General features: G+C 65.7%; 63 protein-coding genes (2 of these 63 running past the window's edge). 18 read left to right on the top strand and 45 right to left on the bottom strand.

Annotated features, from left to right (window positions below):
- Nucleotides 1-63, top strand: partial view of an SDR family oxidoreductase gene (locus K3551_RS00290; protein ID WP_259916619.1) — the end only. The gene continues 678 nt to the left of window position 1, outside the view; 63 of the gene's 741 nt are visible here — the last part of the coding sequence; its start codon lies off the left edge, out of view; the stop codon is at nucleotides 61-63.
- Nucleotides 64-192: 129 nt separating this feature from the next.
- The gene (gene fdhF, locus K3551_RS00295; protein WP_259916621.1) at nucleotides 193-2,952 is read left to right on the top strand and encodes a formate dehydrogenase subunit alpha; all 2,760 of its coding nucleotides are present in this window, start codon (nucleotides 193-195) and stop codon (nucleotides 2,950-2,952) included.
- A 196-nt stretch (nucleotides 2,953-3,148) separates the two neighbouring features.
- Here fdhF and K3551_RS00300 read toward each other — a convergent pair whose 3' ends face one another.
- The 26 genes from K3551_RS00300 to K3551_RS00425 form a co-directional block, all read right to left on the bottom strand.
- Nucleotides 3,149-4,822 carry a ribonuclease J gene (locus K3551_RS00300; protein WP_259916623.1) on the bottom strand — a complete coding sequence of 558 codons (1,674 nt, stop codon included), beginning with the start codon at nucleotides 4,820-4,822 and terminating at the stop codon, nucleotides 3,149-3,151.
- 6 nt (nucleotides 4,823-4,828) lie between these two features.
- Complete coding sequence (locus K3551_RS00305) at nucleotides 4,829-5,596, bottom strand: type III pantothenate kinase (protein WP_259916626.1); 768 nt, start codon at nucleotides 5,594-5,596, stop codon at nucleotides 4,829-4,831.
- A complete protein-coding gene (locus tag K3551_RS00310) occupies nucleotides 5,596-6,330 on the bottom strand; it encodes a biotin--[acetyl-CoA-carboxylase] ligase (protein WP_259916629.1) in 735 nt (244 codons plus the stop codon). Before K3551_RS00310 ends, K3551_RS00305 begins: the two co-directional genes overlap by 1 nt.
- Nucleotides 6,331-7,767, bottom strand: coding sequence for an NADH-quinone oxidoreductase subunit NuoN (gene nuoN / locus K3551_RS00315; protein ID WP_259916632.1), 1,437 nt, complete (start codon nucleotides 7,765-7,767; stop codon nucleotides 6,331-6,333).
- 12 nt (nucleotides 7,768-7,779) lie between these two features.
- On the bottom strand, nucleotides 7,780-9,327 hold the full coding sequence (locus tag K3551_RS00320) for an NADH-quinone oxidoreductase subunit M (RefSeq protein WP_259916634.1): 1,548 nt from the start codon (nucleotides 9,325-9,327) through the stop codon (nucleotides 7,780-7,782).
- A 4-nt stretch (nucleotides 9,328-9,331) separates the two neighbouring features.
- Nucleotides 9,332-11,425 (bottom strand): NADH-quinone oxidoreductase subunit L, encoded by a 2,094-nt coding sequence (nuoL, locus tag K3551_RS00325; RefSeq protein ID WP_259916635.1) that lies wholly within the window; start codon nucleotides 11,423-11,425, stop codon nucleotides 9,332-9,334.
- Between the two features lie 4 nt (nucleotides 11,426-11,429).
- Complete coding sequence (gene nuoK, locus K3551_RS00330) at nucleotides 11,430-11,735, bottom strand: NADH-quinone oxidoreductase subunit NuoK (protein WP_259919693.1); 306 nt, start codon at nucleotides 11,733-11,735, stop codon at nucleotides 11,430-11,432.
- Nucleotides 11,736-11,823: 88 nt separating this feature from the next.
- Nucleotides 11,824-12,438, bottom strand: a complete 615-nt coding sequence (locus tag K3551_RS00335) for an NADH-quinone oxidoreductase subunit J (protein ID WP_259916637.1) — start codon at nucleotides 12,436-12,438, stop codon at nucleotides 11,824-11,826.
- On the bottom strand, nucleotides 12,435-12,830 hold the full coding sequence (locus K3551_RS00340) for a carboxymuconolactone decarboxylase family protein (RefSeq protein ID WP_259916639.1): 396 nt from the start codon (nucleotides 12,828-12,830) through the stop codon (nucleotides 12,435-12,437). Before K3551_RS00340 ends, K3551_RS00335 begins: the two co-directional genes overlap by 4 nt.
- On the bottom strand, nucleotides 12,827-13,321 hold the full coding sequence (gene nuoI, locus K3551_RS00345) for an NADH-quinone oxidoreductase subunit NuoI (RefSeq protein WP_259916641.1): 495 nt from the start codon (nucleotides 13,319-13,321) through the stop codon (nucleotides 12,827-12,829). The genes K3551_RS00340 and nuoI overlap by 4 nt, the downstream gene beginning before the upstream one ends.
- Entirely contained in the window at nucleotides 13,321-13,617 is a 297-nt protein-coding gene (locus K3551_RS00350; RefSeq protein ID WP_259916643.1) for a hypothetical protein, read from the bottom strand. The genes nuoI and K3551_RS00350 overlap by 1 nt, the downstream gene beginning before the upstream one ends.
- 3 nt (nucleotides 13,618-13,620) lie before the next feature.
- Nucleotides 13,621-14,658: an NADH-quinone oxidoreductase subunit NuoH gene (nuoH, locus tag K3551_RS00355; RefSeq protein ID WP_259916644.1), complete on the bottom strand. Its 1,038-nt coding sequence runs from the start codon at nucleotides 14,656-14,658 to the stop codon at nucleotides 13,621-13,623.
- A gap of 9 nt (nucleotides 14,659-14,667) precedes the next feature.
- On the bottom strand, nucleotides 14,668-15,054 hold the full coding sequence (locus K3551_RS00360; protein WP_259916647.1) for a hypothetical protein: 387 nt from the start codon (nucleotides 15,052-15,054) through the stop codon (nucleotides 14,668-14,670).
- Between the two features lie 5 nt (nucleotides 15,055-15,059).
- Nucleotides 15,060-17,078, bottom strand: coding sequence for an NADH-quinone oxidoreductase subunit NuoG (gene nuoG, locus K3551_RS00365; RefSeq protein WP_259916650.1), 2,019 nt, complete (start codon nucleotides 17,076-17,078; stop codon nucleotides 15,060-15,062).
- 86 nt (nucleotides 17,079-17,164) lie between these two features.
- Nucleotides 17,165-17,557, bottom strand: coding sequence for a DUF5333 domain-containing protein (locus K3551_RS00370; protein WP_259916652.1), 393 nt, complete (start codon nucleotides 17,555-17,557; stop codon nucleotides 17,165-17,167).
- Between the two features lie 104 nt (nucleotides 17,558-17,661).
- Nucleotides 17,662-18,042: a hypothetical protein gene (locus tag K3551_RS00375; protein WP_259916654.1), complete on the bottom strand. Its 381-nt coding sequence runs from the start codon at nucleotides 18,040-18,042 to the stop codon at nucleotides 17,662-17,664.
- Nucleotides 18,039-18,431, bottom strand: a complete 393-nt coding sequence (locus K3551_RS00380; protein WP_259916656.1) for a DUF5333 domain-containing protein — start codon at nucleotides 18,429-18,431, stop codon at nucleotides 18,039-18,041. The genes K3551_RS00375 and K3551_RS00380 overlap by 4 nt, the downstream gene beginning before the upstream one ends.
- Entirely contained in the window at nucleotides 18,428-18,841 is a 414-nt protein-coding gene (locus K3551_RS00385; protein WP_259916659.1) for an MAPEG family protein, read from the bottom strand. Before K3551_RS00385 ends, K3551_RS00380 begins: the two co-directional genes overlap by 4 nt.
- 519 nt (nucleotides 18,842-19,360) lie before the next feature.
- Nucleotides 19,361-20,656, bottom strand: coding sequence for an NADH-quinone oxidoreductase subunit NuoF (gene nuoF / locus K3551_RS00390; RefSeq protein WP_259916661.1), 1,296 nt, complete (start codon nucleotides 20,654-20,656; stop codon nucleotides 19,361-19,363).
- Nucleotides 20,657-20,661: 5 nt separating this feature from the next.
- A complete protein-coding gene (locus tag K3551_RS00395) occupies nucleotides 20,662-20,889 on the bottom strand; it encodes a DUF5337 family protein (protein WP_259916665.1) in 228 nt (75 codons plus the stop codon).
- Between the two features lie 60 nt (nucleotides 20,890-20,949).
- Nucleotides 20,950-21,717 carry an endonuclease gene (locus K3551_RS20015; protein WP_409197391.1) on the bottom strand — a complete coding sequence of 256 codons (768 nt, stop codon included), beginning with the start codon at nucleotides 21,715-21,717 and terminating at the stop codon, nucleotides 20,950-20,952.
- 53 nt (nucleotides 21,718-21,770) lie between these two features.
- Nucleotides 21,771-22,961: an NADH-quinone oxidoreductase subunit E gene (locus tag K3551_RS00405; protein ID WP_259916666.1), complete on the bottom strand. Its 1,191-nt coding sequence runs from the start codon at nucleotides 22,959-22,961 to the stop codon at nucleotides 21,771-21,773.
- A 71-nt stretch (nucleotides 22,962-23,032) separates the two neighbouring features.
- Nucleotides 23,033-24,265: an NADH-quinone oxidoreductase subunit D gene (locus K3551_RS00410; RefSeq protein ID WP_259916669.1), complete on the bottom strand. Its 1,233-nt coding sequence runs from the start codon at nucleotides 24,263-24,265 to the stop codon at nucleotides 23,033-23,035.
- 10 nt (nucleotides 24,266-24,275) lie between these two features.
- Nucleotides 24,276-24,665: a nuclear transport factor 2 family protein gene (locus tag K3551_RS00415; RefSeq protein WP_259916670.1), complete on the bottom strand. Its 390-nt coding sequence runs from the start codon at nucleotides 24,663-24,665 to the stop codon at nucleotides 24,276-24,278.
- Complete coding sequence (locus tag K3551_RS00420) at nucleotides 24,665-25,270, bottom strand: NADH-quinone oxidoreductase subunit C (protein WP_259916673.1); 606 nt, start codon at nucleotides 25,268-25,270, stop codon at nucleotides 24,665-24,667. Before K3551_RS00420 ends, K3551_RS00415 begins: the two co-directional genes overlap by 1 nt.
- A 28-nt stretch (nucleotides 25,271-25,298) precedes the next feature.
- A complete protein-coding gene (locus tag K3551_RS00425; RefSeq protein ID WP_259916675.1) occupies nucleotides 25,299-25,832 on the bottom strand; it encodes an NADH-quinone oxidoreductase subunit B family protein in 534 nt (177 codons plus the stop codon).
- A 201-nt stretch (nucleotides 25,833-26,033) separates the two neighbouring features.
- Between K3551_RS00425 and K3551_RS00430 the strand changes: the two genes are divergently transcribed.
- Nucleotides 26,034-26,345 (top strand): helix-turn-helix transcriptional regulator, encoded by a 312-nt coding sequence (locus K3551_RS00430; RefSeq protein WP_259916678.1) that lies wholly within the window; start codon nucleotides 26,034-26,036, stop codon nucleotides 26,343-26,345.
- A 60-nt stretch (nucleotides 26,346-26,405) separates the two neighbouring features.
- On the top strand, nucleotides 26,406-27,437 hold the full coding sequence (locus K3551_RS00435) for a permease (protein ID WP_259916679.1): 1,032 nt from the start codon (nucleotides 26,406-26,408) through the stop codon (nucleotides 27,435-27,437).
- A 38-nt stretch (nucleotides 27,438-27,475) separates the two neighbouring features.
- On the opposite strand, the gene K3551_RS00440 is transcribed toward K3551_RS00435, so the two are convergent.
- From K3551_RS00440 to K3551_RS00505, 14 genes are all read right to left on the bottom strand, one after another.
- Complete coding sequence (locus K3551_RS00440; protein ID WP_259916681.1) at nucleotides 27,476-27,841, bottom strand: NADH-quinone oxidoreductase subunit A; 366 nt, start codon at nucleotides 27,839-27,841, stop codon at nucleotides 27,476-27,478.
- A gap of 71 nt (nucleotides 27,842-27,912) precedes the next feature.
- The gene (locus K3551_RS00445) at nucleotides 27,913-28,542 is read right to left on the bottom strand and encodes an SH3 domain-containing protein (RefSeq protein ID WP_259916684.1); all 630 of its coding nucleotides are present in this window, start codon (nucleotides 28,540-28,542) and stop codon (nucleotides 27,913-27,915) included.
- Nucleotides 28,543-28,545: 3 nt separating this feature from the next.
- Complete coding sequence (locus tag K3551_RS00450) at nucleotides 28,546-29,673, bottom strand: lytic murein transglycosylase (RefSeq protein WP_259916688.1); 1,128 nt, start codon at nucleotides 29,671-29,673, stop codon at nucleotides 28,546-28,548.
- A 254-nt stretch (nucleotides 29,674-29,927) separates the two neighbouring features.
- Entirely contained in the window at nucleotides 29,928-30,710 is a 783-nt protein-coding gene (locus tag K3551_RS00455) for a crotonase/enoyl-CoA hydratase family protein (protein ID WP_259916690.1), read from the bottom strand.
- Complete coding sequence (locus K3551_RS00460) at nucleotides 30,707-31,564, bottom strand: hydroxymethylglutaryl-CoA lyase (RefSeq protein WP_259916691.1); 858 nt, start codon at nucleotides 31,562-31,564, stop codon at nucleotides 30,707-30,709. Before K3551_RS00460 ends, K3551_RS00455 begins: the two co-directional genes overlap by 4 nt.
- Nucleotides 31,557-32,198 (bottom strand): glutathione S-transferase family protein, encoded by a 642-nt coding sequence (locus K3551_RS00465; RefSeq protein ID WP_259916693.1) that lies wholly within the window; start codon nucleotides 32,196-32,198, stop codon nucleotides 31,557-31,559. The genes K3551_RS00460 and K3551_RS00465 overlap by 8 nt, the downstream gene beginning before the upstream one ends.
- Nucleotides 32,199-32,264: 66 nt before the next feature.
- A complete protein-coding gene (locus K3551_RS00470) occupies nucleotides 32,265-34,205 on the bottom strand; it encodes an acetyl/propionyl/methylcrotonyl-CoA carboxylase subunit alpha (RefSeq protein ID WP_259916695.1) in 1,941 nt (646 codons plus the stop codon).
- An 85-nt stretch (nucleotides 34,206-34,290) separates the two neighbouring features.
- Nucleotides 34,291-34,719: an ASCH domain-containing protein gene (locus tag K3551_RS00475; RefSeq protein WP_259916699.1), complete on the bottom strand. Its 429-nt coding sequence runs from the start codon at nucleotides 34,717-34,719 to the stop codon at nucleotides 34,291-34,293.
- Entirely contained in the window at nucleotides 34,719-36,323 is a 1,605-nt protein-coding gene (locus tag K3551_RS00480) for a carboxyl transferase domain-containing protein (protein WP_259916700.1), read from the bottom strand. Before K3551_RS00480 ends, K3551_RS00475 begins: the two co-directional genes overlap by 1 nt.
- A 40-nt stretch (nucleotides 36,324-36,363) precedes the next feature.
- A complete protein-coding gene (locus K3551_RS00485; protein ID WP_259916702.1) occupies nucleotides 36,364-36,960 on the bottom strand; it encodes a hypothetical protein in 597 nt (198 codons plus the stop codon).
- Nucleotides 36,960-37,466, bottom strand: coding sequence for a lysozyme inhibitor LprI family protein (locus tag K3551_RS00490; RefSeq protein WP_259916703.1), 507 nt, complete (start codon nucleotides 37,464-37,466; stop codon nucleotides 36,960-36,962). The genes K3551_RS00485 and K3551_RS00490 overlap by 1 nt, the downstream gene beginning before the upstream one ends.
- A complete protein-coding gene (locus K3551_RS00495; protein ID WP_259916704.1) occupies nucleotides 37,463-37,873 on the bottom strand; it encodes a lysozyme inhibitor LprI family protein in 411 nt (136 codons plus the stop codon). Before K3551_RS00495 ends, K3551_RS00490 begins: the two co-directional genes overlap by 4 nt.
- Before the next feature lie 65 nt (nucleotides 37,874-37,938).
- Nucleotides 37,939-38,361, bottom strand: coding sequence for a DUF1622 domain-containing protein (locus K3551_RS00500; RefSeq protein WP_259916705.1), 423 nt, complete (start codon nucleotides 38,359-38,361; stop codon nucleotides 37,939-37,941).
- Between the two features lie 165 nt (nucleotides 38,362-38,526).
- Nucleotides 38,527-39,690: an isovaleryl-CoA dehydrogenase gene (locus K3551_RS00505; protein WP_259916707.1), complete on the bottom strand. Its 1,164-nt coding sequence runs from the start codon at nucleotides 39,688-39,690 to the stop codon at nucleotides 38,527-38,529.
- A 152-nt stretch (nucleotides 39,691-39,842) separates the two neighbouring features.
- Here K3551_RS00505 and K3551_RS00510 point away from each other — a divergent pair, with 152 nt between their 5' ends.
- Nucleotides 39,843-40,328 (top strand): GFA family protein, encoded by a 486-nt coding sequence (locus K3551_RS00510; protein WP_259916710.1) that lies wholly within the window; start codon nucleotides 39,843-39,845, stop codon nucleotides 40,326-40,328.
- Between the two features lie 152 nt (nucleotides 40,329-40,480).
- On the top strand, nucleotides 40,481-41,008 hold the full coding sequence (locus tag K3551_RS00515) for a hypothetical protein (RefSeq protein WP_259916712.1): 528 nt from the start codon (nucleotides 40,481-40,483) through the stop codon (nucleotides 41,006-41,008).
- On the opposite strand, the gene K3551_RS00520 is transcribed toward K3551_RS00515, so the two are convergent.
- Nucleotides 41,005-41,619 carry a TetR/AcrR family transcriptional regulator gene (locus tag K3551_RS00520; protein ID WP_259916715.1) on the bottom strand — a complete coding sequence of 205 codons (615 nt, stop codon included), beginning with the start codon at nucleotides 41,617-41,619 and terminating at the stop codon, nucleotides 41,005-41,007. The genes K3551_RS00515 and K3551_RS00520 overlap by 4 nt on opposite strands.
- Nucleotides 41,620-41,701: 82 nt before the next feature.
- Here K3551_RS00520 and K3551_RS00525 point away from each other — a divergent pair, with 82 nt between their 5' ends.
- Nucleotides 41,702-42,067, top strand: coding sequence for a hypothetical protein (locus K3551_RS00525; protein ID WP_259916716.1), 366 nt, complete (start codon nucleotides 41,702-41,704; stop codon nucleotides 42,065-42,067).
- Between the two features lie 5 nt (nucleotides 42,068-42,072).
- On the opposite strand, the gene K3551_RS00530 is transcribed toward K3551_RS00525, so the two are convergent.
- Nucleotides 42,073-43,242: a DegT/DnrJ/EryC1/StrS aminotransferase family protein gene (locus K3551_RS00530; RefSeq protein WP_259916717.1), complete on the bottom strand. Its 1,170-nt coding sequence runs from the start codon at nucleotides 43,240-43,242 to the stop codon at nucleotides 42,073-42,075.
- A 591-nt stretch (nucleotides 43,243-43,833) separates the two neighbouring features.
- Here K3551_RS00530 and K3551_RS00535 point away from each other — a divergent pair.
- From K3551_RS00535 to K3551_RS00560, 6 genes are all read left to right on the top strand, one after another.
- Nucleotides 43,834-44,604, top strand: a complete 771-nt coding sequence (locus K3551_RS00535) for a Hint domain-containing protein (protein ID WP_259916719.1) — start codon at nucleotides 43,834-43,836, stop codon at nucleotides 44,602-44,604.
- Between the two features lie 82 nt (nucleotides 44,605-44,686).
- On the top strand, nucleotides 44,687-45,559 hold the full coding sequence (locus K3551_RS00540) for an HAD family hydrolase (RefSeq protein WP_259916721.1): 873 nt from the start codon (nucleotides 44,687-44,689) through the stop codon (nucleotides 45,557-45,559).
- 155 nt (nucleotides 45,560-45,714) lie between these two features.
- On the top strand, nucleotides 45,715-46,158 hold the full coding sequence (locus tag K3551_RS00545) for a MaoC family dehydratase (RefSeq protein WP_259916723.1): 444 nt from the start codon (nucleotides 45,715-45,717) through the stop codon (nucleotides 46,156-46,158).
- Between the two features lie 92 nt (nucleotides 46,159-46,250).
- The gene (locus tag K3551_RS00550) at nucleotides 46,251-47,168 is read left to right on the top strand and encodes a bifunctional riboflavin kinase/FAD synthetase (RefSeq protein ID WP_259916725.1); all 918 of its coding nucleotides are present in this window, start codon (nucleotides 46,251-46,253) and stop codon (nucleotides 47,166-47,168) included.
- Complete coding sequence (locus K3551_RS00555) at nucleotides 47,161-47,640, top strand: YcgN family cysteine cluster protein (RefSeq protein WP_259916727.1); 480 nt, start codon at nucleotides 47,161-47,163, stop codon at nucleotides 47,638-47,640. Before K3551_RS00550 ends, K3551_RS00555 begins: the two co-directional genes overlap by 8 nt.
- A gap of 4 nt (nucleotides 47,641-47,644) precedes the next feature.
- Complete coding sequence (locus K3551_RS00560; protein ID WP_311199751.1) at nucleotides 47,645-48,664, top strand: beta-eliminating lyase-related protein; 1,020 nt, start codon at nucleotides 47,645-47,647, stop codon at nucleotides 48,662-48,664.
- A 140-nt stretch (nucleotides 48,665-48,804) separates the two neighbouring features.
- Here K3551_RS00560 and K3551_RS00565 read toward each other — a convergent pair whose 3' ends face one another.
- Nucleotides 48,805-49,044 (bottom strand): accessory factor UbiK family protein, encoded by a 240-nt coding sequence (locus K3551_RS00565; RefSeq protein WP_259916729.1) that lies wholly within the window; start codon nucleotides 49,042-49,044, stop codon nucleotides 48,805-48,807.
- A 107-nt stretch (nucleotides 49,045-49,151) separates the two neighbouring features.
- Between K3551_RS00565 and lgt the strand changes: the two genes are divergently transcribed.
- From lgt to K3551_RS00590, 5 genes are all read left to right on the top strand, one after another.
- Nucleotides 49,152-50,036 carry a prolipoprotein diacylglyceryl transferase gene (gene lgt, locus K3551_RS00570; RefSeq protein ID WP_259916731.1) on the top strand — a complete coding sequence of 295 codons (885 nt, stop codon included), beginning with the start codon at nucleotides 49,152-49,154 and terminating at the stop codon, nucleotides 50,034-50,036.
- Complete coding sequence (locus K3551_RS00575; RefSeq protein WP_259916734.1) at nucleotides 50,033-51,088, top strand: class I SAM-dependent methyltransferase; 1,056 nt, start codon at nucleotides 50,033-50,035, stop codon at nucleotides 51,086-51,088. The genes lgt and K3551_RS00575 overlap by 4 nt, the downstream gene beginning before the upstream one ends.
- Nucleotides 51,085-51,828, top strand: a complete 744-nt coding sequence (gene pgeF / locus K3551_RS00580; protein ID WP_259916736.1) for a peptidoglycan editing factor PgeF — start codon at nucleotides 51,085-51,087, stop codon at nucleotides 51,826-51,828. Before K3551_RS00575 ends, pgeF begins: the two co-directional genes overlap by 4 nt.
- Before the next feature lie 171 nt (nucleotides 51,829-51,999).
- On the top strand, nucleotides 52,000-52,128 hold the full coding sequence (locus K3551_RS00585; protein ID WP_259916737.1) for a hypothetical protein: 129 nt from the start codon (nucleotides 52,000-52,002) through the stop codon (nucleotides 52,126-52,128).
- A 147-nt stretch (nucleotides 52,129-52,275) separates the two neighbouring features.
- Complete coding sequence (locus tag K3551_RS00590) at nucleotides 52,276-52,809, top strand: NADPH-dependent FMN reductase (RefSeq protein ID WP_259916739.1); 534 nt, start codon at nucleotides 52,276-52,278, stop codon at nucleotides 52,807-52,809.
- Here K3551_RS00590 and K3551_RS00595 read toward each other — a convergent pair.
- Together K3551_RS00595 and K3551_RS00600 are read right to left on the bottom strand one after the other, a co-directional pair.
- Complete coding sequence (locus K3551_RS00595) at nucleotides 52,806-53,222, bottom strand: VOC family protein (protein WP_259916741.1); 417 nt, start codon at nucleotides 53,220-53,222, stop codon at nucleotides 52,806-52,808. The two genes, K3551_RS00590 and K3551_RS00595, sit on opposite strands and share 4 nt — an antisense overlap.
- Nucleotides 53,223-53,301: 79 nt before the next feature.
- Nucleotides 53,302-54,107, bottom strand: the 3' portion of a protein-coding gene (locus tag K3551_RS00600) for an amino acid aminotransferase (RefSeq protein WP_259916744.1). Its footprint extends 379 nt past the window's final position; only the last 806 of its 1,185 coding nucleotides appear in the window; its start codon lies beyond the right edge, outside the window; its stop codon occupies nucleotides 53,302-53,304.

Below are 54,107 nucleotides of genomic sequence, written 5' to 3' on the forward strand. Positions count from 1 at the left end.
TTCCGGGGCGGGCAATTCCTGCCGGACTGGCTGTGGTACGGGCTGTTCGCGCGCAAGGGCTGACGCCATCCGAGCACGGGCGGGGCGGATCGGAAACGCCGGGCGTCGTTTTGCGCCGGGGGGCCGTCGCGGGCGGTCTTTCGGCGGGGGCGCGCGGCCCCTAGTCTGGCCCGGACAGACAGGGGACGCACCATGGCCGAGACCATCCGCTTCACGCTCGACGGCACCCCCGTCGAAGCGCAACCCGGAGAAACCATCTGGGAGGTGGCGCACGGCCGCGGCCTGAAGATCCCGCACCTGTGTCACAAGCCGGCGCCCGGCTACCGCCCCGATGGCAACTGCCGGGCCTGCATGGTGGAGATCGAGGGCGAGCGGGTGCTGGCCGCCTCCTGCATCCGCGAACCCGCCCCCGGCATGGTCGTCACCACCGACAGCGCGCGGGCCAAGGGTGCCCGCCGGATGGTGATGGAAATGCTGGTCGCCGATCAACCGGAACGAGAGGTCGCGCACGACCGCGCCTCGCACCTGTGGGACATGGCCGAAAGCCAGGGCGTCACGACAAGCCGCCTGCCGGTTCTGGAGGCGGGGCGCATTCCCCTGCTGGACGACAGCCACGTGGCCATGCGCGTGAACCTGGACGCCTGCATCCAATGTGGCCTTTGCGTGCGCGCCTGCCGCGAGGTGCAGGTCAACGACGTCATCGGCATGGCCGGGCGCGGGCACGACGCCTATCCGGTCTTCGACTTCGACGATCCGATGGGTGACAGCACCTGCGTGGCCTGTGGCGAATGCGTACAGGCCTGCCCGACCGGTGCTTTGATGCCCGCGACGATGGTGGATGCGGATCAGGTCGGCGACAGTTCCGACTGGGACAGCGAGACGAAATCGATCTGCCCGTTCTGCGGCGTTGGGTGCCAGGTCTCTCTCAAGGTCAAGGGCGACCGGATCGTCAAGGTCGACGGTATCAACGGCCCCGCGAACGAGGGGCGGCTTTGCGTCAAGGGGCGCTTTGGCTTTGACTACATCCACCATCCCCACCGTTTGACCAAACCACTGATCCGCCGCGACGACGCCCCCGCCAAAGGGCTGAACGTCGATCCGGGCGATTGGTCCACCGTCTTCCGCGAGGCGACCTGGGACGAGGCGCTGGAGGTGGCGGCCAGCGGCCTGAAAGGGCGCAGGCGGCAGGTCGCGGGCTTCGGCTCGGCCAAATGTTCCAACGAAGAGGCCTATCTGTTCCAGAAGTTCATCCGGCAGGGCTTTGGCCATAACAACGTCGACCACTGCACGCGGCTCTGCCATGCGTCTTCGGTTGCGGCGCTGATCGAAAACGTCGGCTCGGGGGCCGTGACGGCCACCTTCAACGAGATCGAGAACGCCGACGTGGCCATCGTGATCGGTGCGAACCCGGTCGAAAATCACCCTGTTGCGGCGACCTACTTCAAGCAGTTCACCAAGCGCGGCGGCAAGCTGATCGTTATGGATCCGCGCGGTCAGGCATTGAAACGGCACGCGGCGCATATGCTGCAATTCCGGCCGGGCGCGGATGTCGCGCTGCTGAACTCGATCATGCACGTGATCTCGCAGGAAGGACTGGTCGACCGGCAGTACATCGAGGCCATGACCGAGAACTGGGAGGCGGAGCGCGCCCATCTGGAGGGGTTCGCCCCCGAGAAGATGGCCGACCTGACCGGCATCGACGCCGACACCATCCGGGCCGTCGCGCGAACCTTTGCCGGGGCGAAATCGGCGATGATTTTCTGGGGCATGGGCGTGTCGCAGCACATCCATGGCACCGACAATTCCCGCTGTCTGATCAGCCTTGCGCTGATGACCGGTCAGGTCGGGCGCCCCGGTGCGGGGCTGCATCCGTTGCGCGGGCAGAACAACGTGCAAGGCGCGTCCGACGCGGGGCTGATCCCGATGTTCCTGCCGGACTACGCCTCGGTCCTGTCGGACGAGGTGCGGGCGAAATACGCGGGCCTCTGGGGTGATGAGCCGCTGGCCGAAAAGGGCCTGACCGTGACCGAGATTCTGGATGCCGTCCACGCAGGCGACATTCGCGCGATGTACATTCTGGGGGAAAACCCCGCCATGTCCGACCCGGATGTGGACCACGCGCGCGCAGGCCTCGCCTCGCTCGATCATCTGGTTGTGCAGGATATCTTCCTGACGGAAACCGCAAACTATGCCGATGTGATCCTGCCCGCCTCGGCCTTTGCCGAAAAGACGGGGACCGTGACCAACACCAACCGCCAGGTCCAGATGGGCCGCCCCGCCGTGCCGCCCCCGGGCGAAGCGCGCGAGGATTGGTGGATCGTGACCGAGCTGGCGCGCCGTTGCGGGCTGGACTGGCGCTATGACCACCCGTCCCAGGTCTTTGCCGAAATGAAGCAGGTGATGGGCTCGCTCGACAACATTACCTGGGACAGGCTCAGCGCCGAGGGGGCGGTGACCTATCCATCGCTGTCGCCCACCGATCCCGGTCAGTCGATCGTCTTCAGCGATGGGTTCCCCCGCCCCGAAGGCCGCGCCAGATTCACGCCTGCCAGCGTGATCCCGCCCGACGAAACCCCGGACGCCGACTATCCGATGATCCTGACCACCGGGCGCCAGTTGGAACATTGGCACACCGGATCGATGACCCGGCGTTCTGCCGTTCTGGACGCGGTGGAGCCGGAGGCGAACTGCTCGCTGCATCCGTCCACCCTACGCAAGCTGGGCGTTGCACCGGGCGGCTGGGTCCGGTTGACGACAAGGCGCGGCAGCGTGACCCTGATGGCGCGGGCGGACAGGGCGGTGGCACCCGACATGGTGTTCCTGCCCTTCGCCTTCGTCGAGGCGGCGGCGAACCTGTTGACCAACGCGGCGCTGGATCCGTTCGGCAAGATTCCCGAATTCAAGTTTTCCGCCGTCCGCGCCGAAGCTGTCGAACAGGTTGCAGCAGAATAGGCTCTCATGCGCAGCGGTCTGGAAAAACAAACGAGGGGGAAGCGAGCAGCCTCCCCCTCTTTGACGCACAACTGGATAACCAAAGCAGACAGCGGCACCGCGTCAATCATGCCGCTTCATAAACACTAACACATATTAACCAATTCCGTTCCCAACCTTACGCAACATGACGTGACGTAAGGTTGGATCACGTCACCTATTCCGCAGCCAAACGGGTGATCAGCACCGTGACTTCGGGCCGTTTGCCGACCTCGTCCTGTGCGATCTTGCGGACGCCTTTGACGATCAGGGTCTCCAGCTTTTCGTCGTCCCCGGCCGTGCGGGTATCGACGCGGGCCAACTGCCCGGCCAGATGGGTTTCCATCAGATCGGCCAGGGGCGCACCATTGCCTGCTGCGTCGGGCAAGCCGCGCAGCTCTACCCAGGTATCCTCCAACACTTCGTCGTCGTCATCCACCATGACCGCGACAACCGCATGGCCGTTCAACGCCATGCGAATCCGGTCCCGGACCACGCCGTCGAACTGTCCGACCAACGCGGAGCCGTCGACATAGGTGCGCCCTGTCTCGACGAAGTCGACCACCTCCGGCTTGTTTCCCGAAAGCGATACCATCGTGCCGTTTGGCGCGACGATCCCGATCCGGCCCAGCGATTCCGCAAGCTTGGCATGTTCGCGCAGGTGCCGATGCTCGCCGTGCATCGGGATCACGACCTGTGGCTGGACGATGTTGTGCACCGCGGCCAGGTCCGGGCGGTTGGCATGACCGGATACGTGATACAGACCGTCGGCATCCGTCACCACGTCCACACCCATTTCCGACAGGTTGTTCATGATGCGGGCGACTTCCTTTTCGTTGCCCGGAATCGTCTTTGACGAAAACAGGAAGGTGTCGCCTTCCTTCAGCTCCATCCCGAAATACTTGCCACGTGACAGTTGCGCCGAGGCGGCCCGCCGCTCGCCCTGCGACCCGGTGACGATCAGCATCAGGTTCTCGCGCGGAATGCTGGCGGCATCTTCGGGGCTGATGGTCTTGGGGAAGTCAGTCAGCAGCCCCTCCTCCATCGCGGCTTCGGTCATGCGGCGCATGGCGCGCCCCATCAAGCAGATGGACCGGCCCGCCGCGACGCCGGCATCGGCCAGCGATTTCAGCCGGGCCACGTTGGACGCGAATGTGGTGGCCACGAACATTCCCTTGGCCTGCTGGACCAACGGCACCAGGTTCGGCTTCACCTCGGCTTCGGACCGGCCGGGGTGCTTGCTGAACACGTTCGTCGAATCGCAGACCAGAGCACGCACGCCATCCTTGGACGCCTCCGACCAGAGCGCCTCGTCAAAGGCCTCGCCGACGACGGGGGAATGGTCGATCTTGAAATCGCCGGTGTGAATGACGCGACCCGCAGGTGTGTCGATCACAAGGCCCGCGCTTTCGGGGATCGAATGCGACACCGGCAGGAAACCCACCTTGAACGGCCCGGCCTCGATCATCGCGGGAAAAGGTTCCGCCGTGATGACCATCTTGGGGTCCTGCCCCTTTTCGGTCAGCTTGCGGCGCGCCAGGTTGGCGGTGAACTTGCGCGCGTGGATCCTGGTCTTGAGCTGCGGGAACAGGTGGCCCACGCCGCCCACGTGATCTTCGTGGGCGTGGGTGATGAACACCCCTTCCAGCCGGTCCAGCCGGTCAGTCAGCCAGGTGATGTCGGGGACGATGACGTCCACGCCGGGTGTGGTGTCCATGTCCGGAAAGGCGATGCCCAGATCCACCAGGATCAGACGTTCCTTTCCCTCGGGTCCGTAGCCGTAGACATAGGCATTCATGCCGATTTCGCCCGCCCCCCCCAGGGGAAGGTAGATGAGCCTGTCGCGTGCCATGTTTCTTTAGTCCTTGTTGTGCGTATGGATGACGGTCAGCCCGTGCATCGTCAAATCTTCTTCGAATGCGTCGAACAGGCTTTCGGCCTGCTGAAAGAGCGGGGCAAGCCCCCCGGTGGCGATAATCTTCATGGGTCGCGCGCGTTCAGCGCGGATGCGGGTCGTGATCTCTTTGATAAGGCCGACATAGCCCCAGAAGATCCCCGACTGCATGCAGGCGACGGTGTTCGTGCCAACGACGCGCTGCGGCTGTGTGATATCCACATGCGGCAGGGCGGCGGCGGCCATGTGCAGGGCCTCTAGACTGAGGTTGACGCCGGGTGCAATGACCCCCCCGACGTAAGCCCCATCGTGATCCACGACGTCAAAGGTGGTGGCGGTGCCGAAATCGACAACGATCAGATCCCCGCCATGCCGGTCGAAACCGGCGGCAGTGTTCACCAGGCGGTCCGGTCCGACCGTGGTGCCCGTATCCACGCGGGGATCGACTGGCAGATGGCAATCCGGTTTGCCCACCACAAGGGGGCGTGTGTCGAAATAGCGGTCACAGAGCACCCGCAGGTTGAACACCACGCGCGGAACGGTGGACGAGATGATGCAGTCCGTGATGACCACATCGATGTTGCGCAGGCTCATCGAGGTGCGCAGCCAAGTGTAATATTCGTCCCCGGTGCTCTGCGCGTTGGTAGCGCGGCGCCAGGACGCGACGAAATCCGTCCCGTCCCAGATCCCGAAGACGGTGTTGGTGTTGCCGCAGTCTATGGTCAGAAGCATCAGGTCCCTCCGAAAAAGACGTCGCCGGCGGTGATCTTGCGCGGACCATCCGGTGTCCGCAGGATCAGGCGCCCGTCGGCATCCACATCCTCGAACGTCCCCGTGGTCGTCTCGGTCACGGTGCGCGCGGTGATCGGCTGGCCCAGACGGGCGGCGTGTTTCATCCAGTCGGTGCGGATCGGCGCAAAACCCCAGGTCGCCAGCTGCGCCTCGCGTCGGGCGAATGCGGGGGCCAGCGCGTCCAGCATTGCTTCGGGCGTGACGCGCAGGCCCGTCGCCTCCAGCAGGGAGACGGGGGCGAAGGCACCCGGCTCTACCTGGTCAGGGGTGGGGGCCGCGATGAGATTGATGCCGATGCCCAGAACCAGCAGGCCGGGGGTGGGGCTCTCCAGCAGGATACCCGCCAGTTTGCCGCCATTCAAAAGGACGTCGTTGGGCCATTTCAGCGACAGGCCCATCACGCCCAGATCGGTCAGCACATCATGCAACGCCAGCGAGGCCGCAAAGCTGCGCAGCGCCAGGGCAGCCGGGTCCCCGCCCGGACGCCAGGCGAGGGATGCGGCAAAGTTGCCTGCGGGCATGGACCAGTCGCGGCCCCGGCGCCCCTTGGCTGCGGTCTGCTCCAGCCCGAGGTACCATGTCGGCACCACGGATGCGCGCCGCGCCGCCTCGGCCGAAGTGCTGTCGACGGTCGCCAGGACGACCCGGTCCAGACCCTCCGGCCAGGCTGCCAATCAGTTCACCAGCGTCGCGGCGGCTGCGGCTGCGATGCTTTCGAGACCGAAGAGATTGACGATCCCCACGACCATGATGATCGCCGAGGCAGCCAGCGCGACCCATTGCACCATCGGCATGTCACCATCGACCGGGGTCTCGGTCTCGCCGAAGTACATGTAGTAGACGATCCGCAGATAGTAGAACGCACCGATGACCGAGGCGAGGACGCCCAGCACGGCCAGCCAGACCAGCCCCGCATCCACCGCAGCCTGCAACACGGCCAGCTTGGCGAAGAAGCCCAGCATCGGCGGGATACCCGCCAGCGAGAACATCAGAACCAGCAGCGCCAGCGCCTTGCCCGGATGCTTGTCCGACAGCTGGTTGAGCGACCGGATATCCGTCGTTTCCAACCCATCACGCGACATCGCCAGGATGAAAGCAAAGGTGCCGATGTTCATGACCACATAGATCGCCATATAGAGCAGCATCGCCTCGACACCGCCCGCCGTGCCAGCCGCCAGACCCATCAGGGCGTAACCCATGTGGGCAATCGACGAATAGGCCATCAGGCGTTTGATATCGCGCTGACCGATGGCGGCAATGGCGCCGACAAACATCGACAGGACCGACAGCAGCGCCACGATCTGTTGCCAGTCGCTGACCACCCCGCCAAAGGCGTCGTGGGTGACGCGGGCGAACATGCCCATGGCCGCGACCTTGGGCGCGGTGGCGAAGAACGCGGTGACCGGCGTGGGCGAGCCTTCGTAGACGTCGGGCGTCCACATGTGGAACGGGGCGGCCGACACCTTGAACGCCAGGCCCGAGATCATGAAGACCAGACCGAACAGCAAGCCAAGCGCGATCTGACCGTCCGAGGCGGCGGCGATGACGCCGGCGAAGTCCGTCGTGCCCGCGTATCCGTAGGTCAGCGAGATACCATAAAGCAGCAGACCGGACGACAGCGCGCCGAGGACGAAATACTTCAGGCCCGCTTCGGTCGACTTCACATGGTCGCGCCGCATGGAGGCCACGACGTAAAGGCTCAGCGATTGCAGTTCCAACCCCATGTAGAGGGTCAGCAGGTTGCTGGCCGACACCATGACCATCATGCCGACAACCGACAGGGTGATCAGCAGCGGATACTCGAACTTCAACAGGCCGGAACGGGACATGTAGTCCTGCCCGATGACCAGAACGACCGCCGCCGACAACAGGATCGTGACCTGCGCAAAGCGCGAGAACCCGTCCTTGACGATCATGTCGTTGAACCCGGAGCCGCCGTCATCGGCCACACCGATCCAGAACGCGGTCAGGGTCAGAACCGCCGCGGTCAGCCAGACCAGCGGCCGCGCCAACGCGTCCTTGCCGGTATAGACGGCCCCCAGTAGGGCTACCATCACGTAGACGGACAGCAGGATCTCGGGAAGGATGATATTCAGGTCGGAGGCAATCATGGACCTATCCCCTCAGTGCCCGGCATCCGCGACCGCATGATCGAGGATCAGGTCGGCAGTCGCGACCTCGTAATTCTCGACCAGCGCCGCGACGGACGGGCTGATGATGTCAGTGAGCAGCGACGGATAAACGCCCAGCAGAATGGTAAAGAACACCAGCGGCGCAAAGATCGCCTTTTCACGGGTGGTCATGTCAGTGATCGAGCGCAGGCTTTCCTTGATCAGATCGCCAAAGACGACCCGGCGATACAGCCAAAGCGCGTAGCCAGCCGAGAAGATGACCCCAGTACAGGCCACCAGCGCGACCCAGGTGTTGACCTGGAAGACACCCATCAGCGTCAGGAATTCACCCACGAAGCCCGAGGTGCCCGGTAGGCCCACGTTGGCCATGGTGAACAGCATGAAGATCAGCGCATAGGCCGGCATCCGGTTCACAAGGCCGCCATAGGCGTCAATGTCACGCGTGTGCATCCGGTCGTAGACGACGCCCACGCAAAGGAACAGCGCACCCGAGATGAAGCCGTGGCTGATCATCTGGAAGATGGCCCCATCGACCCCCTGCTGGTTGGCCGCAAAGATGCCCATGGTAACGAAACCCATGTGCGCGACCGACGAATAGGCGATCAGTTTTTTCATGTCGTCCTGCATCAGGGCGACCAGCGAAGCATAGACGATGGCGATGGCTGACAGCCAAAGGACCATCTCGCCCAGGACCTCGGACCCGACCGGGAACATCGGCAGCGAAAAGCGCAGGAAGCCGTAGCCCCCCATCTTGAGCAGGATCGCAGCCAGCACCACGGATCCGGCAGTAGGGGCCTGCACGTGCGCGTCCGGCAGCCAGGTGTGCACCGGCCACATCGGCATCTTGACCGCGAAGCTGGCAAAGAACGCCAGCCACATCAGGGTCTGCGCCCCACCGACAACGGTAAAGCCCAGGACGTCGAGCGGCGCGTAGCTGAACGAATGGGTCAGCAGTGTCGGGATGTCGGTGGTGCCCGCATCCAGGTACATGGCGATCATCGCGACCAGCATCAGGACCGACCCGATCAGCGTGTAGAGAAAGAATTTGAACGACGCATAAATCCGGTTCGCCCCGCCCCAGATCCCGATGATCAGGAACATCGGGATCAGACCCGCCTCGAAGAAGAGGTAGAACAGGATCAGGTCCAGCGCCGAAAACACGCCGAGCATCAGCGTCTCCAACACCAGAAGCGCGACCATGTAGTCCTTGACCCGGTGCGTCACGTCCCAGCAGGACGCAATCACCAACGGCATCAGGAAGGTCGTCAGCATCACGAAGGTGACCGAGATACCGTCGACGCCCATCTTGTATTTCAGACCCAGCAGCCAGTCGCGTTCCTCGACGAACTGAAAACCGGTGTTCTGCGGGTCAAAGCCGGTCAGGATGAAGATCGACACCAGAAAGGTGAAGGTCGTCGCCCCCAGGGCCAGCCATTTTGCGTTGCGCTGCGCAGCTGCATCGTTGCCGCGCAGGAACACGGCCAGGATCAGCGCCGCGATCAGCGGGGTGAAGGTGACGATGGAGAGGAGGTTGTCCATGATCTCAGTTCCCCGCCGCGATGGTCGTCCAGGTGATCAGGACCACAATCCCGAGGACCATCGCGAAGGCATAGGTGAAGATGTAGCCTGACTGCGCCTTGTTCAGCGCCTTGGTGAAGAAGGGCACGATGCCCATTGCCAGGCCGTTGATCCCGCCGTCGATGACCTTCCCGTCGCCGTTCTTCCACAGGAAGCGGCCCAGCCACTTGGCGGAGCGGACGAAAAGCACATCGTAGATCTCGTCGAAGTACCACTTGTTGAGCAGGAAAGTATAAAGCGCGTTCAGGTTGGTCGCCCACTGCGCAGGCAGGCTGGGACGACGGATATAGAACATCCAGGCAGCCCCCAGACCGAACAGCATGGCAAAGAACGGCGACAGCTTGACCCAGACGGGCACCAGGTGCGCCTCGTGGATGACGTGGTTGTCGTCGCCGATGTAGATGGCACCCTCGCCGGGGGTTTGATGGCGGGCGTGGTCGCCCTCCTCCGCGTGACCCTCGTCACCGGCGGCATGGGCCGCGCCAACCAGGGCCAGACCAGCGTGATCATCGGCCGGGGCCTCTTCGGTGATACCGAAGAAATGGTCGACCTTGGCCTGCGATCCGAAGAACGGCCCGTAGAAGACCATGCCAGCCAGCACCGACCCGACAGCCAGAACACCCAGCGGAATGGTCATGACACGGGGGCTTTCATGCGCGTGGTCATGGGTGTGCTTGTCCCCGCGCGGGGTGCCGTAGAATGTCAGGAACATGAGACGCCAGGAATAGAAACTGGTCATCGCTGCGGCGGCGACCAGAACCCAGAACGCGCCCGTCGATCCGACGTAGGCCACTTCGATGATGGCATCCTTGGACACGAAACCCGCAAAGCCGACCGGGAACCCGATGTAGAGCAGCGGGATGCCGACGCCAGTAATCGCCAACGTGCCGATCATCATGGCCCAGAAGGTCAGCGGGATCTTGTCCTTCAGGCCACCATAGTTCCGCATATCCTGTTCGTGGTGCATCGCATGGATGACCGAACCCGCGCCCAGAAACAGCATCGCCTTGAAAAACGCGTGCGTCAGCAGGTGGAACATGGCAACCGAATAGGCCCCGAGGCCCGCGGCCACGAACATGTAGCCCAGCTGCGACATGGTCGAATAGGCGATGACGCGCTTGATGTCGTTCTGCACCAGACCGATCGTGGCGGCGACGAAGGCCGAGGCCGCGCCGATGACCACCACGAAACCCATGGCGTGGGGCGCGAATTCCATGATCGGCGACATGCGGCAGACCAGGAAGACGCCCGCCGTCACCATGGTGGCCGCGTGGATCAGGGCGGACACCGGGGTCGGCCCCTCCATCGCGTCGGGCAGCCAGACATGCAGGCCCAGCTGCGCCGATTTGCCCATGGCACCGATGAACAGCAGGAAGGCAATCAGTTCTGCCGCGTTCCAGTCGGTCCAGAGGAACCTGATCGAGGTTTCGGCCAGCTCAGGCCCGGATGCGAAGATCGTGTCGAAGCCGATGGCATCGGTCAGAAGGAAAATCGCGAAGATCCCCAGCAGAAACCCGAAGTCGCCGACGCGGTTCGCGATGAACGCCTTCATCGCGGCGCCCCCCGCCGAAGGCTTGCGCCAGTAGAACCCGATCAACAGATAAGACGCGACGCCCACGCCTTCCCAGCCGAAGAACAGCTGCAGCAGGTTGTCCGCCGTCACCAGCATCAGCATCGCGAAGGTAAAGAACGACAGATAGGCAAAGAAACGGGGCTTGTAGGTCTCGCCCTCTTTCCATTGCGGGTCGTGATCCATGTAGCCGAAGGAATAGAGATGGACGAGCGACGAGACCGTCGTCACCACGATCAGCATCGTTGCGGTCAGCCGGTCCAGCCGGATCGCCCAGTCGGTGACCAGGCTGCCGCTCTCGATCCAGGACATGATCGGAATGATGTGGGTCTGGCCGTCGTGGATCAGGAAGACGATCCAGCTGAGCAGGGCCGACAGGAACAACAGGCCCGTGGCGGTGACCATCGCGGCCTTTTCGCCGATGAACTTCCAGCCGAAGCCGCAGATGATCGCACCCACCAGAGGGGCGAAGAGGATAATCGTTTCCATAGCCTCAGCCCTTCATCACGTTGACGTCTTCGACGTCGATGGTGCCCTTGTTGCGGAAGAAGCAGACCAGGATCGCAAGACCGATGGCGGCCTCTGCGGCGGCGACGGTCAGGACGAACAGGGTAAAGACCTGTCCCGTCAGATCGCTCAGGAAGCCCGAGAACGCGACGAAGTTGATGTTCACGGCCAGCAGCATCAGCTCGATCGACATCAGAATGATGATGACGTTCTTGCGGTTCAGGAAGATCCCGAAAATGCCGATGACGAACAAGGCCGCCGCCACCGTGAGATAGTGTTCTAGTCCGATCATCATCGTCCCCTTTGGGGTCGTTGCCCCATCGTCAGTTCAAAGCCTTCGCGAAGACTTTGGCCGGAGTTTTCGAAAAAACTCCGTCTTGTCAGAGCCCCTGCCCCGGTTTCACGTCCGTCACGGTCATCGACTCGGCCGGATCGCGCCACATCTGGTGCAACACGTTCTGACGCTTCACGTCCTTGCGATGGCGCAATGTCAGGGCAATCGCGCCGATCATCGCAACCAGCAGGATCAGGCCGGACAGCTGAAACATCAGGAAGTACTGATCATAGAGCACGAGCCCCAGGGCCGCCGTGTTCAGTTCAGCCGGCACCGGAATGGACGCCAGTCCTTCGGCCACGACCACGCCATCGGCGACATCCCAGACGCCATAGGCGATGATCAACTGCATCAACAGCACGATCCCTATCAAGCCGGCCAGGGGCACATAGCGCGCCATCTCGGCCTTCAGCTCGGCAAAGTCCACGTCCAGCATCATCACCACGAACAAGAACAGCACCGCGACCGCGCCGACGTAGACGATGACCAGCAACATGGCCACGAACTCCGCCCCGATCAGGACGAAAAGGCCCGCGGTCGACAGGAACGTCAGGATCAGCCACAGCACCGAATGCACCGGATTGCGCGACACGACAGTCATCAGACCACCGGTGATCGTGAGGATCGCGAACAGGTAAAAGGCGAAATCGAGAACCGTCATTTGCTGTCCTCCAGAACCTCGTTGGCCAGTTCCATGGCCTTGTTCATTGCAGGCAGCCCCCCGAACAGGCCCATCAGACCGATCGTCTCGGCGATCTCCTGCTTGGTGGCCCCCTGGGCGACCGCCTGACGGATCGTCATGCGGACCTGCGCCTCGGCCTGGGCTCCCAGCACGGTCAGACCGGCGAGCGTCAGCAGCATCTTGGTCTTGGCGTCCAGACCCTCGGGCGAGACACCCTTGCCCATGAAGGTCTCCATGACCTCGGGCGGCATCGTCGGCCAGAGCTTCTCAAAGCCAGTGGGCGTGAAGTTCTCGAGCGCGGGGTTCATGGCCTTGGCCATGTCCTGCATATGGCCCATCCAGGCCGCGAAGGGGTTCTGCGGATCTGTCATCGGTAGGGCGCATCCAGTTCGAGGTTCTTGGCGATCACCGCTTCCCACCGCTCACCATTCTCCAGCAGCTTTTCCTTGTCGTAGAAAAGCTCTTCGCGGGTCTCGGTCGCGAATTCGAAGTTCGGACCTTCGACGATGGCATCGACCGGGCAGGCTTCCTGGCAGAAGCCGCAATAGATGCACTTTGTCATGTCGATGTCGTAACGCGTGGTGCGGCGCGAGCCATCCTCGCGCGGCTCGGCGTCGATCGTGATGGCCTGCGCGGGGCAGACGGCCTCACACAATTTGCAGGCGATGCACCGTTCTTCGCCATTGGGATACCGACGCAAGGCATGTTCGCCACGGAATCGCGGGCTGAGCGGGCCTTTTTCGTGCGGATAGTTCAGCGTGGCCTTCGGTGCGAAGAAGTAACGCAGGCCCAGTTTCATGCCCGTCCACATATCGGCGAGCAGGAAGTACTTGGCGGAGCGGGTCCAGTCGATCTGGGTCATCACGAGGCTCCTTTCTGTTGGGCGGATACAGCCGCTGGGGTTTCCGCGACAAGGTGATCTAGCTGCCTCAGGTCCGCGAAAACCAAGGCGGACAGGGCAAGGAACACGCCAAACGCCAGCACGGCCGTCGGCGTGCCAGGCGCAAACACGAAAAGGCACAGGGCAATTGCCAGCGCGCCGGACATTGCGACCGCGCGGCCCGGACGGCCCAGATACAGATTATAAAGCCCGGTCTGGGCGGTCATAACCAGAAGGATCAAGGCCCGGCCGGAACGACGGTCTGCAAGGTCGGCCATGCCTCAGGCCCCCATCGCGAACCGGGCCCAAAAGGCACCGAAGACTTCGAATTTCGCCATGAAGGCCACAAAAACCACCCAGGCCAGCGAGAAGGGCAGGAACACCTTCCACCCCAGGCGCATCAGCTGATCATAGCGGTAGCGCGGCACGACTGCCTTCACCATCGCAAAGAGGAAGAAGAAGAACGCCATCTTCAACACCATCCAGAACGCGCCATCGGGCAGGAACGGGATGGGCGACAGCCAGCCGCCGAAGAACAGCAGCGAGATCAGCGCACACATCAGGAAGATGGCGATATATTCGCCGGCCATGAACAGCAGGAAGGGCGTCGAGGAATATTCGACCTGATAGCCCGCGACCAGTTCCGATTCCGCCTCAGGCAGGTCGAAGGGCGGGCGGTTCGTTTCAGCCAGCGCCGAGATGAAGAACAGGAACACCATCGGCAGATGCGGCAACCAGTACCAGCCGAAGAAGCCGTAGCCGGTATCCTGCGCGCGCACGATGTCGCCGAAGTTCAGCGAGCCGGTCGACAGGATCACGCCGATGATGATCAGGCCGATCGACACCTCGTAGGAAATCATCTGCGCGGCAGAACGCAGCGAGCCCAGGAAAGGATATTTGGAGTTCGACGCCCAACCACCCATGATCACGCCGTAAACCTCCAGCGAGGAGACGGCGAAGACATAGAGAATCGCGACGTTGATGTCGGAGACGACCCAACCGTCCGAGAACGGGATCACAGCCCAGGCGATGATGGCCAGCACGAAGGAGATCAGCGGCGCCAGCATGAAGACGGTGCGATCCGCCCCCGCCGGGATGACGATTTCCTTGACCACATATTTCAGCGCGTCGGCCACGGTCTGCAACAGGCCGAAAACACCCACCACGTTCGGGCCACGCCGCATCTGCACAGCAGCCCAGATCTTGCGGTCACCATAGACCAGGAACAGCAGCGAAATCATCACGAAGGCAACGACGGCCAGGCATTGCGCCAAGATCGTCAGGCCAATGCCCGCCGGTGATGCCAGAAAATCCGCCATGTCAGTTCCTCATATGGTCGGGATGCCCTTGAAGCGGCAGTTGTCCACCACCACTTCGGCATCGATCGTTCTTAACCCCCGAGGGAGGTCCGGCGAAACGGTGTAAACCGCATCTCCGCTCCAAAGGCCACCCTCTTCCTGCACCGTGGTGCGCACATGTCGCGCAAATCCGAAGCCTCGGATCAGTGCATACTGCGCTGCAGCACATTCCGCATAGTCCGTCACGTCCTGCCCATCGCGCGCACCGCGCATGGTGACGACGAAATTGACCAGGTCCCCCTCCAGCAGCCGCGTCTCCACCCCGCGATACTCGGGGCGAAAGACGTCGACGACCGGTGATTCCACTGTCTGACACGCGGCCATGACAAGCGGAAGCGTGGCGGCTGCGCGCCACATGCGCGTCACTCCGCGGCGATGGGCTGCGAGGCGAGCGCGCGGGCCTGGGCCGACAGTTCGGCCATCAACTCGGACGCACGGGCGACCGGGTTGGTCAGGTAGAAGTCGCGAATCGCCGGGGCAAAATCGCCTACGCCCAGGGTCGGCGTTTCGCCCAGGGGTTCGGACTTGTTGACCGGCACCATATCCAGATCGGCCAGTTCCGGCGCGGCCGCGACCAGCGCGCGGCGCAACTGCGCCAGACTGTCGAACGGCAGCTGATAGCCGACCTCGGCGGACAGGGCGCGCAGGACGGCCCAGTTTTCCTTGGCCTCGCCGGGGGCGAAGCTGGCCCGCTGCGCCAGTTGGGGACGGCCTTCGGTATTGACGAACAGCCCCTGCTCCTCGGTCCAGGCGGCACCCGGCAGGATCACGTCGGCGCGGTGTGCACCCCGGTCGCCATGGCTGCCCTGATATATGACAAAGGCCCCTGCGGGCACGTCGATCTCGTCCGCGCCCAGGTTGTAGATCACGTCCGCCGACAGCGCGGCGTCAATTCCCCCTTCGCAGGTGGCACCGACATCCATGGCCCCGACGCGCGACGCGGCCGAATGCAGCACCAGAACAGGCGAATTGGCCGATGCGCTGAGCGCGCGCACGACAGCCAGAACCTCTGCGCCGTCTTCGCCGGTCAACGCGGATTGCCCGACGATGATAATGCCCGCCTTGTCGGCCATATCGGAATGGTCCTGAGCGGCCAGGTCCGAGAGCGCCTCGCGCCCGGCGCCCAGATCGATCGGATCATAGGACAGATCCGCCGGTGCACCGATACGAGCCACCTTGGCCCCGCGCAGCCAGGCCTTGCGGATACGGGCATTCAGGACCGGAGCTTCGACCGAGGGATCGGTGCCGATCAACAGGATGTTGTCTGCCGTGTCGATATCCTCGATCGCAGCCGTTCCGACGTAACCGGCACGGTCACCCGCAGGCAGCTTGGCCCCGTCGGTCCGGCATTCGGTCACGCCGTCCAGCGCGGTCATCAACTGGGTCAGGGCATAGGCCGCCTCGGTCGAGGCCAGATCGCCCACGATCCCGGAAACCTTCTTGCCCTTCATCGCCTCGGCGGCAGCGGCCAGCGCTTCGGGCCAGGTGGCGGGCTTCAGCTTGCCGTCGCGGCGGACATAGGGCCGATCCAGCCGCTGGCGACGCAGACCGTCCCAGACAAACCGCGTCTTGTCGGAAATCCATTCCTCGTTCACGCCGTCATGGTTGCGCGGCAGGATACGCATGACTTCGCGACCCTTGGTGTCCACCCGGATGTTGGAGCCGAGCGCGTCCATTACATCGATGGTCTCTGTCTTCGACAGCTCCCACGGGCGGGCGGTAAAGGCGTAGGGCTTCGACACCAGGGCACCCACGGGGCACAGGTCGATGATGTTGCCCTGCATGTTCGATTTCAGCGTTTCACCCAGGTAGGAGGTGATTTCGCTGTCCTCGCCGCGACCAGTCTGGCCCATCTGCGTGATGCCTGCGACCTCGGTAGTGAAGCGCACGCAGCGGGTGCAGCTGATGCAGCGGGTCATGTGGGTTTCGACCAGCGGGCCGAGGTCCAGATCGACCGCCGCGCGCTTCGGTTCGCGGAAGCGGGAGAAGTCGACGCCATAGGCCATCGCCTGATCCTGAAGGTCGCATTCGCCACCCTGGTCGCAAATCGGGCAATCCAGCGGGTGGTTGATGAGCAGGAACTCCATCACGCCTTCGCGGGCCTTCTTGACCATGGGAGAGTTCGTCTTGACCACCGGCGGTTCGCCGTCCTTGCCGGGGCGCAGATCCTTGACCTGCATCGCGCAGGAGGCGGCGGGCTTGGGCGGGCCGCCCACGACCTCGACCAGGCACATGCGGCAGTTGCCCGCGATGGTCAGACGTTCGTGATAGCAGAAGCGGGGGATCTCGATCCCGGCCACTTCGCAGGCCTGGATCAGGGTCATCGCACCCGGGACTTCGATCTCGTTTCCGTCGATGACGATTTTCTTCAGGTCGCTCATGCGGGCCGCTCCGATCGTAGGCGTTTGGACCGGGTTCTAACGCCCCGAAACGCCGGTGACCAGAAGCGGAACGCCGCAGCGCGCTGTTAATCGACCTCCAACAGGCGCCCAATCTGACTGTCGGCGGCAAGTTCCGCCTCTCCGACGCGGCAATGGGCCTCCGTGTCGCCCTTTGCGGCACCCTTGGCGGCCAGCCGTGCACGCGCGACAGCCTCCAGCCGATCCTTGGCGGCATCGTCGTCGATAAAGGCGTCCACCTCGGCCCGGCTATACCCAAGATCCATCGCCGCCGAACGCAGCGCCAGCAGGTATTGCAGCCCCCGCAGCGTTCGCCCGTCAAGCCGCGGGCAGACCTCGGAGATTTCATAGGCAATGCCCACGTTGATCAGCCCCTCGGTGATACGGGGCTCCTGCTCCAACCCGGCGAAGGCGGGGGCGGCGGCAAGGGTCAGGACGGCGGCAGTCAGGGTCGTCTTCATGATGGCGGTCTCCGGTCGGATGTCTTGACCGCAGATGTTGGTCGCCCCGCCGGTCATTCAATAGCGCGGTCCCGCAGGCCCATGGCACCCGGCAATTTCCCGCCTCAGCGCGAGATGCAGCGCCCGGTCAGGACAAGCGCACCATCATCGGCCAGTGCGATTTCTTCCAGCGGACGATCGGGGCCGTTTTCCCACAGGATTTCCGTGCCCCCAAAGACCCGCAGGCAATAGCGCACCGCCTCGATCCGCCCAGCTTCGCGGGCGGCCCCCAGATCGCGGCCCGCGCTCCGAACGGACACGGCAAAGCTGCGGTCGTCTTCGCTCACGACATTCAGGCGGGACCGGAACCGGATGCCCTCAACCTGTTCGGAGTTTCCGCGCAACCCGCCGCGCGGGAACAGCCCGCTGTCGCCCGAACCCAGCCCCGAAAATCCGCATCCCGTCAGCAGGACGGCCCCCGTCAGCGCCAGCGCAATCGCCTTCATCCCTCGACCTCCAACAGCAGCGCCCCGATCGGGGTTTCCTCTGCGATTTCCCTTTGCCCTGCGGCACAGACCGCGGCCTGAGGTGCGCCGTCCGTCAACCCGTGGCGTGTGACGAACGCCTCTTGCAACAGGGCAATCGCCTCGGCGGGATCCTCCATCCGCGTGGCCAGAGTTTCGGGCGTGAACCCGTCCTCGGTCAACTGTCGCAGAACATCGTCGGTGCGCCGCGCCATGCCGCCCAGGTCGACGGACAGGGTCGGACAGTTCACCGCTAGGATCTGTGCCGTCGACGTTTCCATCGCCCCGGTCACGAAATACGCGGGCGCCGGGCGCAGTGTCTCGGCCACGGCGGGGCCGCTGAGGACCAGCAGAACCGCAATCGCCCTCACAGCGCGAAGGCCCCGATCAAGGCCAGCAGAGCCAGCCCTGCGGTCATGAACAACCCGATGGCAAAGAACGCAGAGCGCATCGTCTGGTTTTCGGTCCGCACGTGGACCACCGCCATGGCGATCCGCGCGACGACGAAAACCGACGCCAGCAGGTTGACCCAAAAGGGCGAGGCCCCGACCAGCATCGCGGCGACCGTGGCAGCAACAAAGGGTCCGGACGATTCGATGGCGTTCGCAAAGGCCCGTTCCCGCCGGTAAACGGGGTTGCTGTAATCACGCACAGGTTTGCCACAGGGCGCACGATCTGGCGTGCGTCCGATTGTCGAGACGCCGGCCAGAACCTGCGAAAGAATCGCCCAGATCGCGAGCGAGGCAAGCGCGTGGGCGTAGAGAGAAGGATCAAATGTCATGTCTGATCCCTAGTGCATCGGCTGCGGGGCGCCAAGCATCCGCAGCGCGGATCAGATTGCATCTGGTCCATGCCTGACCCGTGATTGTGTCGAAACGTCCACCCGCGCGCCCGGCCCTTCGCGATTTAGGCGGACGGGCCTACCGAATGGCCGCGACGGGCCAATTGGCCTGGGGCCAGGTCATTCGGCTGAACGAGCCGCCTGCCGCGAACCACCCCACCCCTCGCGTTTCCGGGACTCGCCGAACCGGGACAGCCTAGACCCATCCAACCGAAAGCAGAACTAGGCGATCAGCGTCGGGGCGCGGGTGACCAATGGCCAAGCGGCTGCGCGAGCGGCCTCTGCCCCAGACGAATCCGGAACTGCGCCCCGCCAAGGCGTTCACACAGGCTGCGGCATATGCAAACGACGCTGCCGGTCCCCGGTGGGGACCTTCAGCGCCGCTCAGTCAAGATGTGCTAGATGAGTCACGCGCAGCCTTGCCCCCAAAGGCATGGCTGCGTCACGACGAAGGGCCGATCACTCGGCCGCGATGGTCGCGGTCGGTGTGATCCGCTTGTGCTTGATGCGGTCCTCGATCTCACCACGGAAGTGACGGATCAGGCCCTGGATCGGCCAGGCCGCCGCATCGCCGAGGGCGCAGATCGTATGCCCCTCGACCTGCTTGGTGACGTCCAGCAGCATGTCGATTTCCTCGACCTCCGCCTCGCCGCGCACCAGACGGTCCATGACGCGCATCATCCAGCCGGTGCCTTCGCGGCAGGGCGTGCACTGGCCACAGCTTTCGTGCTTGTAGAATTTCGACAACCGCCAGATCGCCTTGATGACGTCGGTGGAGTTATCCATCACGATGACCGCCGCCGTGCCCAGGCCCGACCGCTGCTCGCGCAGGTAATCGAAGTCCATGATGGCGTCTTTCATCTGCGCGCCGGGAATCATCGGCACCGAAGATCCGCCGGGGATCACCGCCTTCAGATTGCCCCAGCCACCGCGAATGCCACCGCAATGGGTTTCGATCAGCTCTTCGAAGGTGATCGACATCGCCTCTTCGACGACGCAGGGGCGGTTCACGTGGCCCGAAATCGCAAACAGCTTGGTGCCCGCATTGTTCGGCCGGCCAAAGCCCGCGAACCATTCGGCCCCACGGCGCAGGATGGTCGGCACCACCGCGATGCTTTCGACGTTGTTCACCGTCGTGGGGCAACCATACAGACCCGCACCCGCCGGGAAAGGCGGCTTCATGCGGGGCATCCCCTTCTTGCCTTCGAGCGATTCAATAAGGGCGGTTTCCTCGCCGCAGATATACGCCCCTGCCCCGTGGTGCAGGTACAGGTCGAAATCCCAGCCCGACTTGGCGGCGTTCCGGCCCAGCAGACCGGCCTCATAGGCCTCGTCGATGGCGTTCTGCAGCGCCTCTTTCTCGCGGATGTATTCGCCGCGGATGTAGATGTAGCAGGCATGCGCACCCATCGCGAAAGAGGCGATCAGCGCCCCTTCGATCAGGGTGTGCGGATCGTGGCGCATGATTTCCCGGTCCTTGCAGGTACCGGGCTCGGATTCGTCCGCATTGATCACCAGATAGGCGGGACGACCGTCCGATTCCTTGGGCATGAAGGACCACTTGAGGCCGGTGGGAAAACCCGCGCCGCCGCGCCCGCGCAGGCCGGAGGCCTTCATGATCTCGACGATCTTGTCGCGGCCCAGACCGATCAGGTCCTTGGTGCCGTCCCAATGGCCGCGCGACTGCGCGCCCGCCAGGCTGCGGTCAGCCATGCCGTAGATGTTGGTAAAGATCCGGTCCTGATCCTGCAGCATCCTGTTCACTCCTCTTCGCGGCGCATCTTGCGAACCCGCAGCAACATGATCAACGCAAAGCCCAGTGCAGCCAGCGCCACCAGATCCGCCAGCCCCATCAGCCGTGTCGGCAGGTTGAGCCAGACGCCCAATCCCTGCAACGGCAGCCAGACGGCAAAGGTGCCAAGGATCACCAGCGCCACGTTACGCTGGGCTTTGGCGATGCGCCTGTCGGATGAGCTGGGCCCGGTCATTTCGGAGCCTCTTGAACAGGTCAGGCGCGGTGCCGTCAAGCGTGACCGCGCCCGACTGCGTCAATAGACGTCGCCCTTGCCAACCTTTTGTGAAAACGCCGTCTCTTCGCCATCGGCCAGAACGCGCGCCTGCGATACCCATTCGTCCCGGCTGACGCGCCCTTTGAAACCTTCCAGGTTCTGATCCACCCAGGCGATCTCCGCGTCGGTCCAGGCCGCGACCTGGTCGAAATGGTAGAACCCCATGCCGTGCAGCATTGTCTCCAGCTTCGGGCCCACGCCTTTTATTTTCTTGAGATCGTCCGCCCCCCCGTCGCGCGCCGCGCTCAACGTGGCCGGCTTTTGCCCCGCGCCCGGATCGGCGGCGGGCGCAGGCGGTGCCGGGGCTGCATCGACAGGGGCGGCGGCCTGCGACGGGGCGACAGGCGCGTCGATCACGCCGACCGAGACGGGGCGCGCCATCGCGCCCGCAAACCGCTCGCCCGAGGTCGTGTCGGAAATGGCCGACACCTCGACCGAGGACTTGTGCGGCGACGGCTTGTTTACGTTGCGCGGGCGCAGGGTTTCCAGATCGACCGCCGGGCGGGCCGAGACCGATATCGTCTCGCTCTGCGGGGCCGCGTCGGCGGACGGGGCGCGGCCAACGGTCAGCATCAGGATCAATCCCAGCACCGCGAACACGACGAATCCGCCAAAAATCGCCTGGAGGACGCTCCACCCGGCGATCATGATCAACAATACGAAGGTCCCGGCCCCGACCAACGCGGCCACCCCCCAAGAGGTCGCGGCGCTTTCCAGCGGGCCGATCGGGCGAATTCGAGTGTCCATTTGGTGTCCTCCCCAAGATCAACTGGGGAACGACACCGGGCCGGGCGTCCCCCCTACTTCTGTCGGGCAGAGAACTCCGTCTCTCCGCCGTCAGCGAGGAGTTTAGCCTGTTTCACCCATTCGTCACGCGTCACGCGTCCCTTGAACCCCTCGAGGTTCGCATCGACCCATGCGATTTCCTGGTCAGTCCAGGCGGCAATCTGGTCGAAATGGTAGAAGCCCATGGAATTGCAAAGCTTCTCCAGCTTTGGGCCGACGCCTTTGATCAGTTTCAGGTTGTCGGCCTTGCCGTCGCGCGCGCCATCCAGCGCGGCGGGACGATCGGCTTCGGTCGGTTCCGCAGGCGATTCGTCGGGCGTGCCCTTGGCCTCGGCCTCGGATCCACGCACGTTCGCCACCCCATCAGAGGCGTCGCCGCGATCCCGCGGGGCCTCAGCCTGACCGGCAACCCGACCCGCCTGCTTGCCGTCGGGACCGGACGGCCCCATCAACGGATCACGCGCGGCCAAGGTGGGATCAGGGTCCGCCTGCTCGGCCTTTTGCCAGGGCGCTTTCAGCGGCACTTCGGTGCCGTCGATACGCTTGATCGTGTCGCCAATATCCGTGGCCAAGGCGACCGAGGCGTTCTGGTCATGACCTTTCGACGCGGCCGCATCGGTCAGCGACGTGACCCCGTCCAACGGCTCCGACGTGAAGCGTCCGTTCTGGGGACCGGGCACCGGCACCTCACCGGCGCGGAACTGGTCCAGCATCTCGCTGAACCGATCAACGGTCAGGTCCTCGTAGTAATCCTTGCCGATCTGGGCCATGGGCGCGTTGGAACAGGCCCCCAGACATTCAACTTCTTCCCAGCTCAGCTTGCCATCGGCGCTGATCTCATGGGCGGATTTGGCGATCTTGTCGCGGCAGACAGCCACCAGATCCTCGGCCCCGCAGATCATGCAGGACGTGGTGCCGCAGATCTGGATATGCGCGACCGAGCCGACCGGCTGCAGCTGGAACATGAAGTAGAATGTCGCCACCTCCAGCACCCGGATATAGGCCATGCCCAGCATCTCGGCGATGTGTTCCATGGCCGGGCGGGTGAGCCATCCCTCCTGCTCCTGCGCGCGCCAGAGCAGCGGGATCACCGCGCTGGCCTGACGGCCTTCGGGATACTTGGTGATCTGCGCCTCGGCCCAGGCCTGGTTGGCAGGCAGGAAGGCGAAGCTTTCGGGTTGGTCTTTGTGGAGGCGGCGGAGCATGTCTGATCGTCCTTCGGTCCGCGACCGGGCGCGGGCACCCGGATCGGTTCACTAACTGTGTTGCGCCCGCCTTAGCGGTCGATTTCCCCAAAGACGACATCCATCGTCCCGATGATCGCCGCCACGTCGGCCAGCTGGTGCCCGCGGGCGACATGGTCCATCGCCTGAAGATGCGGGTAGCCGGGCGCGCGCAGCTTGGCGCGGTAGGGTTTGTTGGATCCGTCCGACACCATGTAGACGCCGAACTCACCCTTGGGGGCCTCGACGGCGGCATAGACCTCACCGGCAGGCACGTGGAAACCTTCGGTGTACAGCTTGAAGTGGTGGATCAGGCTTTCCATCGAGGTCTTCATCTCGCCACGCTTGGGCGGGGTCATCTTGCCGCGCGCAAGGATGTCGCCCTGGCCCGAAGGCTCCCGCAGTTTGGCAGTGGCCTGCGTGATGATCCGCAGCGACTGGCGCATTTCTTCCATCCGCACCAGATAGCGGTCGTAGCAATCGCCGTTCTTGCCGGTCGGGATCAGGAAGTCGAACTCGTCGTAGCACTCATAAGGCTGCGCGCGGCGCAGATCCCAGGCCAGGCCCGACCCGCGCGCCATCACGCCGGAGAAGCCCCAATCCAACACCTCCTGCTCGGAGATGATGGCGATGTCGACGTTGCGCTGCTTGAAGATCCGGTTCTCGGTCAGCAACTCGTCGATGTCCGACAGGAACGAGGGATATTCCTCGCACCAGGCGTCGATATCGTCCAGCAGCTCGGGCGGCAGATCCTGATGCACGCCGCCGGGCCGGAAATAGGCCGCGTGCAGACGCGCGCCACAGGCCCGCTCGTAGAATTCCATCAGCTTTTCGCGATGCTCGAACCCCCAGAGCGGCGGCGTCAGCGCGCCTACATCCATCGCCTGCGTGGTGACGTTCAGGATATGGTTCAGGATGCGCCCGATCTCGCAATACAGCACCCGGATCAGCTGGGCGCGGCGTGGCACAACGGTACCGGTCAGCTTTTCGATGGCCATGCACCAAGCGTGTTCCTGGTTCATCGGCGCGACGTAGTCGAGACGGTCCAGATAGGGCAGGTTCTGGAGGTAGGTCCGGCTCTCCATCAGCTTTTCGGTGCCGCGATGCAGCAGGCCGATGTGCGGATCGCAGCGCTCCACGATCTCGCCGTCCAGCTCCAACACCAGGCGCAGCACGCCGTGCGCCGCCGGGTGTTGAGGCCCGAAGTTGATGTTGAAATTGCGGATCTTCTGCTCGCCCGTCAGGGCGTCTTCGTAACCGCGCGGGTTCAGGTCGCCGTCCATCATATCGGTCTCCTCAAACGTTCAAAGCCGATGCGCCCATCGTCCGGAACACCTTGGTCAACAATTTCCACTGTCCGTTCACCCGGAGGAACCCCAGATGATCCTCGTATCGACGCGGCGGCACGTCCACCCACAGATGCACACGCGCAATTTCGTCGCCTGACACGTCAATGCTCAGGATTTCAGCCGAGACGGCACCCGGAAACGGCTCCCGCCCCCGGACACGCTCCAGATAGGCGGGCAGGTCCCAGTGGTTCGCGCCGCCCGTCTCCGTCACCTCGGTCATGAAAAAGCGATCATGACAGATATCCTCGAGCACCTCGGGACGCGCGTAATAGACACCATCGCAATATCGCTCGGCCAGCGTGCGAACCGCGGCCTCAGCGGTGAGGACAGCCTCCATCACTTCGCTTCCCCCTTCTCATCCCCGGGCAGCACGTATTCCGCACCCTCCCACGGGGACATGAAATCGAACTGCCGGTATTCCTGCGTCAGGGACACCGGCTCATAGACGACGCGTTTCTGCACCTCGTCGTAGCGGACCTCGGTGTAGCCCGTCGTCGGGAAGTCCTTGCGCAGCGGATAGCCGCGAAAGCCGTAGTCCGTCAGGATGCGGCGAAGGTCCGGGTGGCCCGAAAACAGGATGCCGAACATGTCGAAGACTTCGCGCTCGAACCAATTGGCGGCCGGATAGACCGATACGATCGAGGGCACGATGTCTTCTTCGCGAACGTAGGTTTTCACCCGGATCCGCTGATTCAGATACATCGACAGGAAATGATAGACGACGCAGAAGCGGCGCTCATCCCCCGGATAGTCGATGGCGGTGATGTCCACGAGGGTCGAGAACCGGCACTGCTCGTCGGACTTCAGAAACTCCATCAGCGCGGGGATGTCCGACGCCACGGCCTCGACCGTCAGCTCGCCCAGGGTGATCCCGCTGGACCGGATCAGGTCGGGCTGCCGCAGTTCCAGATGCTGCGCGAGTTCGCTCAGTTGTTCGCTCATCGCAATGATCCTTCCTTTGCCGCGCGGGTCATCGCACCAGTGTCCCCGTCCGGCGAATTTTCCGCTGAAGTTGCAGGAGACCGTAAAGCAGCGCCTCTGCCGTCGGCGGACACCCCGGCACATAGAGATCGACCGGCACGATCCGGTCACACCCGCGCACGACGGAATAGCTGTAGTGATAATATCCGCCGCCATTGGCGCAGCTGCCCATGGACAAGACGTATCGTGGTTCCGGCATCTGGTCATAGACCTTGCGCAGGGCCGGGGCCATCTTGTTGGTCAGCGTACCTGCCACGATCATCAGGTCCGATTGACGCGGGGATGCGCGGGGGGCGGTGCCGAACCGTTCCATGTCATAACGCGGCATGGCGGTGTGCATCATCTCGACGGCGCAGCAGGCCAGACCAAAGGTCATCCAGTGCAGCGAGCCGGTGCGCGCCCAATTGATGATGTCCTCAGTCGAGGTCAGCAGGAAACCCTTGTCCTGCAACTCCTTGTTGAGAAGCTGCGTGGCGTGTTCCTTGTCGCCGCCTGCGGTGTTCAGTCCGGTCTGCACGCCCATGGCCTCGCTCCGTATCGGAAGGCGGGGCGCGCGCTGTCCGGCGTGCCCCATCGGACTGCGGTGTAGCCCGCGCCCCCATGGGGGTCAACACGGGCCCAGCGCCAAACAGGACGCAACCAGGGTCCTGCCGCGCCTTTGCGCAGGGTTCAGCCGCACTGACGAGAGACTATACAAAACCATAAATCCGGTTATATAGGAATCATGACAGATCATGCTGATTCCGCACGGGCGCTTGCCGCACTTGGTCACGAGGCCCGCCTGCACATCTTTCGCTTTCTGGTGCGGGCGGGACAGGGCGGCGCAACCGTGGGTCAGATCGCCGCACATCTCGATCTGCCTGCGTCCACGCTGGCGCATCATCTGCGCAGCCTGGTGACCGCCGGTCTGCTGACACAGGAACGCCAGGGACGAGAGGTCGTGACCCGCGTGGCCTTTGACCGGATGACGGCCCTGCTGGATTTCCTGACCGCCGAATGCTGCTCCGGCATCGCCGCGCCGCGCGATGTCGCCTGACATGCCACGGCAAGGCGCCGTTCTCAGGCCCTATATAACTACAAAACCAAGGATATAATTATGACAGATTTCCCCCTTACGCGCCCGCCCCTCTGGGCGCAGGTGACGCGGCACAAGGTCTGGTTCGCCATCTTTGGCATCTTCGCTCTCTTGCTGGTGGTGAACGCCACACAGGCGGGCCAAAGCCTCCGCTTCGTCCAGGAGGCGCTTTGGGGCACGGCCCCGTTCCTTCTGGCGTCGATCGGCATTGCGGCCTGGGCCAAGGCCACTGGAGCAGACGGTCAGATCGCCCGCGCCTTCGGAGGTGCCCCGCTTGTGGCAATCGCCATGGCGGCGCTTGCCGGAGCACTGTCGCCGTTTTGTTCCTGCGGAGTGATTCCATTGATCGCGGCGTTGCTGACGATGGGTGTGCCGCTGTCCGCAGTCATGGCGTTCTGGCTGGCGTCGCCCCTGATGGACCCGTCAATGTTCGCCTTGACCGTCGGCGTTCTGGGCCTGCCCTTTGCCCTGGCAAAGACCGGGACCGCCGTGGCCCTGGGCCTGTTCGGCGGCTACGTGACCCACGCGCTGATGGCGGCGCGCGCCCTGCCTGATCCCCTGCGGCCAGAGATCGGGAACGGGGGGTGCGGCGGCGCGGCAGCCCGGCAGACAAAGCCCATCGTCTGGCGGTTCTGGGACGACCCCGACCGCCGGTCGGCCTTTGCGGTCGAGGCGCGCAGCAGCCTTCTGTTCTTGCTGAAATGGCTGACGCTCGCGTTCCTGTTGGAAAGCTTGATGTTGGCCTTCGTGCCCGCCGAAACGATCACGACCCTGCTGGGCGGCACCGGCATCGGGCCCATCGCGCTGGCAACCGTCGTCGGCGTTCCTGCCTACCTTAACGGCTATGCGGCCCTGCCGTTGGTTGGGGGATTGATCGAACAGGGAATGCAGCCGGGTGCCGGGCTTGCGTTTCTGATCGCGGGCGGGGTCACATCCCTGCCAGCCGCAATCGCGGTCTGGGCCCTGGTCCGCCCCCGCGTCTTTGGCCTTTATATCGTGCTGTCGCTGACCGGGGCCTTTGCCGCCGGTCTTGCCTGGCAAGCCCTGGGCTGACGATCAACTGGGCGTTCGGTCCCGGACGGGACCGGACGTCATTCCCACTCCAGCGCGCCCTTTTTCCATTCGTAGGCGAACCCGACGGTCAGGACCGTCAGGAAAACCATCATCGACCAGAAGGCCGCATCGGTCAGGCCGGCAAAGCTGACCGCCCAGGGAAAGAGAAACGCGATTTCCAGATCGAAGATGATGAACAGGATCGCCACCAGATAGAACCGCACGTCGAATTTCATCCGCGCGTCGTCGAAGGCGTTGAACCCGCATTCGTAGGCAGACACCTTTTCCGGGTCCGGCGCGCGCACGGCGATGATGGCGGCAGCCAGGATCAGCACCAGGCCCAGGCCGATGGCCACGCCCAGAAAGATCAGGATCGGCAGGTATTCCATCAGCATGGGGGACATGTCGGCTCTCCGGTCTGGTCGGGTTCGGTCTTAGGCGCGGCGGCGCGGGGCGTCAACGGGCGGCAATGCGGTCACAGACGTTGCAGCCCCAGGAAGGTGGCCTTGATCCAGCCATCGGGACCAGCCCCGCCACGGCGAATGCGGCACCATGTCTCATCCACGGAACACAGGTCGATCACCCCGCCCGCACCAGGTTGCAACTGATCCACGACCTCTGTGTCGGTCCCCGGACCGGCGCGCAGGTTCACGATGCCATCGGTCACATTGCCCATCGGTTCCGTGACCGACAACAAAAGCGGCGGCTGCCAATCCCGTGCCGCTTCGCCCCCCGAGGCGCGCGCCACCGCCTCCAGCACGGATTGCGGCAAGGCACGCGCGGCCCCGTCGTCCGGCAAGGGGCTCACGGTGACATTGGGGGTCGAGACGGGGTCCAGCGAATCCCCACTTATCCGCATGAGCGGGACAACATCGGCATCGACCCAGCCGGTCACCCCTGCCGCCGTCACCTGGCACCACCTGCCCAAGGCGTCGCAGACCCCCAGGTCCGCCACCTCTCCGGGCAACAATCGTCCTACGATCAACCGGCCCGGCCCCGGCGCATCCTGCAATGGAATGGCACTGTCCGTCGGGTTCATCACCGGCTCGGCGCTCAGCTGAGCGGTCAACAGCACGGCACTCAGGGCCACAAGGAACGCGCGCATCTTCTAGCGCAACGCACGGAGCAAGGCGACCGACGGGTCGCCCGTCACCGGCATCCCCCGCCGTCCCTGAAACGCCTCGATGGCCGCGCGGCTTTTCGATCCGATCACGCCATCAGGCTCACCGACATCGAACCCCTGCGCCGCAAGCCCCCGTTGCAGGTCCTTGCGCTGTTCCAGCGTCAAACCGAACCGGTCCGGCCCGAACTGCTGCCGCAGCGGCCCGCCGCCCGCGATCCGATCGGCCAGATAACCGACGCCAAGGGCGTAGTTGTCGGAATTGTTGTACCGCTTGATGACGCGGAAATTCGGCCCGGTGCGGAACACCGGCCCGATGGCGTCGGTCGCAAGATTGCCGTTCGGGTCCTCGACCGCCCAGCTTGCCCCCCTCTGCCAGCCATTCCGCGACAGATACGCCGCGGTGGATGCCAGCGCATCGGACGGATCGTCCGACCAGATATCACGTCGACCGTCACCGGTGAAATCAACGGCAAAAGCCTCGTAGCTTGTGGGGATGAATTGCGTATGCCCCATCGCGCCGGCCCAGCTGCCGACCAGACGCATGGGCGTGGTGTCGCCCGACTGCAGGATCTTGAGCGCGGCGACCAGCTGAGCCTCGAAGAATCGCCCGCGCCGTCCATCAAAGGCCAGGGTCGAGGTCGAGGAAATCACCGGAATGTCCCCCCGCCGCGTCCCGTAATAGCTTTCCACCCCCCAGACGGCCGCAACGATCTGGGCAGGCACGCCATAGCGCGCCTCGATCGCCGCCAGCCGCGACCGCTGCTGTGCAAAGGCGGCGCGCCCGGCGCGCACGCGGGTCTCGTTGGCGACGATGGCCAGATAATCCTCGAACGAACGCTTGAATTCGGTCTGATTGCGGTCGCGGGTGACGACACCGGGCACGAACCCCTGCCCCCGGAACGCGGCCTCCAACACCTCGTCTCGGATGCCCTGCCCCGCGGCGCGACGCCTGAAGGCGTCGACCCAGGCCGACCAGCCCGGCGTGCTGCGCGGGATCAGATCCGGGTCGGTGGACCGCGCGGCGGGCCGCACGGAGGTGACGGGCTGCGCGCCGCCGCAACCGGCAAGCGGCAGCGACGCAAGGGAAAACGCGAACGCGCGACGGGTGAGCATGGCCTGTGATCCTTCTGCGAGGGTTGTCCCAGACCCTAGCCCAAGCCCCGCCACGAACAAGCGGTGAACCGCCCGCTGCGCGATCCTCCGCCCAACATCCCTACCGCAGCAGATACCCCTGCGGCCCGGTCGCCCGCGCCCCCTGCCGCTTTGGCGGACAGGTCAAAAAGAGCCTGGGGCCGCGCATCGGGCGTCTTTTCACCCTGCCGACAAATCCGCCGCCCCACCGCCGGAAAACCGGCAGAACGGCTGCGTCATCGCACCCAGCGCGGCTTGCGCTTCTCGAAGAAGGCCCCGACCCCCTCAGCCGCCTCCCCTCCCTGCCAGCGGGCGGCCAGCGCATCGACCGTGCGCGCGATTTCGGCCTGGTCGATCACCGGCCCCAGACTGCGCGCCAATGCCTTGGCGTCGGCCACGGCACCGGGCGCGCAGGACAGATAGGGGGTGACCTCCGCCTCGACCGCCGCGTCCAGCGCGTCGGGGGCCACGACGCGGGCAATCACACCCAGCTGCTGCGCCTCGGCGGCATCGAACCGGCGCGACGACATGAACACGCGGCGCGCCATCCCCTCTCCGATCCGTGCAATCACATAGGGACCGATGGTGGCCGGTATCAGACCCAGCCGCGTTTCCGTCAGGCCGAACAGCGCGCCCTCGACCCCGACCGTCACGTCGCAGACGCAGCACAGGCCGACGCCGCCACCAAAGGCCGCCCCCTGCACCCGCCCGATCAAAGGTTTCGGCAAGGTATTGAGCGCCTGGAGCATCCCCGCCAGACGCCGCCCTTCGGTCGCACGTCCATCGGCCGTGGCATCGAACTGCGCCCGCATCCAGCCAAGATCCCCGCCCGCACAGAACGACCGCCCCGCACCGGTCAGGATCACCACCCGACTGTCGTCGGTGCCCAGAACCCCGGCCACATCGGTCAGCTCGTCCATCATCTGCGCCGACAGGGCGTTGTGCACCTCCCCCCGGTTCATCGTCACGGTCACGACACCCCGGTCGTCCCGCGTCACCTGCAACGTCTCATAGCTCATCGCCCTGCCCTCATCTGTTGCGCCAGCACCCCGGCCTCCGCGACGATCCCCGCATCCAGTCCCGTCTCGTACCCGGCGGCGCAGACATGGGCCAGAACCGCTTCGGTCGCCACATTTCCCGCCGCGCCCGGGGCATAGGGGCACCCACCCAACCCGCCGACAGCGGCATCGAACACCCGCAGGCCCCGTGCCAGGGCCACGTCCACATTCGCAAGCGCCCGGCCCGAGGTGTCGTGAAAATGCCCGGCCAGGCACCCGGACTCCATCTCGTCCAGCACTGCGTCCAGCATGGCATCGACCGCTTCGGGTTGCCCGCGCCCGATGGTGTCCCCCAGGCTGACTTCGTAGCAGCCCAGGTCGCGCAACGCCGCCACCACCCGTGCCACGTCGGCCGGTGCGACCGCGCCGTCAAACGGGCAATCCGTCACGCAGGACACATAGCCCCGCACCGGCATCCCGTCGCCCCGCGCCGCGGCGACAACCGGCGCGAACCGCGCCAGGCTCTCGGCGATGGAGGCATTCAGATTGGCCCGCGAAAACCCCTCGGAGGCAGACGCGAAGATAGCCACCTCATCGGCCCTTGCCGCGCGCGCACCCTCATAGCCGCGCAGGTTGGGCGTCAATGCCGCATAGCGCGTGCCCGCCGCCCGCCTGATGCCTGCCAGAACCTCTGCTCCGTCGGCCATCTGCGGCACCCACTTGGGGCTGACGAAACTCGCCACCTCGATGCGCGCGAACCCGGCCCGCGACAGCAGATCCACCAGACCCACCTTTTCGACCGCCGGGATCATCCGCTTTTCATTCTGCAGACCGTCGCGCGGCCCGACTTCGAAAATCTCGACCCGCTCAGGCATCCGGCACCTCATAGAACTCCTGCGTATAGACCCCCACGCCGCCCTGCGACGCGGCCCAGGCAGGCCGCGCCTGGCATCGGTCCAGCCAGGCCGCCATCCGGGGCCGGGCCCCGATCCGATGAAACCGCCGGCCCATATCGACGGCCTGCGCGACCGCCACATCGGCGGCGGAAAACCCGGTCAACAACCAGTCGCCCGACAGGCGCGCCTCGATCGCGTCGAAACACTTTCCGATCCGCGCCGCCTCGATCTTCATCACCGTAGGCGAACGCATCCAGTCCTCGCGCAGGGCCACGTGCTGCTGCGTGCAGGCGGCAGCGTGCTGAGAGAGGGTTTCGGCAAAATGCACCCAGATCAGCCAAGCCGCACGCTCCGGGTCACCGGGGGGCCGCCCCAGCTGCCCGAACCGCTCGCAGAGCAGCTCGATCATCGCACCCGACTCCCAGATCGCCTGCCCGTCCAGTTCCAGCGCAGGCACCCGCCCGGCAGGGTTCAACGCAAGGAAATCTCGACCGCGCAGCGACTTGTCGAAGGGCCAGATGCGAACATCGACCGCAACGCCCAGTTCACGCAGCAACCAAAGCACCCGGTCCGACCGGCTCTGCGGCACGTGGTGGAGCGTGATGTCAGCCATGGTCCCTCTTTACTCTGCTTTGAAAATGTCCCGGGGGTGCGGGGGCTGGCCCCGCGCGGCCGAGGGTCAACCCTCGGCGGCCTCCTCCATCCGCACCAGCGCGGCACCGGCTTCTACCTGTGCCCCTGCGGCGACCAGCACCTCCGCCACGACCCCGTCGCGCGGTGCGCTCAGCGTGTGTTCCATCTTCATCGCTTCCAGGATGGCCAGCCGCGCCCCCGCAGCAACCTCGGCCCCTGCCTCGACAAAGACTGCCTTGACCAAGCCCGGCATCGGGGCCTCCACCACGCCCGAGGCCGCCCCCCCCGCCGCCGCGACGGCCAGCGGGTCCGGCACGTCGAAGGAATAGACGTTGCCCCAGAACACATGCACCGCGCCGGGTCCGTGGCCGATCTCGGCGGGCACAGGTTCGCCGTCGACCCGCCAGCCGCCGTCTCTGGTGATCTCGTGGCTGGCTTCGCCCACGTAGCTGCGGAAATGCCCCGGGCCCAGCGCCTCCACCCGCACCGTGATTTCCTCGTCGCCCCGCGTCAGTTTCTGCGTCCAGCCCAGCGGGGCCCACAGATGCACGCCCTCGCCGGTCTGGCCCCGGTTCAGCCCCAGAGCGCCCAATGCCGCCAGCGACCGCGCCTTGGTGCAGGGCACCGGGGCTGCGGACAACGTCACCATATCCCGGTCGATCAACCCGGTATCGACGTCGCCCCTGACGAAATCCGCCTGCCGCGACAGTTTGCGCAGGAACGAAAGGTTGGTGACCGTCCCGGCCACCTGCGTCCCGGCCAGCGCGCGTTCCAGTTGCAAAAGCGCCGTCGCGCGGGTCGGCCCATGCACGATGACCTTGGCGATCATCGGATCGTACCAGGGGGAAATGACATCACCGGGCCGCACCCCGGTGTCCGCGCGCGCGCCCTCAGGGAACCGCAGATGGGTCAGCGTGCCGGTCGCAGGCAGGAAGCCCGCCGCCGCATCCTCGGCGTAAAGCCGCGCCTCGAAGGCGTGGCCAGTGATCGACAGATCCTCCTGCCGCGCAGGCAGTGCCTCGCCCGACGCGACGCGCAGCTGCCATTCCACCAGATCGACGCCGGTGATCGCCTCGGTGACCGGATGTTCCACCTGCAGCCGCGTGTTCATTTCCATGAACCAGAACCCGTCGGGGCGCAGCCCGTCCGCGCCGTCGACGATGAATTCCACCGTGCCCGCGCCCGCATAACCGATCGCCTCGGCGGCCCGCACTCCGGCGGCCCCCATCGCGGCGCGCATGTCCTCGGTCATGCCGGGGGCGGGGGCCTCTTCGATGACCTTCTGGTGACGCCGTTGCAGCGAGCAGTCCCGCTCGAACAGATGCACGGCGCGGGTGCCGTCGCCGAAAACCTGCACCTCGATGTGGCGCGGCGTGGTGATCCATTTCTCGATCAGCACGTGGTCGTTGCCAAAGGCCTTGGCCGCCTCGGATCTTGCCGCGTCCAGCGCATCGGCGAACCCGTCCGCTGCTTCGACCTTTCGCATGCCCTTGCCGCCGCCGCCCGCGACGGCCTTGATCAGCACCGGATAGCCGATCTTGTCGGCCTCGCGGGCCAGATGCACGGCGTCCTGGTCGGCCCCCTGATATCCCGGCACGACCGGCACGCCCGCCTTGGCCATCAGGTCCTTGGCCGCGTCCTTCAGGCCCATCGCGCGGATCGCCTTGGCGGAGGGGCCGATGAACACCAGCCCCGCGGCTTCGACCGCATCAACGAAATCGGGGTTTTCCGACAGAAACCCATAGCCCGGATGGATCGCCTGCGCGCCCGTCTTCAGCGCGGCCGCGATGATGGCATCCCCGCGCAGGTAGCTGTCGGCCGGGGCCGCGCCGCCCAGACCGACGGCCTGATCGGCCATCTCGACATGCCGGGCGCGCGCATCCGCGTCCGAATGCACAGCCACGGTCCGCACCCCCAACCGACGGCAGGTGTCGATGACACGGCAGGCGATTTCGCCCCGGTTCGCAATCAGGATCTTGGTGAACATCAATCTATCCTCGCCTCGGGCCGCGCCCGATCCGTCAGTCCACGACCTGCGGTCGCCGTTCTGGTGTGACACACCATCCGCCCGGTCATGGCGCGTCCGCCGCATAATCCGCCACGACCCGGAACCGTTCGCACATCAGCTTCATGTCTTCGGACCAACCGCCGTTGCGTTCGAAGTACCGGCGATACCCGGATTGCCAGTGGGCCAGGTCGCGGAATTCGCCCTGGGCCGCGACGAATTCCGCGTCCATCTCGGACCAGCGCCGGGTCGTGACCTCGACCGTTTCGATCATCAGGGCGGGCGTGCCGTCCCAGTTCAGCGCGACATCGCGGCGGCCGACCTCTGGCCAGGCGTCGCCCTTGGCCCCATAGACCCGCGCCGCCTCGCAAGTGGCCGTCTTCTTGCCCGTTCGGATCAAGCCCAGGATCTCGGCGCAAAGTGCTTCGCTGTCACCGAACCGGAAGGTTTCGGCGTCGGGGTGGGCGTCGATGATCTGTTGCAGCGTCTGGGTCATCACATCCGGAACACGCCGAAGCGTGTCTCCTCGATTGGGGCATTGAGCGCGGCGCGCAGTGAAAGAGCCAGTATATCCCGTGACTTGCGCGGGTCGATGATGCCATCGTCCCATAGCCGCGCCGAGGCATAGAGCGGGTGCGACTGCCGCTCGAACATCTCTTCGGTGGGGCGCCTGAAGGCGGCTTCTTCTTCGGGCAGCCAGTCCTTTCCGGCGCGGTCCATCGCGTCGCGCTTGACCGTGGCCAGAACGCCTGCGGCCTGCGCGCCGCCCATCACCGAGATCCGCGAATTGGGCCAGGTCCAGAGGAACCGGGGCTGGTAAGCCCTTCCGGACATTCCATAATTTCCCGCGCCAAAGCTGCCTCCGACCAGCATCGTGACCTTCGGCACCGAGGTCGTCGCCACCGCCGTCACCATCTTGGCCCCGTGGCGCGCGATGCCCTCGTTCTCGTATTTGCGGCCCACCATGAAGCCGGTGATGTTCTGCAGGAACACCAGCGGGATGTTCCTTTGGGAACACAACTCTATGAAGTGAGCTCCCTTCTGCGCGGCCTCGGAAAACAGCACACCGTTGTTGGCCACGATGCCCACCTGCAGTCCGCAGACCTCGGCGAAACCGGTCACCAGTGTCTCGCCGAAGCGGGCCTTGAACTCATCGAAACGGGACCCGTCGACGAGGCGCATGATGACCTCGCGGATGTCGTAGGGGGTGCGCAGATCGGCGGGGACGACATCCAGCAGTTCATCGGGGTCGTAGGCCGGATTTTCGAAACTGTACGTTTTGGGGGAAACCCCGCCGGCGTCTTTCACGTTTTGTACAGCCCGCCGCGCCAGGGCCAGCGCATGGGCGTCGTCCTCGGCCAGATAGTCCGCGACCCCCGACAGGCGGGTGTGCACGTCGCCGCCGCCCAGATCCTCGGCGGTCACGACTTCGCCCGTGGCGGCCTTTACCAGGGGCGGCCCGGCGAGGAAGATCGTGCCCTGTTCGCGCACGATGATCGACACGTCGGACATGGCGGGCACATAGGCCCCGCCCGCCGTGCAAGACCCCATGACCACGGCGATCTGGGCGATGCCCTTGGCGGACATCCGGGCCTGATTGTAGAAGATGCGCCCGAAGTGGTCGCGGTCCGGAAAGACCTCGTCCTGGTTGGGCAGGTTGGCCCCGCCCGAATCGACCAGGTAGACGCAGGGCAGGCGACATTCCTCGGCGATTTCCTGGGCGCGCAGGTGTTTCTTGACGGTGATCGGATAGTAGGTGCCGCCCTTTACCGTGGCATCGTTGCAGACCACCATGACCTGGCGGCCATGCACCAAGCCCACGCCTGCGATGGCACCGCCGCCGGGGGCCGCGCCGTCATACATGCCATGCCCCGCAAAGGTCCCGACCTCCAGGAAAGGCGAGCCGGGGTCCAGCAGCCCCGCGACCCGGTCGCACGGCAGCATCTTGCCGCGTGACAGGTGACGCGCGCGGCTGGTCTCGCCGCCGCCCGCCTGCGCGGTGATCGCGGCCTGTCGGATTTCGTCCAGGGCCGCCAGATGGGCGGCGCGGTTCGCGCGGGCCTGATCGGACCCGGTGACAAGCCCGGAGGTGAGTTTCATGCTGTGGCCTCCTGCGGCACGCGAGGGGTGGGGGTGGGGGTCACTCTGTCGGCTCCGGCGGATTGTCGGCTTGCCGCGCGGCGAGGATATCCAGAAGCGCGCCCGAGGCGGTCGTGGCCCAGTCGCGCCAGATCGCGTTCGTCAGGCAATCGACCGGATCGGCCGGCCCCGGCACCACGCCCGCACATCCATCGGTCAGCGCCTTGATGCGGGGGGCGGCGTCATCGGGGTGTCCCGCAACGGCATGGGCCCGGATCAGGGCCTGCGTCCAGAACTCCCGGTCCTGTCGGGCACAAATGCTGCGCGCAGGGCGGAACAGGTATTCATTCGCACTGCAGGAAGCGGTGACCGGCGCGCGGGCCATGGCACAAAGAAACGGGATACGGTCGCGCAGCGCCTGCTCCGAGACGCCTTTGCCCGCCGCCTCGCCGACGCAGGTCAAAAGGGCGCGGATCTGCGCATCCTCCGGGATCGTCTGCGCAGGCACCGGAATGGCAGACAGAGCCAGCAAAAGCACGGGAAGAAGGGTCGAGGCCGAAAGGCCCGCCACGCCGGTCCGGGCAAGGCAGTGCCGCTGCGCTGCGGTGGCGGGCACCGCAGCGCAGCGGCGCGCGCGGGCCTTGGGGGACGGGATCATCACATGCCCTCCGTCAGGCCACGCAGGCGGATCACGCGGTCCGCCGTCATCTCGGACATGCAGGCCGAATGGATGATATGGCGCATGGACCCCGAGCCCCAGATCGCATGATCCAGCCCGCATTCGGCATCGCGAAAGGCGATCCAGGCACGTTGGGCGGCCAGCAGGCTGGCGGCCCGCGCCGAGAACTGATCGCCGAAAAACTTCGCGTCCTCGGCATCCTCAGCTTCGGCCCAGGCCCGATGGGCCGGCCAGTCGGCGTTCAGCAGATCGTCCCAAAGGCCGGTTTCCATCGCGTTGCACTCCGTCATGCCAAGCGTCGTATGCCCGCCTTCGGTGGTGTCCATGCACAGACGGGCGGCCAGGCCCTTGCACTGCGCCAGGTCCTGCGCCGCATCGGCCGCGGCAACGCAGGCATCGAACTGGGCCTGCCAGCGCGGGGGGGCGGGCACCTCGGCCGCCGCCGGGGCCGCGCACAGGACGAGGCAGCACAGCGCGCGCATCATCCGCCCGATCCTGCCAGAATTTCGTCGAGCCGCAGGGCCTGCGCGCCGGTCAGCGCGGCGTGACACTCGGTCTCGGCAATGCCTGCGCCCGACCCGCCGCCCCAGGTGCTTGCGACAAAGGCGCATTGCTCGTCCCGCCAGCTGATCCAGGCGCGCTGAGCGGTGCGCAGCGCCGGCAAGCTGCGCGGCGCGGCGGAACCGACGTCGTCCAACTCCGCATCGCGCGCCTTGAAGAGGACGATGAGCGCCCTGTAGATCCGGTTCAGCTCCGCATCCCAGAAACGGCGCTCGGCCTCGTGGCAGTTGCCGATGCCGATCTGGCTGCCGCCATAGTCCCCCGCCATGCAGGCCGCAGCCGCAGAGCCGATGCAATCGGCCCCTGCGCCATAGCACGCCTGTGCCCGCACGGGGTCGAAGGGGACCTTGACCTGCGCGGCGGCAGGCCCGGCGCAGGTCAGGGCCGCCGCAAGGATCAGTCCTGCAACTCGCGCTTCACCTCGGCCAGTTCCCGGTCGAGAAAGAACGAAATCAGAGACCGGATCACCACCAGCAGCCCCAGGAACACCAGGTCCGCCATGGCCAGGCTCAGCGCCGTGTGGATGATGTCCGACACGATCAACAGCTCCAGCCCCGCCAGGATGTAGCGGCCCAGTTCGACCCGTTCGCGGTTGACACCCTTGACCCGCTGGGTCGGGCTCCGACTGACTTCGGCCCGCGTGAACCCGGCGATGAACCGCAACCCGCCGATCAGCAGGATCAGACAGGCAAAGATGTCGATCCCCGCGGCGGCGTATTCCAGCCCATGCACCAGCCAGTCGACCTGCCCATGCAGGACCGAATCCTCGCGCACATAGTCCAGAAAACGGGTGTTTTCCGTCTCGGTCGTCGCTGCCATGGGTCACCTCCGTCGATTGTGTCGACAGGGAAACGCGCGAGGGCGGCAAAGGGGGGCAGGAACGGGTCATCAAGATCTCCGACGATGGCGAAGCGGGCCGAACGGGCCGGCGGCAGGGGAGGACTGTGGCACGACGGCCCGCCCCCGGCCTAGTCCCGCGTGCCCTCAGGCCATGGCTCCCATCAGCTCTCGCCCGATCAGCATGCGGCGGATTTCAGAGGTGCCGGCGCCGATTTCCATCAGCTTGGCGTCGCGAAAGATCCGGCTGACGGGGGTGTCGTTCATGAAACCCGACCCGCCCATGGCCTGCACCGCCTGGTGCGCGACCTTCATCGCCTCTTCGGAGGCATAGAGAACGCAGGCCGCCGCGTCCTGACGCGTCACCTGCCCCCGGTCGCAGGCCTTGGCCACCTCGTAGACGTAGGCACGGGCCGAATTCATCGCCGTATACATGTCCGCGATCTTGCCCTGCATCAGCTGGAAGGACCCGATGGGTTTGCCGAACTGCTTGCGCTCGGCCAAGTAGGGCATGACCTCGTCGAGACAGGCGGCCATGATGCCGGTGCCGATGCCCGACAGGACCACGCGTTCATAGTCGAGACCGGACATCAGGACACGCACGCCGCCGCCTTCCTCGCCCAGGATGTTGTCGAAAGGGACCTCGACGTCCTCGAAGATCAGCTCGGCGGTGTTGGACCCGCGCATCCCCAGCTTGTCGAAATGCGGCGAGGTCGAAAAGCCGGTCATCGACTTCTCGATCAGGAAGGCGGTGATGCCCTTGGTTCCGGCATCGGGGTCGGTCTTGGCGTAGACCACCAGCGTCTCGGCGTCCGGGCCGTTGGTGATCCAGTATTTCGTGCCGTTCAGGATGAACCGGTCGTTGCGCTTTTCCGCGCGCAGTTTCATCGACACGACGTCGGATCCGGCCCCCGCCTCGGACATGGCCAGCGCGCCCACATGTTCGCCGGAGACGAGGCCGGGCAGGTATCTCGCCTTCTGCTCGGGCGTGCCGTTCAACGCGATCTGATTGACGCACAGATTGGAATGCGCCCCGTAGGACAGCGACACGGAGGCGGAGGCGCGGGCGATTTCCTCGACCGCGATGACATGGGCAAGGTAGCCCATCCCCGCACCGCCATCGGCCTCGGGGACCGTTATGCCCAGCAGGCCCAGCTCACCCATCTCGGTCCAGAGACCGGCGGGAAAGGCGTTGGTGCTGTCGACCTCGGCGGCCTGCGGCTTGACCCGGTCCTGCGCCCAGCGGTGCACCATTTCGCGCAGGGCGTTCACGTCCTCGCCCAGATCGAACTGCATGGTGGCGTTGAACATCGATTCCCTCCCCGGAATTGAACGCTTGTTCTATTATCTACACCGCGCCCCCTGCCCTGTCCAGTCTTGGCACGCGCAGCTGGCCGCCCGATTGCGCCTGCCGCGACGGTCTGAAACCATGTCCCCGAACAGCCCCGGAACGGAGAGATGCGATGAAGGACCACCAAGGCGGCTGCCTCTGCGGGGCCCTTCGGTTCGCGACGCGGGGGGCACCCGAGTGGGTCACGATCTGCCATTGCCATTTCTGCCAGCGGACCACGGGCGCGGCTTACGCCGTGCTGCCGATCTTTGCGCGATCTGCGCTGTCTGTGTCGGGCACCCGCCCGGTGGTGCATACAGCAACGTCCCAAGGGTCGGGCAAGCAGATCCACATCAGGTTCTGCAAGGAGTGCGGCACGAAGATCTCGGTCGGGTTCGAACGCGCCCCCGATTTCGTCGGCATCTATGCCGGGGCCTTCGATGCCCCGAACTGGTTCGAGATTTCGGCCCGGACCACGCGGCACATCTTCGTTGCCTCCGCCCGCCGCGGAACTGTCATTCCGGCCGGGATTCCCACCTATCGGGAACACGTGCGCGACGCCGACGGGGCACCGGTGCCGCCCCATGTCTTTGACCTGCCCCACACGATCGAGGCCTAGGACGACCGCCCCTGTAACTCTGCGGAACGCGGGACCGGCCCTGCGGGGCGGCAAAGGTCCCTCGATGCGTCTGGCCCGGCCCGTCAGGTTTGCCTTACTTGACCTGCCGCCCGCCAGCGCCCAGCCTGCGCGCGACCAGACCGGAGACGCCCATGCGCTACTACGTCGCCTTCTATCGGGGCAAAGGCACAATTGCCGACAGGATCACGCGCATGGCGACGCGGTCCCCGTTCTCTCACTGCGAACTGATCCGCACCGAGGTGACGCCCCAGCGTGGCGACACGGTCACCTGCATCTCCTCCTCCGGGCGCGATGGCGGGGTGCGCGTCAAGGAAATCACCCTGGAGGACCCGAAGTGGGACATCTATGCGGTGCCCTGGGCGCGTCAGGACGCCTGGGACCGGGCCGAGGCGCAGTTGGGCAAACCCTATGAACTGTGGACGATGATCATCTCGCAGTTGTTCAACTTCCGCCGTCATTCGCGCGCGAAATGGTATTGCTCGGAATTGGTGGCCTATGCGCTGGGCCTGTCGATGCCGCACGCGAAATCCCCCGGCGATCTGCTGCGTGCGATCCACGATCACCGGGGCACCTGGCGGCTGGCTCTGGCCATGGCAGCGGCGGAGCGGGGCGTGCCCCCGCAAGACAACGACGAAGAAGACCTGGGGGCGGCGACCTAGGACAAAAGTCCCTCGGCCACAGCCAGACGCATCATCCGGACGGCCCGGATGGCACGGGCCCGCCGGGTGTCTGCGTCGGGCATATCCGCCTGCCCGATGACGCGCCTGATCTGAAGATCCCCGATCAGAAGATCCAGGAACAGGGCCGTCGCGGCAGCCGCATCGACCTGAGCAGGCCCGGATCGGCGCAGGACCTGGGCGATCAGACGGCCCAGCATCGGGGCCACCGTGTCCCGCCCGCCCTGCGCGATCAACGCGCCCAGCGCGCCGGTCGGATCAGCCGCCGCCGCACGGTTCAGCGCCACCGCCCTTTGCCCCGCGACCAGCCCCAACAAAAGCGCCCCGACATCGACGAGGATGGCATCGGCAGGATCCTCTGACCCGGCGATGGCTTGTGCGAGATGGTCGGTGACCTCCTGGGCATTGCGCTGCACGAGGGCCCGGAACAGGCCCTGTTTGTCGCCATACCAATTGTAGAGCGTTTCGTTCGAGGCCCGCGCCCGTCGGGCGACGGCAAGCATCGAGGTTCCGGCATAGCCCTTGGCCTCGATCACCTCATAGGCCGCCTGTTCTATCTGGGCCTCACGCGCCTTGCGGCGGGTATCCTTCATGTCGATCTCCCTCTTGACCAAAACCGTAACAGTGATTACGGATCACCACAAACGTACACTAAATTACGGAAACGAGGATACCATGCCCCAGACCACATTCGCCCGCACCGCACTGACCGCGCTGATCATCTTGCAGGGTGTCATGCTGACCGCGCTCTATGCCGGTGTGCCGCCGCATCCGCCGGAGGCCACGCCCCTGTTCGGGATGGCCCCGTATCTGGGCGCGTCCATCGCCATTGCCGTCGGCGCGCTGATGCAGGGACCGCTGGCCACGCGCACGGGGCGCGTCCTGACCGCCATCGCGGCGCTGGCGGCGCTGGTCTCCTATGGGCCGCACAAGTATCTGGACGCCGCGATCGGGGGCATCTGGCCATCGGTCGTCGTCGGTCAGCTGGCGGCTTTTGCGCTGCTGGCCCTGTTGGTGAAGACGCGCGCAGCCACCGCCTGAGCGGATCACCCCAGGTGCTGCGCCGCCTCTTCGGTCACGATCCGTGCGATCAGGGCGCAGTCATCGGCATCGAAGGTCAACGGCACGCGCAGGTCGATCAGACGGCAGAGGATCGCATCGGTGCGGGGCAAATCATGGGGTGCGACATAGTCCCAGTGCCGGTGCGCCGAGGTGAACCCCACAGGTCGGTCGCCGCCGAACCACTTCCATTCCACGCCACGCGCGGCACAGCCCGCGACGAAATCCGGCACTGCCCGCGCATCGTCGACCAGCAACTGGATCGAGGAGCCGACATAGGCCTCCGCCTGCGGGCGGGGAATGGTCCGCAGACCCGGCGCGCCGCCGAAGCCATCCTCCAACGCACGATACAGGGCATTCCACCGCGCCACCTGCTGCGGCAGGTCGCGGATTTGCGGGCGCAGGATCGCGGCGCGCAGTTCGTCCATGCGGCCCGAGACATTCGGCATCAGACCCTTGTGACGGGCAAAGACGTCTTCGCCGGGGGCGGTGCCGTTGCGGGCATACAGCATGTAGCTGCCCGACAGCAGGATCATCCGCGCGGCCAGATCCGCATCGTCGGTGACGATCAGCCCGCCCTCGCCCGCGTTGACGTGCTTGTAGGTCTGGCAGGAATAGCAGCCGATCTTGCCCCAGCGCCCGGATGGGTGCCCGTCCCAGGCAGCCCCCATCGTATGGGCGCAATCCTCGACCACGGCGATGCCATGGGCGTCGCAGATGGCCATCAACGCGGGCATGTCGACGATGTGCCCGCGCATGTGGCTGAGCATCAGAACGCGGGCCTGACCGGCCTTGGCCTCCAGGTCCGCAAGGTCGAGCACCAGATCCTCGGTCACCTCGACCAGCACCGGACGGGCGCCAACGGCGGCGATGGCACCGGGCACAGGCGCCAGCGTGAAGGCATTGGTCAGGACCGCATCGCCCGAACCCACGCCCAGGGCGCGCAGCGCGCAGCCCATGGCATAGCCCCCCGACGCCACGGCCAGCGCATGGGCGGCCCCGGTCTGGGCGGCGAACGCCACCTCCAGCGCCGCCACCTCGCTGGGGTCGGCCCCATAGCGGTGCAGCGCACCGGAGCGCAGGACGCGGGTCGCGGCCTCGATCGCCTCTTCGGGGATGGGCTCCTGCCGAATGAAGGATTTGGTGAAACGGTCCATGGCCCCTCCGACGACATGCTGCGCGGCAGAGCATGGGGGACGGTCGCGGCGAAATGCAAGCGCTTACGTCAGCCGGCTAACCGCGGACCGGCACCACCGACGTCGCAGTCAAGACGGCACCTCTGACCGGATCGTCGTGCCAGCCGCCCCGCAGGGCCCAGTCGCGGGGGCGTGCGTTCGGCCAAGGCTGAGGCACGGTATGATTTCTGAGGGGGGGGCGACACGTCACACGATAATCCGGCGGTTCCGCGGCCTGCCCGACCAGACGCGGCGCGTTGTCCGCCTGCGGCAGAGCGCCGACGCGATGTCGTGCAGGCCAGGGCCATCTGCGCCCGTGGATGGGACAGCCCCGGCAATCCAGTGCACCGGTCAGGGCCATCACGCATGCCCCCGCCCGAGGCGTCCCGCCAAGGGTCGGCATGCCCGTCGCTGAGCAGAAACGGCGCAGTGCGCCCGACCGCTGACCGGGCGAATGGCGCACAACGGGCCCTGTCGAAACCGATTGTTTCGGTCACCGTCGTTGATCCCGGACCCACCTTGCCGCCATAGTCATCACAACGGTGGGGGCCGTAATGACAGGACGCATGCGTCATGACTGCCTACCAGCGGCTCCCCCCTGCTTCTTTCCGCCCCGCGCTCGACCCCGAGGCCGACGGCCTGACGCTGCGCGCGCCCGACACGCGACCGATGGCCGCTTACGACCTGGCCTGGATCGACAGCCGGGGACAGGCCACCTGGGACAGCCGCCGCCTGCCAGACACGCCGGAAATCGCCGGGGCCGTCAGCTGCATCGCGCGCGGATCCATGCTGCGCGGCACACGGGGGCCGGTGGCGATCGAGGATCTGCTGCCCGGAGACCGGATCGCCACCGCCTGCGGTGGCATGGCGCAGATCGACTGGATCGGCTCGCGCAGCTACCGCGCGATGGCCGAAGACGTTCAATTCTATCGCGTCGCCGCCCGCGCCTTTGGCGGGGCCGGCCCGAAAACCGACATCGTCCTGGGGGCGCATGCCCAGATCCTGATCGACAGCGCACAGTGCATGCCCCTGGTCGGATCGCGACAGGCCTTTGCGCCGATTGCGGCGTTTGAGGACGGCATGACCGTTGCAGCCATCGCGCCTCCGGGTGAGGTGACCGTGTATGGCCTGGCCTGCGCCGGGCAAGAGGCGGTCGTGGTCGACGGCCTGCCGGTGGAAACCTACCACCCGGCACGCACCACGACGCGCAGCCTGAACCGCGTAGTGCTGTCGGACATTGCCAAGCTGTTCCCGCACCTGGGCGCCGGCGCAGGGTTTGGTGCGCCCCGCGTGCCCTACCTGAGCATGTCCGAGGCACAGGGCCTGTCCATCAACGGCCACTGACGCGGGTACGCGCCCTGGCCCATGGACCTTGCGCGCCGATGTTGTAGGTACACCGCAACATCGCAACGTCCGAGGCCGCCCCATGCAGATCATCCACGCCCTGTCAGAGGTTTCTGCGCGCTATGACGCGCTCTTTGTCGATCTCTGGGGCTGCGTGCACGACGGTGTGCGGGTCTATCCCGGCGCGAACGAGGCGCTGGCCGCCTACCGCGCGACCGGCGGCAAGGTCATCTTTGTGACCAACTCGCCCCGCCCCCGCGCAGGCGTGGCGGTGCAGCTGGAACAATTCGGGGTCGCCAAGGACGCGTATGACGATATCGCCACGTCGGGCGATTCGGCGCGGGTGGCCATGTACCGTGGCGCGGTGGGCACCAAGATCTGGCACCTTGGACCAGACCAAGACGCGGGCTTTTTCGAACCGCCGGCCGTTCTGGACGATCCGCTGCCGATCCAGCGGGTCCCGCTGGACCAGGCCGAAGGGATCGTCTGCACCGGCCCGCTGGACCCGCTGGCCGACCCAGCGGTCATGCGCCCCGAGTTCCTGGCCGCCAAGACGCGAGGCCTGAAACTGCTTTGCGCCAACCCCGACATCGTCGTCGACCGTGGCGGCGTGCGGGAATGGTGCGCGGGCGCTTTGGCGGGTCTTTATGCGGATATGGGCGGCGAGAGCCTGTACTTCGGCAAGCCGCACCCCCCGATCTACGACCTGGCGCGGCGGCGGCTGGCCAAGCTGGCCGACGTGTCCGACAGCGCGATCCTGGCCATCGGGGATGGCCCAGTGACGGACGCCGCCGGGGCGATGGGCGAGGATCTGGACCTGCTGTTCATTTCCGGCGGACTGGGTGCCGAGGAAACGGCAACGCCGCCGCTGGGCAACCCCGACCCGGCAAAATTGCAGGCCTATCTGGCCGAGACAGGGGTGGTTCCGACTTATACCATCGGATCGTTGCGGTAATTTTATCACCCCGGGGTTCCATCTGGGGACTTTTTATTACCATACGACTTGCCGCAATGCGGCATTGGTGCTATCTGGCGGCAGGAGCAGACCTTTGAAAAGGTCTGCGTCAAATCCTTGCAAGGATTTGAGACCCGCATCGAAAGGGACGCGCCATGTTGGACAATATGCACCGGGGCACGATCTGTATCGAGGACATCGAAATCGGCATGTCCCGGTCCCTGCGCAAGGTCGTGACCGACCGCGATATCGAAATGTTCGCAGAGATCTCGACCGACCGGAACCCTGTGCATCTGGATGACGACTACGCCCGCGACACCATCTTCGAGGGCCGCATCGCCCACGGCATGCTGACCGCGGGTCTGATCTCGGCGGTGATCGGCGAACAGCTGCCGGGCCACGGCACCGTCTACCTGGGGCAGTCGCTGAAATTCCTGGCCCCCGTGCGCCCCGGCGACATGGTCGAGGCCGTCGTGACCGTCATCGATATGGATATCGCCAAGCGCAAGGTGACGATGGAAACCCATTGCGCCATCGACGGCAAGAAGGTCCTGAAGGGCGAGGCCGTGGTGCTGGCGCCATCGCGCAAGTTCGACTGACCCGCCCGCCGCCGTCGCCGCGATTGCATATTTGAGAAACAAGGAAAGCGGGGCGCTTGCGCCCCCTGCTGCGGCGGGCTAGCCCCTGCCGCATGCGGATATTTCGCCACCATATGGGCCTGCCCCAGGACGCGCGCGGGGCCGCCGCCGCCATCGGTAACTTCGACGGGGTGCACCGGGGCCATCAACATGTGATCGACCTGGCCCGCGGCAGCGCGCCGCTGGCGGTCGTCACCTTTGAGCCGCACCCGCGCGAGGTGTTTGCCCCCGACGCCCCGCCCTTTCGGCTGATGTCGCCCGAGGCGCGCGCCCGACGGCTGGAGAAGCTGGGTGTTGATCTGCTGTTCGAACTGCCCTTCCCGGAGATTGCGCCACTCAGCGCAGAGGCCTTCATGGCCGATGTTCTGGCAGACAGCCTGGGCCTGACGCAGGTGGTCGTCGGGACGGACTTCCGATTTGGCAAGGGCCGGGCGGGGGATCTGTCGACCCTGACGGAGGGCGGCGCGCGGCTGGGGTTCAGGGTCACGCCCGCGCCTCTTCTGGGGTCCGCAGCGCCGGTGTCCTCTACCGCGATCCGCCGGGCGCTCAGCGCGGGCAATCCGCGCGAGGCGGCGGGGATGCTGGGGCATTGGCACCGGATCGACGGGCCAGTCCAGCATGGCGAAAAACGTGGCCGGACGCTGGGCTATCCCACGGCGAACATGGGTCTGTCCGGGCTGCACCTGCCGAAACTGGGGGTTTATGCCGTCCTCGTGGATGTGGCCGATGGCCCCCACGCAGGCAGCTACCACGGCGTCGCCTCGCTGGGCGTGCGCCCGATGTTCGGAGGGAACACCCCCAACCTGGAGACGTTTCTGTTCGATTTCGAAGGCGACCTTTATGGCACGACCCTGTCCGTCGGGCTGGTTGAATTCCTGCGGCCCGAGATGACCTTTGACGGCCTTGGCCCGCTGATTGCCCAGATGGACGCCGACAGCGCCCGCGCCCGCGCGATACTGGCCGATGTCTGAAGACCCGATCGACCGCACCGGCCTGCGCCCCCGGTTCTGGGAACGCGGCCTGGACCGGCTAAGCCAGCCGGAGTGGGAGGCGCTCTGCGATGGGTGCGGCAAATGCTGTCTCAACAAGCTGGAGGACGAGGACACCGGCGAGGTCGCCCTGACCCGCATCGCCTGTCGTCTGTTCGACGATTCCACCTGCCGCTGCGCGAACTACGCCGACCGGCTGTCATTCGTGCCCGAATGCGTGGTTCTGTCGCCCAGGACCCTGCCAGATGTCGTCTATTTCTTCCCCGAGACCTGCGCCTATCGCCGCCTGCACGAGGGTCGCGATCTGCCCGCATGGCACCCTCTGCTGACCGGCGACCCGATGTCGCCGCATCTGGCCGGCGCCTCCTTGATGGACGAAACCCTGTCGGAGGCCGAAATCGGCGAGGCGGATTGGGAGGATTTCGTGATCGAAGAGCCGACCGGAGGGGCCTGAGCCGATGAATCTGAACTTTGCATCCGACAACACCGGACCCATGGCGCAGCCGGTGCTGGACGCCATCGTGACGGCCAATGCAGGCGCGGCCATGCCCTATGGCAACGATATCTGGATGCCGCAGGTCCGCGACCGGATCCGGGCGCTGTTCGCCTGGCCCGGGGCAGAGGTTCTGCTGGTCACCAGTGGCACGGCGGCGAACGCGCTGGCCCTGTCGGCCCTGGTCCCGCCCTATGGTGCTATCTTTGCCCACAAGACCGCCCATATCGAAGTCGACGAATGCGGCGCGCCAGAGTTCTTTACCGGCGGCGCAAAGCTGATCCTGATCGAGGGGGCCGATGGACGCATGGACCCCTTGGCCCTGACCAAGGCCATCGCCCGGCTGGGCACCGGCAACGTCCACGGCGTGCAGCCCGGTGCGCTGAGCCTGACCAACGTGACCGAGGCCGGAACGCTCTATTCCCTGGCCCAGATGGCAGAGCTGACAGGCGCGGCGCGGGCGGCGGGGCTGCCCAGCCATCTGGATGGTGCGCGCTTTGCCAATGCCTGTGCGGCGCTTGGATGTACGGCGGCAGAGATGGCGGCGGGTTTTGACATCGTCAGCTTCGGCGGCACCAAGAACGGCTGCATGGGGGTGGAGGCCGTGGTGCTGCGCGACCCGGCCCGCGCCTGGGAGCTGGCGCTGCGGCGCAAGCGCGCGGGCCACCTGTGGTCAAAGCACCGGTTCCTGTCGGCGCAGATGCTGGCCTACCTGCAAGACGAGCTCTGGCTGGAAACCGCGCGCGCCGCCAATGCGGCGGGACAGCGTCTGGCGCGGGGCCTGCGCGCGATGGGAGCGGAGATCGTGCACCCGCCCGAGGCCAACATGATCTTTGCCCGTTTCGACCGCGCCACCCACGACCGGGCCCGCGCGCAGGCGCAGTACGGGCTGGAGGACGACGCCGACCGGCCGCTTTGCCGGATGGTCTGTGATTTCACCAAGACCGATGCCGAGGTGGACAGGCTGCTGACGCTGCTGTCCTGATCTTCTCTGCTTCGGAAGTATCCCCGCCGGAGGCACCGACCAACGCCCGGACCGCTGGGGGCGCGGCGGTGCGCAAAGGCAGGCAACGGGGATCAAAGTCTAATATTAGACTTTGACCGGCCCGCACGACGCGGGCGCGATCACTTCGCTTCGAGCGCGTCCAGACGGGCCTTGAGCGTCTCGTTCTCTTCGCGGGCCTTCTGGGCCATTGCCCGGACGGCGTCGAATTCCTCGCGGGTGACGAAATCGCGGTCGGCCATCCAACGGTCGAGCATCGACTTCATCGCCGTCTCGGCCTCTTCGCGCGCGCCCTGGGCCACGCCCATCGCGTTGGTCATCAGCTGGCTGATATCGTCCATGATGCGGTTGCGAGTCTGCATTGTATCTCTCCTGCGGCGTTCCCCCTCCATATGGGCGCGACGCCCGCGACTGCAAGGTGATCGCGGGTGCGGTTGACCGGCTCGGGCGGGCGGGGCAAAGCGGGGGCATGCATTATGCCATCCCCTTTCCGGACATCTCGCCCGACGTCTTCTCGCTGGACCTTGGCGTCTTTGTCTTCACGCTGCGCTGGTATGCGCTGGCCTATATCGCGGGGATCGTCGGCGGCTGGGCGATGGGTCGTTGGTTGATTGGCCGCCCCGCGCTCTGGCCCGGTGGGCGCGCGCCGATGACCCGCGCGCAGCTGGAGGACGTGATGACCTGGGCCGTGCTGGGCATCATCCTGGGCGGTCGGCTGGGGTATGTCCTGTTCTACCAGCCGGAGGTCTATCTGGCGGAGCCGATGCGCATCCTGGCCGTCTGGGAGGGCGGGATGTCCTTTCACGGGGGGGCCTTGGGCACGGCCATCGCGGTGGGCATCTATGCGCTGCGCCAAAAGATCCCCTTGTGGTCGATGCTGGATCTGGCCTCTGTCGTCGCGCCGCTGGGCCTGGGGCTGGGACGGCTGGCGAACTTCGTGAATGCCGAGTTGTGGGGCCGGCCGACGGAGCTGCCCTGGGGCGTGATCTTTCCCGGCCCCGCGGCGCAGGCCTGCGCCAATGTCGGCGAATTTTGCGCCCGGCATCCCAGCCAGCTGTATCAGGCCACGCTGGAGGGGGCCGTGTTGCTGATCCTCTTGTGGATCGTGGCGTTGCGGGGGGGACTGCGACGGGGTGGCCTGATCCTGGGGATTTTCGTTGCGGGCTATGGGGTGGCGCGCACCTTCGTCGAAACCTTCCGCCAGGCCGACGCGCAATACATCACGCCGGACAATCCGCTAGGCCATGTGCTGGGCGGGGCCGAGGTCGGGTTGACCATGGGACAGGTTCTGTCGCTGCCCATGGTGGCCGTCGGGCTGGTCCTGATCCTGATCGCCCGCCGTCGCAACGCATGAGCCTGCGCGACCTTCTGCTGACGCGGATTCGCGCCACCGGCCCGATCACCGTCGCCGATTACATGGCCGACTGCCTGCTGCATCCGACGCTGGGCTATTACACCACGCGCGATCCTTTGGGGGCGGCGGGCGATTTCACCACCGCGCCGGAAATCAGCCAGATCTTCGGCGAGATGCTGGGCCTGTGCCTGGCGCGGGCCTGGTTGGACCAGGGACAGCCCGCGCCCTTTGTCCTGGCCGAACTGGGCCCCGGACGCGGCACGCTGATGGCCGATATCCTGCGGGTGGGGCGGGCGGTGCCCGGCTTTGTTCAGGCCGCGCGCATCCATCTGGTCGAGGCGTCGCCGACCCTGCGCGCAGCTCAGGCCGAGGCGCTGGCGGATCACGCCCCCGTCTGGCTGGACCAAGTCGAGGATTTGCCCCGGGGCCCCACCTTTCTGGTGGCCAATGAATTCCTCGATGCCCTGCCGATCCGGCAACATGTCCGCGACGGGACCGGGTGGCGCGAACGCCTCGTGACCGAGTCCGAAGGGGCATTGACGCTGGCGCTGGCCCCCGCGATGCCCGTGCCGGAGCTGGATTTTCATGATGTGCCGCCGGGGACATTGGTCGAACGCTGTCCCGCCCTACCGGGTATCATCGCCACCGTGGCCGATCGCATCGCGGACGGCGGCGCGGCGCTGTTCGTCGATTACGGCCACCGGCGGTCCCGGGGGGACACCTTGCAGGCGCTGCGCAGTCACCAGCCCGAAGACCCGCTGGCCAACCCCGGCCAGGCCGATCTGACCGCACATGTGGATTTCGAAGCCATCGCCCGTGCCGCCGCACCCGTCGCACAGGTCTCGGCCATGACGACCCAGGGCGTGTTCCTGGAACGCCTGGGCATCACCGCGCGGGCGCAGGCCCTGGCCGCGCGCCTTAGCGGGCCCGCGCTGGACGCGCATGTCGCCGCGCATCGCCGCTTGACGCATCCCGGTGAGATGGGCGACCTGTTCAAGGTGATCGCGCTGGCCCCGCCCGGCGCGCCGCTGCCACCGGGGGTCGATCCATGACACTGGAAATCTTGCGTTCTGACCTGTTGTCGGGGGTCGAACATGGGTTCTTTACCCGCAAGGGCGGGGCGTCCTCCGGCATTTTTGCCGGGCTGAACTGTGGCACCGGATCGTCTGACCAGGCCGATGCGGTGTCGACCAATCGCGACCGCGTGGCCGCCGCCATGGGCGGACCGCTGCGGGCCGTCCATCAGGTGCATTCCGCCGATGCCGTGACCGTCGACGGCCCCCAGCCCGATCCGCGCCCCCAGGCCGATGCCCTGGCCACCGCCACCCCGGGCGAGGTCCTCACGATCCTGACCGCCGATTGCCAGCCGGTTCTGTTTCACGACCCCGAGGGGGTGATCGGGGCCGCCCATGCCGGATGGAAAGGCGCGTTGGGCGGCGTGTTGGAGGCCACGGTGGACGCGATGGAGGCCCTGGGTGCCGACCGGGCCCGCATCCGCGCGGCCATCGGCCCCTCGATCAGCCAGCGCGCCTATGAGGTCGGGCCGGAATTCCTGGACAGGTTCCTGGCCGAAGACCCGGACGCGCAGCACCATTTCGCCAACGGCACCGGCGACCGGTATCAGTTCGATTTGATCGGATACGGCCTGCGTCGACTCAGGGCGGCGGGGGTTCAGGCCGAATGGACGGGCCACTGCACCTATTCCGACCCGGCGCGATTCTACTCTTTCCGCCGCACCACCCACGCGGGCGAGGCGGACTACGGACGGCTCATTTCGGCTATCCGACTGTAACTTAATAAATTTCAGCACGACATCCTGTGGATGGCCCCATTGCGGCCCCAATTGCGCGCGAATCCCGCCGCGAAGGCACCCCGCAATGACCGCATCCTTGCCCCGCCTTCGCCCCGCACCTCCGTCAGAACAGAGTTAACGAATGACAACGCTGCTCCAAGGAGACACACCATGTCGCGCAAGAACTGGCTGGACCGCACCATCGAAGCTGCTCGCACCGAAACCACGCGTATGCCCTGGTCGCGTGCCTACAAGACCCTGCCCAAGCCGCAGCCGGTCAAGATCCGCGCCACCGCCTGATCGCGCGCGCCCCGCCCTTTTCGTCCGGTTTCCCTCCCGGATGCGACCGACCCGTGCCCCTGGCGCGGGTCGTCGTCGTTTGGGGGCGTTGCCTGACGCGGGGGCGACCCTAGGTTTGGGGAAACGCCCGTCCCGAAAGGATTGCCCGTGACCCAGCTCCTCGGCCTGTGCGGCTCGCTTCGCGCCGCATCGCTCAACCGTAAACTGCTCCATGAGGCCGCGCGCCTTTACGGCGCGGAGCTGACCTTTGCGGACCTGCGCCTGCCGCTTTACGATGGTGATCTGGAGCAGGCCGAGGGGATCCCCACAACCGTCGCCACCCTGGCCGCACAGATCGCAAAGGCCGACGCGGTGTTGATCGCCACGCCGGAATACAACAAGGCGCTGTCGGGGGTGCTCAAGAACGCGCTGGACTGGGTCAGCCGGACCGAGGGCAAGCCGTGGCTGGGCAAACCGGTCGCGCTGATGTCCGCCACCGGCGGCCGCACCGGGGGCGAACGGGCGCAATCCAGCCTGCGGGCCTGCATGCTGCCGTTCCGTGCCGACATCGTGCCGGGGCCCGAGATCCTGATCGCGGGGGCCACGGGCGAATTCGACGCGTCGGGCCGCCTGACCAACGACCGCTATCTGGCGGGCATCACGGATGTCATGACCCAGTTGCGGGCCAAGGTGGCGGCCTAGGGCGCAGCGCCGCCCCCCATCGCGTCAGGGACAGAGACCTCCAGCAGGTTGCCATCCGGATCGCGCAGATACATCGAGGTGATCGGGCCCGTCGCGCCGGTGCGCGGGACCGGTCCCTCTTCGATTTCGATACCTTCGGACAGAAGCATGACGGCGAAGTCCCCCAGATCCGCGTCGATCAGAAAGCACAGATCGGCCGACCCGGGCGCAGGGCGCGTGGCATGGGGCGAATACTCTGCCCCCGCCTTGTGAAGATTGATCTTCCAGCTTCCGAACTTCAGCGCCAATCGGGTGGTGCCGTCGACCGCCTCAAATGAAATCGGTTCCATCCCGAGAACCCGTGCATACCAGTCCGATGTGGCCTGCGGATCTGCGACCGTCAGGACCATATGATCGAATGCGCGAACCTTCATCGCAGCTATCCTCTACCCGCACCCCAAGGCGACCCTCGTGGCCCGCCCCAGGGATTAACTTTTCCTCGGAAGGTCCGTCTCAGACTCCGGCGGCGACGATGGCATCGGCCAGCTTCGGCACCGTCTCGGCGTTCAGCCCGGCGATGTTCATGCGGCTGTCGCCCACCATGTAGATGGCGTGGTCCCGGCGCATCGCCTCGACCTGCTCAGGCGTGGCCCCCAGGCGCGAGAACATGCCGCGATGCTGCGCCAGAAAGCCGAAGCGGTCAGACCCGACCCGGTCACGCAGCGCGGTCGCCAGCTGTTCACGCAGCGACAGCATGCCAAGGCGCACCTCCTCCAGCTCGGCGGCCCAGTCGGCGCGCAGGGCATCGTCGGACAGGATCATCGATACGCAGCGCGCGCCGTGATCCGGCGGGAAGGAGAAGTTGACGCGGTTGAGCGAAGCCATCGCGCCCTGCGTGACTTTCAGCTTGTCCGCCGAAGGTGCCACCGCCATCAACAGGCCGGTGCGTTCGCGGTAGATACCGAAATTCTTGGAACATGACGCGGCGATGATCGCCTCGGGCATGGCCTCGACCATCAGGCGGGTGCCCGCGGCGTCTTCTTCCAGACCATCGCCGAAACCCTGATAAGCGATGTCGATGAAGGGCACCGCGCCCTTTTCTTCCAGCAGGGTCGCGACCGCGCGCCATTGGTCCAGCGTCAGGTTCGCGCCCGTCGGATTGTGACAGCAGCCATGCAGGATCACCGCATCACCCGGGGCGACGCCCGCAAGATCGGCCAGCATCCCGTCGAAATCGACGCCACCCGTTTCATTGTCGAAATAGCGGTAGGTGCCCGCCTTCATGCCCAGGTACTTGATGATCGCGGGATGGTTCGGCC

The organism is Jannaschia sp. M317 (genome assembly GCF_025141175.1).
Classification (GTDB): Bacteria; Pseudomonadota; Alphaproteobacteria; order Rhodobacterales; family Rhodobacteraceae; genus Jannaschia.

Bases quoted from the DNA above. Each gene is read 5' to 3' on its own strand.
- fdhF (WP_259916621.1), top strand. From the start codon at position 193: ATGGCCGAGACCATCCGCTTCACGCTCGACGGCACCCCCGTCGAAGCG.
- K3551_RS00300 (WP_259916623.1), bottom strand. From the start codon at position 4,822: ATGGCACGCGACAGGCTCATCTACCTTCCCCTGGGGGGGGCGGGCGAA.
- K3551_RS00305 (WP_259916626.1), bottom strand. From the start codon at position 5,596: ATGCTTCTGACCATAGACTGCGGCAACACCAACACCGTCTTCGGGATC.
- nuoN (WP_259916632.1), bottom strand. From the start codon at position 7,767: ATGATTGCCTCCGACCTGAATATCATCCTTCCCGAGATCCTGCTGTCC.
- K3551_RS00320 (WP_259916634.1), bottom strand. From the start codon at position 9,327: ATGGACAACCTCCTCTCCATCGTCACCTTCACCCCGCTGATCGCGGCG.
- nuoL (WP_259916635.1), bottom strand. From the start codon at position 11,425: ATGGAAACGATTATCCTCTTCGCCCCTCTGGTGGGTGCGATCATCTGC.
- nuoK (WP_259919693.1), bottom strand. From the start codon at position 11,735: ATGATCGGACTAGAACACTATCTCACGGTGGCGGCGGCCTTGTTCGTC.
- K3551_RS00335 (WP_259916637.1), bottom strand. From the start codon at position 12,438: ATGACGGTTCTCGATTTCGCCTTTTACCTGTTCGCGATCCTCACGATC.
- K3551_RS00340 (WP_259916639.1), bottom strand. From the start codon at position 12,830: ATGACAGATCCGCAGAACCCCTTCGCGGCCTGGATGGGCCATATGCAG.
- nuoI (WP_259916641.1), bottom strand. From the start codon at position 13,321: ATGACCCAGATCGACTGGACCCGCTCCGCCAAGTACTTCCTGCTCGCC.
- K3551_RS00350 (WP_259916643.1), bottom strand. From the start codon at position 13,617: ATGGCCGACCTTGCAGACCGTCGTTCCGGCCGGGCCTTGATCCTTCTG.
- nuoH (WP_259916644.1), bottom strand. From the start codon at position 14,658: ATGGCGGATTTTCTGGCATCACCGGCGGGCATTGGCCTGACGATCTTG.
- K3551_RS00360 (WP_259916647.1), bottom strand. From the start codon at position 15,054: ATGTGGCGCGCAGCCGCCACGCTTCCGCTTGTCATGGCCGCGTGTCAG.
- nuoG (WP_259916650.1), bottom strand. From the start codon at position 17,078: ATGAGCGACCTGAAGAAAATCGTCATCGACGGAAACGAGATCGAAGTC.
- K3551_RS00370 (WP_259916652.1), bottom strand. From the start codon at position 17,557: ATGAAGACGACCCTGACTGCCGCCGTCCTGACCCTTGCCGCCGCCCCC.
- K3551_RS00375 (WP_259916654.1), bottom strand. From the start codon at position 18,042: ATGAAGGCGATTGCGCTGGCGCTGACGGGGGCCGTCCTGCTGACGGGA.
- K3551_RS00385 (WP_259916659.1), bottom strand. From the start codon at position 18,841: ATGACATTTGATCCTTCTCTCTACGCCCACGCGCTTGCCTCGCTCGCG.
- nuoF (WP_259916661.1), bottom strand. From the start codon at position 20,656: ATGCTGCAGGATCAGGACCGGATCTTTACCAACATCTACGGCATGGCT.
- K3551_RS00395 (WP_259916665.1), bottom strand. From the start codon at position 20,889: ATGACCGGGCCCAGCTCATCCGACAGGCGCATCGCCAAAGCCCAGCGT.
- K3551_RS20015 (WP_409197391.1), bottom strand. From the start codon at position 21,717: ATGGACACTCGAATTCGCCCGATCGGCCCGCTGGAAAGCGCCGCGACC.
- K3551_RS00405 (WP_259916666.1), bottom strand. From the start codon at position 22,961: ATGCTCCGCCGCCTCCACAAAGACCAACCCGAAAGCTTCGCCTTCCTG.
- K3551_RS00410 (WP_259916669.1), bottom strand. From the start codon at position 24,265: ATGATGGACGGCGACCTGAACCCGCGCGGTTACGAAGACGCCCTGACG.
- K3551_RS00415 (WP_259916670.1), bottom strand. From the start codon at position 24,665: ATGGAGGCTGTCCTCACCGCTGAGGCCGCGGTTCGCACGCTGGCCGAG.
- K3551_RS00420 (WP_259916673.1), bottom strand. From the start codon at position 25,270: ATGAGCGAACAACTGAGCGAACTCGCGCAGCATCTGGAACTGCGGCAG.
- K3551_RS00425 (WP_259916675.1), bottom strand. From the start codon at position 25,832: ATGGGCGTGCAGACCGGACTGAACACCGCAGGCGGCGACAAGGAACAC.
- K3551_RS00430 (WP_259916678.1), top strand. From the start codon at position 26,034: ATGACAGATCATGCTGATTCCGCACGGGCGCTTGCCGCACTTGGTCAC.
- K3551_RS00435 (WP_259916679.1), top strand. From the start codon at position 26,406: ATGACAGATTTCCCCCTTACGCGCCCGCCCCTCTGGGCGCAGGTGACG.
- K3551_RS00440 (WP_259916681.1), bottom strand. From the start codon at position 27,841: ATGTCCCCCATGCTGATGGAATACCTGCCGATCCTGATCTTTCTGGGC.
- K3551_RS00445 (WP_259916684.1), bottom strand. From the start codon at position 28,542: ATGCGCGCGTTCCTTGTGGCCCTGAGTGCCGTGCTGTTGACCGCTCAG.
- K3551_RS00450 (WP_259916688.1), bottom strand. From the start codon at position 29,673: ATGCTCACCCGTCGCGCGTTCGCGTTTTCCCTTGCGTCGCTGCCGCTT.
- K3551_RS00455 (WP_259916690.1), bottom strand. From the start codon at position 30,710: ATGAGCTATGAGACGTTGCAGGTGACGCGGGACGACCGGGGTGTCGTG.
- K3551_RS00460 (WP_259916691.1), bottom strand. From the start codon at position 31,564: ATGCCTGAGCGGGTCGAGATTTTCGAAGTCGGGCCGCGCGACGGTCTG.
- K3551_RS00465 (WP_259916693.1), bottom strand. From the start codon at position 32,198: ATGGCTGACATCACGCTCCACCACGTGCCGCAGAGCCGGTCGGACCGG.
- K3551_RS00470 (WP_259916695.1), bottom strand. From the start codon at position 34,205: ATGTTCACCAAGATCCTGATTGCGAACCGGGGCGAAATCGCCTGCCGT.
- K3551_RS00475 (WP_259916699.1), bottom strand. From the start codon at position 34,719: ATGACCCAGACGCTGCAACAGATCATCGACGCCCACCCCGACGCCGAA.
- K3551_RS00480 (WP_259916700.1), bottom strand. From the start codon at position 36,323: ATGAAACTCACCTCCGGGCTTGTCACCGGGTCCGATCAGGCCCGCGCG.
- K3551_RS00485 (WP_259916702.1), bottom strand. From the start codon at position 36,960: ATGATCCCGTCCCCCAAGGCCCGCGCGCGCCGCTGCGCTGCGGTGCCC.
- K3551_RS00490 (WP_259916703.1), bottom strand. From the start codon at position 37,466: ATGATGCGCGCGCTGTGCTGCCTCGTCCTGTGCGCGGCCCCGGCGGCG.
- K3551_RS00500 (WP_259916705.1), bottom strand. From the start codon at position 38,361: ATGGCAGCGACGACCGAGACGGAAAACACCCGTTTTCTGGACTATGTG.
- K3551_RS00505 (WP_259916707.1), bottom strand. From the start codon at position 39,690: ATGTTCAACGCCACCATGCAGTTCGATCTGGGCGAGGACGTGAACGCC.
- K3551_RS00510 (WP_259916710.1), top strand. From the start codon at position 39,843: ATGAAGGACCACCAAGGCGGCTGCCTCTGCGGGGCCCTTCGGTTCGCG.
- K3551_RS00515 (WP_259916712.1), top strand. From the start codon at position 40,481: ATGCGCTACTACGTCGCCTTCTATCGGGGCAAAGGCACAATTGCCGAC.
- K3551_RS00520 (WP_259916715.1), bottom strand. From the start codon at position 41,619: ATGAAGGATACCCGCCGCAAGGCGCGTGAGGCCCAGATAGAACAGGCG.
- K3551_RS00525 (WP_259916716.1), top strand. From the start codon at position 41,702: ATGCCCCAGACCACATTCGCCCGCACCGCACTGACCGCGCTGATCATC.
- K3551_RS00530 (WP_259916717.1), bottom strand. From the start codon at position 43,242: ATGGACCGTTTCACCAAATCCTTCATTCGGCAGGAGCCCATCCCCGAA.
- K3551_RS00535 (WP_259916719.1), top strand. From the start codon at position 43,834: ATGACTGCCTACCAGCGGCTCCCCCCTGCTTCTTTCCGCCCCGCGCTC.
- K3551_RS00540 (WP_259916721.1), top strand. From the start codon at position 44,687: ATGCAGATCATCCACGCCCTGTCAGAGGTTTCTGCGCGCTATGACGCG.
- K3551_RS00545 (WP_259916723.1), top strand. From the start codon at position 45,715: ATGTTGGACAATATGCACCGGGGCACGATCTGTATCGAGGACATCGAA.
- K3551_RS00550 (WP_259916725.1), top strand. From the start codon at position 46,251: ATGCGGATATTTCGCCACCATATGGGCCTGCCCCAGGACGCGCGCGGG.
- K3551_RS00555 (WP_259916727.1), top strand. From the start codon at position 47,161: ATGTCTGAAGACCCGATCGACCGCACCGGCCTGCGCCCCCGGTTCTGG.
- K3551_RS00560 (WP_311199751.1), top strand. From the start codon at position 47,645: ATGAATCTGAACTTTGCATCCGACAACACCGGACCCATGGCGCAGCCG.
- K3551_RS00565 (WP_259916729.1), bottom strand. From the start codon at position 49,044: ATGCAGACTCGCAACCGCATCATGGACGATATCAGCCAGCTGATGACC.
- lgt (WP_259916731.1), top strand. From the start codon at position 49,152: ATGCATTATGCCATCCCCTTTCCGGACATCTCGCCCGACGTCTTCTCG.
- K3551_RS00575 (WP_259916734.1), top strand. From the start codon at position 50,033: ATGAGCCTGCGCGACCTTCTGCTGACGCGGATTCGCGCCACCGGCCCG.
- pgeF (WP_259916736.1), top strand. From the start codon at position 51,085: ATGACACTGGAAATCTTGCGTTCTGACCTGTTGTCGGGGGTCGAACAT.
- K3551_RS00585 (WP_259916737.1), top strand. From the start codon at position 52,000: ATGTCGCGCAAGAACTGGCTGGACCGCACCATCGAAGCTGCTCGCACC.
- K3551_RS00595 (WP_259916741.1), bottom strand. From the start codon at position 53,222: ATGAAGGTTCGCGCATTCGATCATATGGTCCTGACGGTCGCAGATCCG.